Here is a 56,827-nt window from a genome sequence, read left to right on the forward strand (position 1 = left end):
CCGATTTAGAGCGGACGGTCAATTTGTTAAATGAACGCCTTGTTGGCACGCCGTTGTCTTCATTGCAACGGAAGTTGAATACAGAACTTGCCCAACTCTTCAAAGCGCATATTAATAACTACGAACATATTCTCCGTATGCTTCAGCAGTCAATGGTTCCCGCTTCAGGAGAGAAACTATTCTTTTCAGGGAAAACCAATTTAATGGAACAGCCTGAATTTCAAGATGTTGAGAAAATGAGGCTTCTCTATAAAGCACTTGAAGAGGAAAATTTATTGCAAAAATGGCTGCGCGCGCAACAAACAGACGGGCTTCATGTTTCGATTGGCCAAGAAAACGAACTGGAAGCGTTCGAGTCTTGCAGTGTCATTACAGCGTCTTATGCCATTGACGGCCGACATGTCGGGACGCTAGGCGTGATTGGCCCGACAAGAATGGAATATAAGCGGATGATTAAAGTGGTTGACTCCTTGTCGAAAGATCTGACAAAACGGTTAACCGGTTTTGAACGTTAGTAATTCGTATACGCAGCAGTCATCTGCTGCTATACATAGAAGGCGTGGGCAAATGAGTAAAGCCCGCAAGCTATAGACGATGAGTTTACAGGAGGTGAACAAACGTGGCAGAAGAGAAGAACGAGGAACTGCAAACAGAACAAACAAAAGTAGAAGACGGCCACGGCGATTCCGCTGAGCAAGAAGAGACTGAAATCAATTGCGGAACTGAAGTTGAAGAACAAGAAGAGCCAGAGGTTCACCCTCTTGAAATAGAGCTAAATGAATTAAAAGACCGTCTCGCTCGCGTTCGTGCTGATTATGAAAATTTTCGCCGTCGCACAAAAGAGGAGAAAGAGGCGCAAGCAAAATACCGCGCCCAAGGCTTTATTGAAAAATTGCTCCCTGCACTTGATAACTTCGAACGCGCTTTGTTGGTCGAACCTAAACATGAAGAAGCAAAGCAATTGCTCCAAGGAATGGAAATGGTATACCGCCAAGTAGAAGAAGCATTAAAACAAGAAGGGGTAGAACCGATTCCTACAGAAGGTGAGTTGTTCGACCCACATCTCCACCAAGCGGTGATGCAAGTGTCAGAGGAAGGCTATGAGCCGAACCAAATTGTGGAGGAACTGCAAAAAGGGTACAAACTAAAAGATCGAGTGATTCGTCACTCAATGGTGAAAGTAAATCAATAGGACTTGGAGGAACGACGCATGAGTAAAATTATTGGTATTGACTTAGGGACAACAAACTCTTGTGTGGCCGTAATGGAGGGCGGCGAAGCCACGGTTATCCCAAACCCAGAAGGCAACCGGACAACGCCTTCTGTAGTCGCTTTTAAAGACGGAGAGCGTCTCGTTGGGGAAGTGGCAAAGCGCCAAGCGATCACTAACCCAAATACGGTCATTTCCATTAAACGCCATATGGGTACTGATTACAAAGTAGACATTGAAGGGAAAAGTTACTCCCCTCAAGAAATGTCAGCGATTATTTTGCAAAAGTTAAAAGCCGATGCAGAAGCATATCTTGGCGAGAAAGTCACCAAAGCGGTCATTACCGTTCCAGCTTATTTCAATGACTCTCAACGCCAAGCGACAAAAGACGCAGGCAAAATTGCTGGTCTTGAAGTGGACCGTATCGTCAATGAGCCGACAGCTGCTGCTCTTGCATATGGCCTTGAAAAAGAAGACGACCAAACAATCTTGGTTTATGACCTTGGCGGTGGTACATTCGACGTTTCCATCCTTGAGCTAGGCGATGGCTTCTTCGAAGTAAAAGCCACTTCAGGCGACAATAAACTAGGCGGCGATGATTTTGATGAAGTGATCATGAATCATCTTGTAGCAGAGTTTAAAAAAGAAAATGGCATCGACTTGTCGCAAGATAAAATGGCGATGCAACGTCTGAAAGATGCTGCAGAGAAAGCGAAAAAAGACTTATCTGGCGTTACGCAAACGCAAATTTCGCTGCCATTTATTACTGCCGATGCAACAGGTCCTAAGCACCTAGAGTTAACATTGACTCGTGCGAAATTCGATGAGTTGTCTGCTGACCTCGTAGAACGGACGCTTGGCCCAACACGCCGTGCTCTCTCCGATGCTGGTCTATCCGCATCGGACATCGACAAAGTCGTCCTTGTTGGTGGATCGACTCGTATTCCAGCTGTACAAGAGGCGATTAAAAAACTAACGGGGAAAGACCCTCATAAAGGCGTCAACCCTGACGAAGTAGTAGCGCTTGGGGCTGCGGTGCAAGCAGGTGTCTTGACTGGTGATGTAAAAGACGTTGTGCTTCTTGACGTAACACCATTGTCCCTTGGAATTGAGACGATGGGCGGCGTATTCACAAAACTAATCGAACGCAACACGACGATTCCTACGTCAAAATCGCAAGTGTTTTCAACAGCTGCTGACAATCAGCCTTCCGTTGATATTCACGTACTTCAAGGGGAACGGGAAATGGCTGCCGACAACAAAACACTTGGCCGTTTCCAATTAACAGACATCCCGCCAGCGCCACGGGGAGTGCCACAAATTGAAGTGACATTTGATATTGACGCTAACGGCATTGTCAATGTTAAGGCGAAAGATCTTGGCACTAACAAAGAACAATCGATTACAATTACGTCTTCTTCAGGCCTATCAGAAGAAGAAATTGAAAAAATGGTGCACGAAGCCGAAGCGAACGCTGAAGCGGACAAAAAGCGGCGCGAACAAGTAGAACTGCGTAACGAAGCAGACCAGCTTGTCTTTTCAACTGAAAAAACGCTTAAAGATTTAGGCGACAATGTTGATCAATCTGAAAAAGACAAAGCAGAAGCAGCGAAAGACAAGTTGAAAAAAGCACTTGAAGCAGACAACACAGACGACATTAAAGCTGCCAAGGACGAACTTCAGGAAATCGTCACCGCTTTGACGACAAAATTGTATGAGCAAGCAGCGCAAGCGGCACAAGCTCAACAAGACAGCGGCAATGAAAGTGCAGACAAGCAAGACGACAACGTTGTTGACGCAGACTACGAAGAAGTAAACGACGACGACAAAAAATAAGCTTGCTTAATGGAAGAAAGTCAAAGTCAGTAGTGGCTTTGGCTTTTTTCTCTGAAAAAAGCGGCGGTTTTCGACAAAGTCGATAACCGCCCTCAGACTGATAGAAAACGCTTGTCAGACGAGAAGTGCAGGCGAGGGAAGATGCGAATAGAACGGGGGTTCATGAGCATATGACCGAGACAAACGACGACGTATGCGAGCGTTTGTCTACAGGCTGAGCTTTTTTCTCTGGAAAAAGCGTTGAGATTGCAACCGCGCTTTATATGGTGGTATGATGAACGTTATGTGAGAAAACGTGAAGCGATAGACAGCTTCAGTCGGGAGGGAAACTGCACGTGAGCAAACGAGATTACTATGAAGTGCTTGGCGTAGACCGGAATGCTTCAGTAGAAGAAGTAAAAAAAGCTTATCGAAAACTAGCGCGAAAATATCACCCTGATGTCAATAAGGAAGAGGACGCTGAGGCGAAATTTAAGGAAGTAAAAGAAGCCTATGATACATTGAGCGATCCCCAAAAGAAAGCCCGTTATGACCAGTTTGGCCATGCTGATCCAAACCAAGGGTTTGGAGGAGCCGGCGCAAGTGGCGATTTTGGTGGTTTTAGCGACATTTTTGATATGTTTTTTGGCGGCGGAGGTGGGCGCCGCAATCCAAATGCACCGCGCCAAGGGGATGACCTTCAATATACGATGACATTGGAGTTTAAAGAAGCGGTATTTGGCAAGGAAACCGAAATTGAAATTCCGCGTGAAGAAACATGCGGTACGTGCCATGGATCAGGGGCCAAACCAGGTACAAAGCCAGATACTTGTTCCCATTGTGGTGGGTCAGGTCAACTGAATGTTGAACAAAACACGCCATTTGGCCGTGTTGTTAATCGCCGTGTTTGTAACTATTGTGAAGGAACTGGGAAAATCATTAAGCAAAAATGTTCTACATGCAGCGGCAATGGCAAAGTGCGGAAACGCAAAAAAATCAATATCAAAGTGCCAGCAGGGATTGATAATGGGCAACAACTTCGCGTAGCTGGACAAGGTGAAGCTGGTGCAAACGGGGGCCCTCCAGGCGACCTTTACGTTGTCTTCCAAGTGAAGCCACATGAATTTTTTGAACGTGATGGAGAAGACATTTATTGTGAAGTACCGCTCACATTTCCGCAAGTTGCCTTAGGTGATGAAATTGAAGTGCCAACTCTGACTGGGAAAGTTAAATTAAAAATTCCAGCAGGCACGCAAACAGGCACTAGTTTCCGCCTGAGAGGAAAAGGAGTGCCGAATGTCCATGGGCGCGGCCAAGGCGATCAGCATGTGCAAGTCCGTGTCGTAACGCCGAAAAATTTAACTGAAAATGAAAAAGAATTGATGCGTGAATTTGCCGGTATGAGCGGCGGAAGGCCAGAGGAGCAAAATGACGGATTTTTTGACAAACTGCGCCGTGCGTTCAAAGGCGATTGAGATCAAGCGAGGTGGCCGAACAAATGAAGTGGGCTGAATTTCGCGTCCATACGACGCAGGAAGCGGTGGAGCCTGTATCAAATATTCTCCATGAATTAGGTGCCGCAGGCGTAGCGATTGAGGATCCCCAGGACCTTGTGACAGAGTGGAGTGTAAAGTATGGGGAAGTGTATGAGCTCTCCCCTGAGGATTACCCAGATGAAGGTGTGATGGTTAAAGCCTATTTTCCAATGGGCGCCACTTTTAAGGAAACGATTGCTGAAGTAAGAAGGCGCGTCCATAATCTCGTTTCCTTTCAAATTGACATTGGCCACGGGACAATGGATTATACAGAAGTAAAAGAAGAAGACTGGGCAACGGCATGGAAGAGCTTTTACCACCCCGTTCAAGTAACGGAGCAAGTCACCATTGTGCCGACATGGGAAAAGTATAGCGCCCGTCCAGGGGAAATCGTTATCGAATTAGATCCAGGGATGGCGTTTGGCACTGGAACACATCCAACAACGATTCTGTCGCTTCAAGCACTTGAGCATGCGGTCAAGCAAGGGGATGCGGTCATCGATGTTGGCACCGGTTCAGGTATACTTGCGATTGCTGCATGGAAATTCGGCGCCGAGGCAATTACAGCGTTGGACTTGGATGAGGTAGCTGTGAATAGCGCAAAGGCGAATGTGGCCCTAAACGGCGCTAGTGACTTTGTCGATGTGCAGCAAGGCAATCTTCTAGACGGTGTCGCTAGCGAGAGTGCCGATGTGCTCGTTAGCAACATTCTAGCAGAAGTCATTTTGCAGTTTACGACAGATGCTTACCGTATTGTCAAACGAGGCGGTCTCTTTTTAACTTCAGGAATCATTTCTAGCAAAAGAGAAGCTGTCGAAGGGGCGTTAAAGGCAGTAGGTTTTGCGATTCAGGAAGTGAACGAATTGGACGACTGGGTAGCAATTGTTGCGCAAAAACCCAGCCAAGCGTAGGCAGGTGCAAAGGCATGCAGCGTTATTTTATTAAAAATGAACAGTTGACAAATGAAGTTGTCGAAATAACTGGAGACGACGCCGCCCACATTACAAAAGTGATGCGAATGCAAGCAGGCGATGAAGTCATTTGCGTCAATGAAGACGGCAAAGCCGTGCTTGTTCAGCTTTCGCAATTCGATCCATCTAGCGTCAAAGGCACCGTTCTCAACGAGTTGGATGACGAGACAGAATTGCCGATCCGGGTGACGGTCGCGCAAGGCCTGCCAAAAGGCGATAAGCTTGAAACCATCGTCCAAAAAGGAACAGAACTCGGCGCGTACTCATTCGCGCCTTTTTCTGCGAGTCGATCTATAGTAAAATGGGATGATAAGAAGGGTGCCAAGAAAACGGAGCGTTTGCAAAAGATTGCTAAGGAAGCCGCAGAACAAGCACATCGCCTTTATGTGCCAACAGTGGCCAAGCCTGTACCCCTAAAAGCGGTTGCTGGTGCCCTTACTCATTACGATGTCTGCATTGTTTGTGATGAAGAAGAAGCGAAGCAAGGTGAAAAGGCAAACTTAAAGCGCGCCTTTGCTATGCTCAAACCAGGCATGTCCCTTTTGGTCATTGTCGGACCTGAAGGCGGGCTGACTCGTGAGGAAGTGGCGCTTTTGTCGGCGAAGGGCGCGGTCTCTTGCAGTATAGGCCCTCGCATTGTCCGTACCGAAACGGCTGCTATGTACGTGTTAGCTGCTCTTTCGTACCAATTTGAATTATGAGGTGAATCCAGTTGTCAACTGTTGCGTTTCATACATTAGGCTGTAAAGTAAACCATTACGAGACGGAAGCGATTTGGCAGCTGTTTAAACAAGAAGGCTATGAAAAAGTCGAGTTTGAACAGACTGCAGACGTCTATGTCATTAATACATGTACGGTCACCAATACAGGTGACAAAAAAAGCAGGCAAGTCATTCGCCGCGCGATTCGCAAAAACCCAGACGCTGTTATTTGCGTAACTGGCTGTTATGCGCAAACGTCCCCTGCGGAAGTGATGGCCATTCCTGGGGTCGATATTGTTGTCGGTACGCAAGACCGCTCGAAAATGCTTGGTTACATCGACCAATATAAAAAAGAGCGGCAGCCAATCAACGCTGTCGGCAATATTATGAAATCAAGGGTATATGAAGAATTGGATGTGCCTTCATTTACGGATCGGACACGGGCGTCCTTAAAAATTCAAGAAGGCTGCAACAATTTCTGCACATTTTGCATCATTCCTTGGGCGCGCGGGTTGATGCGTTCCCGAGATCCACAAGAAGTCGTGCGCCAAGCCCAGCAACTTGTTCATGCTGGCTACAAAGAAATCGTGTTGACTGGCATTCATACTGGCGGCTACGGCGAGGATTTGAAGGATTACAGCCTTGCCCGTCTGTTAGAGGATTTGGAAAAGGTAGAGGGGCTGAAACGGCTTCGTATTTCTTCGATTGAGGCGAGCCAATTAACCGACGAGGTCATTGCGGTGATCGGCAAATCAAGCAAAGTGGTCCGCCATATGCACATCCCTCTCCAATCTGGATCGGATACGGTGCTGAAACGGATGCGCCGGAAATATACGATGGCCGCTTATGAAGAACGGATCGAAAAGTTAAAACAAGCCCTTCCGAGGCTCGCGATTACGTCCGATGTCATTGTTGGTTTTCCTGGCGAAACAGAGGAAGAGTTCCAAGAAACATTTGACTTTATCGCCAAACATAAGTTCAGTGAATTGCATGTATTCCCTTATTCGATGCGTACAGGTACGCCAGCTGCCCGGATGACAGACCAAATTGATGAGGCTACAAAAAATGAACGTGTGCACCGCTTAATTGAATTGTCAAACCAATTAGCGAAAGAATATGCCTCAAGTTTTGAGAATGAAGTGCTTGAAGTTATACCAGAAGAGCGAGATAAAGACAACCCTGAAAGCGGCTTGTTTGTCGGCTATACAGATAACTATTTAAAAGTGAAACTAGAGGCTGATGAAACAATGATTGGAAAATTGGTGCGCGTAAAAATCAAAGAGGCGGGCTATCCATATAACCGTGGCGAATTTGTCCGCGTTTTAGAAAATTACAAGCAAATTGTGTAAAAACCGCATTCCCGGAAAGTTCCGGGATGCGTTTTTTTTATAGAGGGTGATAATTTATTCCGAATATCTTTCCCTACCGCCGCGTTTTATACTAAAAGCAAAGGGAGGGGAAGGGATGACACAAAAAGCAAGAGACACGTTTGGACCGAATGCAAATGCCTATGTAACAAGCAAGAACCATGCGAAAGGAGAAGATTTAGAACTGTTAAAGGCGCTTATTAGCAACAGCGAAGCGAAGACGGCGCTTGATATCGCGACTGGGGCAGGGCATGCTGCTAAAACGATTGCCCCTTATGTGCAGAACGTCATAGCTGTCGATGTGACGCCAGAAATGCTAGCTGTCGCTAAAAATGTAGCAGCGACGAATCACATAACCAATATTGAATTTGTCGAAGCTACTGCTGAAAAGCTACCATTTTCCGCTTTTTCGTTTGATCTAGCCGTTTGCCGCATTGCCGCCCACCATTTTGACGAAGTGCCTTCTTTTTTAAGGGAAGCTTACAGAGTTCTCAAACAAGGAGGGCAGCTCTATTTGCTCGATAATGTTGCTTTTGAGGAAGACGCCCTTGACCGCTTTTATAATCAGCTTGAAACATACCGTGATCCGAGCCATGTCCGCGCTTATAAAAAATCAGAATGGTTAAAAATGGCGGAAGAAGCTGGGTTCTCTGTCAAACAGCTGCACACGTTTTGCAAACGATTTGATTTTCATGACTGGACAACAAGGGTGCAGTTGAACGAAGCAAAAACACGCGATTTAGGAAAGTGGATGTTAGCAGCAGGAGAAAGGGAGAAACTAGCATATGCGATCAAAGAAGTGGATGGAGAGGTCTCTACATTTTGTGGGCAATCGATCTTGCTAGAGCTTGTAAAAAACTAGAAAGCAGCCTGGCCCAAGGAGGGTTCCTTGCGCCAGGCTCGCGTATGCCCTTATGGCCGATGGGCACTAAGCCACTGTCGCCCTTCAACAAAACGGGCAGTCAACATCGAACAGACGGTGTTACCGCATGAGTTGAGCAGTGTAGCTGGGGCGTCAATAATCGTTGAAATGACAGCAATTAACGGCAGTGCTTCTGGTGGGAAGCCAAAAATGCTAAGAATAAGCATTTCGCCAACAAGGCCGCCGCCAGGAATGGCTCCCATCACTGCGCCAACTAAAAAAGCGACTGCCAAGATGCTTAAAACCGCGGTAGGGCTTGCCATTTCTTTACCAAAAAGCGTAAAGAGAAAGACGATCTTTAAAACGCCGCCAATCACAGATCCGTCTTTATGGGTATTAGCCCCTAGGGGGATCACCGTTTCAGCAATGTCCTTTGGAACGCCCATCCGTTTTGCTGCCTGCAAATTAACGGGAATGCTCGCTGCGCTTGAACACGTGGCCAGCGCAGTTGTTGATGGTGCGACCGCATGTTTCCAAAACGTCTTGATGCCAAGCTTGCCGCTGGCAACGTATGCATATAAAGTAAAAAAACCAAAAAAATAAACCACTGTAATGCCGATATACAGGAGGAGCACGCGTAAATATCCTCCAAGAAGTTGGCTTCCAAGTTCACCAATAATAGCGGCGAAATAACAACCTAAACCAATCGGGGCGTAATACATAATATATGAAATAATTTTCATCATGACCGCCTGACCTGAACGTAAAAATTGGGCGAACGGCTTGCCTTGTTCACCAACGGCAGTAGTGGCCAAACCAACAAAAACAGATAGAACAATCAGTTGTAGCATGTTGCTTCGGGAAAAAAGATCGGCGAAGTCTGGGACGGTAACGGTTTGGACAAGCTCTTCAAGCAAATTGAATTCTTCATTAGGCTCTTCGGGCGTATAGGAAGAGAGCTCTTGTTGCAGCGAAGCCGTTTCAGTCTCTGATAAAGGCGGGACAAGCGAAGACCCAAAAAGTGCCAAAACGCCGGCAATTGCCGCTGTCACAAAAAAGACTGCAAACATGGTGCCCATTATTTTTCCTAGGCGCTTCATCCCATTCATCGTTGCAATTGCTGAGGAAATGCTGAAAAACACAAGTGGTACGATCATCATAAACATAAAGTTAAGGAATAGATCGCCAAATGGGCGCACGATGGTCGCATCTTCCCCAAAATAAACGCCGCATGCCCCTCCTATAGCAACGGCTCCTAGTAAAATCAGTGAAAAGCGGTACTGCTGTAAAAATTGTCTCATCGTCATTTCTCCTTACCAATGTACATTGCTGCTCTCTTATCATACATAGGAAAAGGCAAAACGACAATCGCTAATTGCTCGTCTAGTTGGCTGTTCGTTTTGGCTTTTTTTCATGGTATGATAGCATAGGCACGAACAAATAAGGAAAGGATGGGTTCAATGGCAACCGATATTGCAAGGTTGATTGACCATACACTGCTTAAGGCAGATGCGACAAAGAAAGAAATTCTCCAATTATGCAAAGAAGCACAAACATACCAATTTGCCTCAGTCTGCATTAACCCATATTGGGTAAAGCTCGCCGCTGAACAATTGAAAGAGGACAAACATGTTGCAGTTTGTACAGTAATTGGCTTTCCTCTTGGCCAATCAACGCCTGAAACGAAAGCGTTTGAAACAAAAAATGCGATTGACAATGGCGCCACTGAAGTTGATATGGTTATCAATGTTGCTGCTCTAAAAGATAAACAAGACCAAATGGTGTTAAATGATATTCGAGCGGTTGTCGATGCTGCAAAAGACAAAGCACTGACAAAAGTCATTCTCGAAACATGCCTGTTGACGAACGAGGAAAAAGAGCGTGCATGTGCACTTGCTGTTCAAGCAGGAGCTGATTATGTCAAAACGTCAACAGGCTTCTCATCGGGAGGAGCAACGGTGGAAGATATTGCGTTAATGCGCCGAGTCGTCGGAGCTGATGTCGGTGTCAAAGCTTCAGGCGGTATTCGTGATTTAGCAGGTGTGAATGCGATGGTAGAAGCAGGCGCCACTCGTATTGGCGCAAGTGCAGGGGTAGCAATCGTAACAGGTGCAACAGGAGACAGCGACTACTAAGACACAAAGGCGATCACCACTCAGGCGGAGAGATACTCCGCCTTTGTTGTGTCTCTTTATGAAAACAGGTCGCTTATAAACGCTTTTTCTGTATCTGTTAATTGAATCTCAGTCGCCTTTTTGTTAGCTATCCATTGTTCAGCACGCTTTGCTCCAGGGATGACAACATCAATTTCTGGACGCGTCAAATACCAAGCCAACACAATATGGGCAATGTCAGCGCCATGGTTGTCAGCGATAGGCTGCAACTTATTGACCTTGTCGATGTTTTCCTTAAACGTTTCCCCTTGGAAATGCTTTTGTGAATTGCGCAAATCGCCGCTAGGGAAAGTGGTTTCTTTGTCATATTTACCGGCAAGCAAGCCTGAGACGAGTGGAAAGTAAGGGACGAATGAAATTTGGTGTTCTGTGATGTACGGAAAAATCGTCTCTTCTGCCTCTCGGTTCAGTAAATTGTATTCGCCTTGGTAAACGTCAACATCCCCGTTTTTATTAGCCTCTTTTAATTGTTCCAAGCTAAAGTTCGACACGCCTATTGCTCGAATTTTTCCTGCCTTTTTCAATTCAGCCAATGCTTGGACGGCCTCGTCTTTTGGCGTTGACTCGTCAGGGAAATGAATATAAAACAAATCAATGTAATCCGTTTGCAGTCGTTTTAACGCATCATCGACTGCTTTTGTTAAATAGGACGGAGAATTATCAAATACATAATCGTTGCCTTGTTTTTTATGGGCGGCTTTGGTAGCAACAATCACATCGCTTCGCTTAAACTCCTGCAGAACTTCGCCAATTAATTCTTCTGAGCGCCCTTCACCATAAATAAATGCGGTATCAAGAAAATTGCCGCCATGTTGAATGCTTTGGCGCACCAAGTCTTTACCAGCGTTTTCATCTAAGTTCGGGTAAAGGTTGTGCCCGCCAACAGCATTGGTGCCAAGACCAATGGGATATACACGTAGCCCTGATTTTCCGAGAATCGACGGTTTCATTCAATCTCCTCCTTAAAAATGGTTTCTTGGTGCTATTTCCCTTATAATAGCCACTAAAAACCAGGACATGCAAGGAAGTGGTCATCCTTTCGCCACTCGTTCGACAAACTGGGCAAATTTAGCGGTGAAAGGGAGGACAAGGAGTGAGCAAGCAATATTGTACAACGTACTTGCATGAGCCAGCTGGACGCTTGCTGTTTTTGCAAGTAGAGAGGAAACATCGGCCAAATAAGGGATCAAAGGATAAAACAAAACGGCTCCAAATAAGTTGAGCCAAATATGGGCATGGGCTACAAGCCTAGCCGTGTGCCCTGCGCCGATGCTTGCAATGTATGCGGTTAAGCAAGTGCCAATATTGGCGCCGAGCATAATGGCGATCCCAGAGTCCATTGAAAGTCCTTGATCTTGGATAAAGCCCATTGCCATACCGATCGTAGCTGTGCTGGACTGAATGATGGTTGTCACAATGGCACCGACTCCGATGCCTGTTAAGTGGCTGTCATTTGTCCATTGAAAAAAGTGATGAGTGACAGGGAAGGAGGCGAGTGGGTCTGCCAATGATTCAAGCCCTGTCATCGCTAGAAAAATGCAACCAATTCCAAATGAAACACATCCTGCTGTGTAGGAGGCCGCACTTTTGAACATAAGCAAAATGAGCCCGAATAGCAGCAGCGGTACTGCCAGGTCGGATAGTTGGAAGGCAACCAGTTCCAATGTAAAGCAAGAACCGATATTTGTCCCTAATATGACACCGATCGTTTGCTTGAATGAAATGACTCCAGCGGCAACAAGTCCAACTAAAAGCACCATCACAACAGAACTTGACTGGAAAAGCGCTGTAATGAGTGTACCTGCAATCAGCCCTTTCCAAGCGGAATCAGTCGCCTTCAACAAAAGCGTTTGGACTTTTTCAACCCCTATCTGTAATAAACCGGCCCGCAAGATGAACATGCCAAACAGAAAAAGCGTAATAAATACAGCCATGACTGTAAACAGTTCTTTTCCCATGCAACCACCTCGTCCTTACACTATATGGACAAGTGAAGAGAACATGACAGCAACTTTTGGTAGTGTAGGCGGAAGCGGAAGTTTTCGGATTGCAGTTGACTTGAAAAGAAACACTGTATTATAATGTTAAGCAGACGTGCTTTATGCGCGTGTTGAGTTTGGTTGTTTTCGGAGGGAGGGAAATAAAATGGCAGAAACTCGTGTTCGCAAAAACGAATCGATTGATGCTGCACTTCGTCGCTTTAAGAGATCACTCTCTAAAGAAGGAACGTTAGCTGAGGTAAGAAAACGCAAGCACTTTGAAAAGCCGAGTGTAAAACGTAAAAAGAAATCTGAAGCGGCTCGTAAACGCAAGTTCTAATTTTTGAGAGGGTGGTTTCCCTTGGATCTTCTTGAGAGGTTAAACCTAGATATGAAGACTGCGATGAAGAATAGAGATAAAGACAGGCTTTCTGTCATCCGTATGGTGAAGTCCTCATTGCAAAACGAGCAAATTAAGCTTGGGCGCGATTTGACTGAAAGCGAGAGCTTAGCGGTTCTTAGCCGAGAAGTCAAACAGCGTAAAGAATCCCTCCATGAATTTCAACAAGCGAATCGTGAAGATCTAGTAAAAAAGCAGGAAGCGGAGCTATCCGTGCTGAACGAATATATGCCTGCGCAATTGTCAGACGATGAATTAGAAGCAATTGTAAAAGAGACAATTGCACAAACAAATGCTACCTCAAAAGCTGATATGGGAAAAGTAATGGGCGCAATCATGCCAAAAGTAAAAGGCAAAGCCGATGGTGCTCTCGTTAATCGCCTTGTTATCAGGCATTTAACGAATGAAACAAACCAATAAAACCTCTGCTGTTAAGCAGAGGTTTTTTACTATTCGCTAGTGTAACAATAGAATTGTTTGGTTTTCTCATGATGGCGTGATACACTTTTTATGAAGGAACTGAAACCTCTAGGCGAATGGAATCGTACATAAAGTAACACCTGGAAAAGGAGGAGGATAGACGAGTGGGCAAGTGGATGAAATTCGCCCTAGTGTCCTGGCTGCTGGCGTGTGTGCTTTTGCCGTTTCAGGTGCTTGCCAACCAAGCCGATTCGAAGAACGCGTCCATTTATGTGATTCCGATTGAACAAACGGTCGAACGGGGCCTTGAAGCCTTTCTTGAGCGCTCATTTTCAGAGGCTGAGGAAAACGGTGCGGACCATATCATTTTGAATATTAACACCCCAGGAGGCGCTGTGGACGCAGCTGGCCATATCGCTAATATTATCAATAGCACGGATATTCCCGTTACCGCCTTTATCAATAGTGAAGCGATTTCAGCAGGCGCTTATATTGCTTTAAATGCAGATGAAATCATCATGGTACCGAATGGCCAAATTGGGTCCGCTGGTGTGATTGATGGGTCTGGTAATGCAGCAGAAGAGAAAACCCAGTCTCTCTGGATCAGTCGCATGAAGACTGCCGCTAGTGAACATGGCCCTGAAGGCGGCCGGAATCCTGATTATGCAGAGGCGATGGCAAATGCTGAATTTGATGTAGAAGGGTTCCCTTCCGGTTATCTCACGCTAAATGCCAAACAGGCGTATGAAGTCGGCTATGCCGAAGCCATTAAGGATGATTTAGCAGGTGTGCTTGACTATTTAGGCTATGATAAAGAGGAAGTCCATGTGACGGAAGCGGATGTGAGCATTGCTGAACAGATTGCTCGGTTTGTGACGAATCCAATTGTCATTCCAATCTTGCTTTCGATTGGCAGTTTAGGCTTAATTATGGAACTGTACTCGCCAGGGTTTGGCGTCCCAGGTATTATGGGGATAAGCGCATTGCTACTATTCTTTTTTGGCCACATGGTTGCCGGTTTTGCTGGCTGGGAGTCCCTCATCTTAGTCGTTGTTGGGGGAGTGCTTCTCGGTATTGAATTTATAGCACCTGGGTTCGGCATATTTGGCCTTCTAGGAATTGGTTTAATCGTCGGCGGATTCTTTATGGCCTCTTTTTCGACGACGGTGATGGTTTTTTCGGTCGGTATTGCCTTGTTTGTGTCTATTGTGGCGGCTATTGTGTTGTTCGTGTTCTTTGGTGACAAAGGACCGTGGAAAAGGCTTGTCTTATCCACCCAGCCGACAGTAGAAGAAGGGTATCTCTCTGTAGAAACGGACCCGTCACTTGTCGGAATGGAAGGCAAAGCGCTTAGTGTCCTTCGACCAGCTGGTATTGCCCTGATAGGAGACGAGCGGCTTGACGTCGTTTCTGAAGGGGGCTATATTGAGAAAGGCAGTTCGCTCAAAGTGATTCATGTATCCGGTGCCCGTGTCGTTGTGCGGAAAGTAGATCCGGTACAGACATTAAAGAAGGAGGAGACAGACTAGATGATGAACGATTCAACGATTTTCGTTTTGATTGCCATTGCACTTGCAATTATTTTAATTGCAATATTGTTTACGTTTGTGCCAGTCGCACTATGGATATCTGCGATTGCGGCCGGTGTGAAAATCGGTATTTTTGAACTTGTAGGGATGAGGCTCCGTCGGGTAGTGCCAGCGCGTGTCGTCAACCCGCTCATTAAAGCAGTAAAAGCGGGCCTTGACTTGGATACATCCCGATTGGAAGGGCATTATTTGGCAGGGGGGAACGTCGACCGTGTCGTTAATGCCTTGATTGCTGCGCAGCGCGCCAACATTGACTTAAGTTTTGAACGGGCAGCAGCAATTGACCTTGCTGGACGTGACGTCCTGGAAGCAGTGCAAATGAGTGTTAACCCGAAAGTCATTGAAACGCCGTTTATTGCTGGTGTAGCAATGGATGGAATTGAAGTAAAAGCGAAAGCGCGAATCACCGTTCGTGCCAACATTGACCGCTTGGTTGGTGGTGCCGGGGAGGACACGGTCATTGCCCGTGTCGGCGAAGGCATTGTTTCGACAATTGGTTCACAAGACGATCATAAAAAAGTGCTTGAAAACCCAGACATGATTTCTCAGACAGTACTTTCAAAAGGGCTTGATTCAGGGACTGCCTTTGAAATCTTATCGATTGATATTGCTGATATCGACATCGGCAAAAACATCGGTGCAGAATTGCAAACCGACCAAGCGCAAGCGGACAAAAGTATCGCTCAGGCGAAGGCGGAAGAGCGTCGCGCAATGGCTGTAGCGAAAGAGCAAGAAATGAAGGCGCGCGTCGAAGAAATGCGCGCGAAAGTTGTGGAAGCAGAGGCAGAAGTGCCTATGGCTCTTTCTGAAGCGCTTCGCCAAGGCCATATGGGCGTAATGGACTATATGAATTACCAGAATGTAATGGCTGATACGGATATGAGAGATTCGATCAGCAAAGCATCTGGAACGAAAGACGAACAGCATTCGAAAAATGACCCTCGCAACCGCAACGACAAATAAGCAGGAGGGGATTGAATGTCCGGTTTATTTGATTTTCTGTTTGCCAATCCGTTCCTTGTGATTTTGCTTGTTGGTGGATTGATTAGCTTTTTCTCGCGAATGGGTCAGGCCGCTCAACAACAAAACAATAGAGACGAAGAACCAGAACAGCCTCATGTTGAAGAACAACAGCCGCGGCAACGGCCGCAACGAGGACCGGTACAAACGCAGCCTCGCGTCGATCATAGACAGCCGAAGCAGCAGGAGATACGCTGGGAAGACTATTTTCCGCAAGAATCCGTTCCACCTGCTCAACCAGACATTCAGCCTGCAAGCGTTGAAGCAAGTGAGAGCGCACTGGAGAAAACGGAAAAACTTCAGGAGCGTAGGCGCCAACTGCAAGAACGTGTCGACAGGTTTAGAGAGGCTGAACAGGATTTAGTTTCTAGAAAAAGGGACCAGGCGAATGCCGGCGATTCCCTTGATTTAAACCTGTCTCAGCTTTCTGGAAAAGAAGCGATGAAAGCAGTTGTTTTGGCAGAAATTCTAGGCCCGCCTAAAGGAAGAAAATTGATGAAATACCCTCGTAGACAGTATTAACAAAAATGCATCTCTGCTTGATTTTGTCGACTTTGTCGACAATACTACCGCAGCCCCCTACAGGGCTGCGGTTTTTTGTGCTAATTCCCTTCATTGGTTCATAGACTCGTTAGGAGAGGGGGCATGCCAAATGAAAAAGATGACGAGCCGAATGAAAAACTGGATTGCCCATCACATGCAGCTTCCTGCTGATGTCCTCATGGATTTGCCGCGAATCACAATGATCGGCCAGCTGCATATTTACATTGAAAACCATCAAGGTGTGCTCCGTTTTTCTAGCCAGGAGCTTCGCCTTCTTTTAAAGCACGGTCAGTTGCTAATAAAAGGAGACGGGTTTGTATTAAAAACAATTTTGCCTGAGGAGTTATTGTTGGAAGGGCGGATTGACGAAGTACTGTTCATTGATGACAAAAAGAACCATTAAGAAAGGAGCCAGACGGAGATGAGAAATGATTTCCTTAAATCATTTATTGGGTCTGTTACGGTTGAAGTGGCTGGCCAATATCCAGAAAGGCTACTGAATGCATGCCTGAAAAATGACGTCCATGTCTGGAATGTCCGACGTGCAGGCAATGACAAAATTCAGTTTGATGTAGCGTTGAACGATATTGCAAAAATCCGTGTTCTCTTTCGGCATTCTGGATGTAAGACAACGTTTAGAAAACGATTTGGCTTGCCTTTCTTTATGAAAAAAGTAAAAATCCGCGCCGGGTTTGCCATTGGTATGGTGGCCTTTTTCATGCTCATGCTGTTTTCGTCGAGCATGGTATGGGGGATTCATATTAAAGGAGCGTCCCCTCACGTCGAACAAGAGCTACGTGAAGTGATCGACGAAATGGGCATTAGGCGAGGCGCTTTTCAGTTTAAATTGCCGCAACCTGATGAAGTGCAGCGCATTGTAACGGAACACATCGATGAGGCAACATGGATTGGTGTGCGCAAAAAAGGGACGACCTTTGAATTTGAGGTAGTCGAGCAAGTGCGCCAAGAAGCCCCTGAGTTGCTGAGTCCCCGTCATCTTGTTGCCGCAAAAAAAGCGGTCATCCATAAAATATTTGTAGAAGACGGCAAAGCGGTGAAAAAAACCAATGATTTTGTTGAAGAAGGGGAATTGCTTGTATCTGGATTTATTGGCGCTGAAGGAAAAGAACAGACTGTTGCTGCAAAAGCATCGGTGATCGGTGAAATATGGTATACTTCTTCTGTAACTGTTCCGCTCGAAAACACATTTGCTTCCTTGACAGGCGAACAACAAAGTAAACGTGTGCTTGTGTTAGGTGACATAGAGCTTCCTTTTTGGAATATAAAAGAACCGGATTATGAGACGTATGAGGCGTTTGAACGGGAGACGGAGTGGTCTTTGTTTGGCTATCGTTTGCCGATTCAGTTCCGCACGATTGAACAGCGCGAAACCTTAGAATTTACTCGCACGTATACAAAAGAGGAAGCTATTGCAGTCGCAAAAGAGGAAGCGCGGCGGGAGTTAAGGGAGAAAATTCCAGAAGATGCGGAAGTAATGGCTGAACATGTTTTGCAAGAAGCGGTCGAAAATGATAAAGTTTCTTTAAAGATTCATTACCAAGTTCTAGAAGAAATTGCACGTGAAAAACCAATTATCCAAGGAGACTGAGGCGATTGTCTGAAACATCTTTAATCCAGCTAGGCGCAAAAGACGCTCGTATTACGCAAGCGCTATATGGGCCAAATGACCAGCATTTGAAACGATTGGAGGAAGAGTTGTCGATCCAACTCGTAACAAGAGGCGAAGCGATATTAGCGATTGGTGAAGCAAGTGAGATCGAGCGTGCCGCCAATGTCCTTCAAGCGCTTGAACAAGTGGTGGAACGGCAACAGCAAATAAGTGAGCGTGATGTCTTGTACGCCGTACAGCTAGAAGCGGCTGGCAAGCTGGAGGAACTTAATGATTTATACGACGAAAATATTGCAACGACTGTAAAGGGGAAAAATATCCGCGCGAAATCACTTGGCCAAAGACACTACGTATCGACGATTAAAAAACACGATATGGTTTTTGGTGTCGGCCCGGCAGGGACTGGCAAAACCTATTTAGCTGTTGTCATGGCTGTTGCTGCCTTAAAAGAGGGCCATGTGCAACGAATTGTTTTGACTAGGCCTGCTGTTGAAGCCGGAGAAAGCCTCGGTTTCTTGCCAGGAGATTTGAAAGAAAAAGTGGACCCTTACTTACGCCCCATTTATGATGCGCTCCATGAAGTTTTAGGTGTGGAGCATACAGCAAGATTAATGGAAAGAGGGACGATCGAGGTCGCGCCACTTGCCTATATGCGAGGGCGAACGCTTGATGATGCATTCGTGATTTTGGACGAGGCCCAAAACACAACCGAAGAGCAAATAAAAATGTTTGTTACTCGGTTAGGTTTTGGTTCGAAAATGGTTATTAACGGGGACTTGACACAAGTGGACTTGCCAAAAGGCAAACGGTCTGGCTTACAAGCGGCGTTAGCAAAGCTGAAAACCGTGAAAGGCATCGGTTTCGTTTATTTGCAAGCAAGCGATGTAGTCAGGCATTTGCTTGTCCAACGAATCCTCGAGGCATACGAACGTACAGAAAACGAGCAGTGACCAAAACGTTTTTGGGTAGAAAGCGAGGTGACCAGCTATGGCTGCAGACAAACGTAAAGCGCCTTCCACTCGTGCATGGTGGCGAAAAATTAAACACCAACCCTATATTCGTGTAACCATTCTCGTGATACTAGGCGTTCTGATTTATGTATCGATGTTAGACAATGTCATACCTGAGCGGCTAAACGTGAATTTGTCCGAACCGGCGGAGCAGGACATTCGTGCACCTATGACGGTAGTAGACCAAGCGGCAACGGAGCAGCGAAGGACGGAAGCGATCGCCAGCATTGATTCCCAAATGAAGCACAACACAAAATACGAGGAAGACAGAGTTCAGCAAGTCAATGACATCTTTAGCGTGATTGGAAGTGTGAGGGAAGACTCAGCCGAGCTGGAAGGGGATGAGGAGGACAGCGATGACCAAGACTTGTCTCTTGATGAACAAGTTGAACGTGTGCGCGCCGATTTCTCTGATACGACAAATGCTGATTTGCAAGATGAAACCATCGTCGCCTTGCTTGATGCTACAGATGCTCAATTCCAATTAGCCCTTGACACTTCGGTAAATACAGTTCATGAAACGATGAGCCAACAAATTCGGGTTGGCGATTTGCAGGAGGTAAAACAAGACGCACGAGAACAAATTGAAAGCATTTCGACGCTTGTTTCCGATGTGCGCCATGCTGTCGCTGAAATTGTTGACATGGCGATTGTTTTTAATGTTACGTATGATGCAGAAGCAACACAACGGTTAAGGCAGGAAACGTCTGAAGCGATCGAGCCCGTTTTAATTCGCGAAGGTGAGCTGATTGTAAAACAAGGCGACATCGTTAATCACCAAGTTTACGAACAGCTTCGCCTTGTTGGCTTGCTTGATGATTCATTGATTATTTATCCATACATAGGGCTCGCCCTATTTGTTTGCATTCTGATCGCGGTTTTAGCCTATTTTTTAAACGATTCGCAAACGACCGTTGCCACTGACAATTCCCATTTGCTCATGTATGCGATCGTCTTTACCGTGATTGTGGCATTAATGAAAACATCGAGTTACTTAGAAAGCCTATTGATGATAAACGGATTTGGGTTTGTTGTCCCAGCTGCGGCAGGAGCAATGCTTCTGACATTACTGTTGCAGCCAAAAATCGCGATTGTTTCCAGCTTTTTGTTTGCGATTATTGGCAGCGTTTATTATAATCACGATTCTACGAGCACATTTTCATTTACGTATGGCTTTTATATATTTATAAGCTGTTTAACGGCTACTTACTTTTTAAATAGCACGAACAAAGCTACACGGATTTTGCGGGCCGGTTTGTTTGTTGCTTGCGCGAATATTATCACGGTACTTGCGCTATTATTAATGAAAAGCATCCATTTAAATGTAATGGAGATTGGCTTGCATTTTTCAGCAGCATTTTTGTCGGCATTTGTAGCAGCAGTGCTGACGATTGGGCTTTTGCCATTTATTGAAACAGCGTTCGGGATTTTATCAGTCACAAGGCTAATTGAACTCTCGAACCCGAACCACCCGCTCTTGCGGAAGATCTTGACCGAAGCTCCTGGGACATACCACCATAGTGTGGTTGTCGGCAATTTGGCTGAAGCAGCTTGCGAGGTGCTAGGAGAAAATGGGCTTTTGGCCCGTGTTGGCGCCTATTACCATGATCTAGGGAAAACGCGGAGACCTCATTTCTTTATTGAAAACCAACTTAAAGGCGAAAATCCACATGATAAAATTTCGCCCCAACTCAGCAAGACTATTATCATTTCCCATCCCTACGATGGGGCAGAATTGCTTAGGCAACATAAGATGCCTAAGGAGATTATTGATATAGCCGAACAGCACCATGGCACAAGTTTGCTAAAGTTTTTTTACCACAAAGCAAATGAAGATGCGGAAAAACCTTTGCCAGAATCACAATTTCGCTATCCTGGGCCGAAACCGCAAACGAAAGTGACGTCAATCATTTCAATTGCGGACAGTGTAGAAGCGGCTGTTCGTTCTATGCAAAAGCCGACCCCTGATAAAATTGAAAACCTGGTTGACAAAATTATTAAAGATAAGCTGGAGGATGGGCAGTTCGACGAGTCTGATCTGACGCTGGCCGAATTAAACGCCATTAAAGTTTCCTTATGTGAAACGTTAAATGGCACATTCCATCAACGAATCGAGTACCCAGAAGAAAAGCCTAAAGGAGAAAAACCATGATTGATGTGGAATTAAATGATGAAGGGCAGCTTCTTTTAAGCGAGCAATTGCAACTAGTTAAGGACGTCCTAAACCACGCTGCGAAAGAAGTGAGCCTGTCGCAGCCTAGTGAGGTGTCAGTAACATTTACTACGGAAGAGGAAATTCACGAGTTAAACCGCGAACATCGAGGGATTGACCGCCCGACGGATGTACTGTCGTTTGCCCTAAATGATGAAACAGGCGAGTTCGATCCCACCTTTCATAAGGATCTTGGCTTACCTAATTTGTTAGGAGACATCATCATTTCAGTCCCCCATGTTGAGAGGCAGGCTGCTGACTATGGCCATTCGTTTGAACGGGAACTTGCTTTTCTTGTTGTCCATGGCTTTCTTCATTTGCTTGGCTACGACCATATGAACGAGGAAGAGGAAAAGCAAATGTTCACTAAACAAGAGGAGATTTTACAATCCTATGGGCTTGGGAGATCGGAATCATAAAGGAATTCGCCGCTTTTTGCATTCGTTCCGTTACGCAAGCGCAGGGCTCTTTGATGTCATTAAGCATGAGCAAAACATGCGTATTCACTTAATTAGTGGGACGGTTGTACTGATTGCTGCTTGGGCGTTGTCTGTTTCCATTGAGCGGTGGCTCGTGCTTTTGCTTGTTGTCGGTGGTGTATTGTCACTAGAAGTGATGAATACGGCAATTGAACGTACCGTCGACTTAGTGACGGAAGAATACCGCCCTTTAGCAAAACGTGCAAAAGACATTGCTGCCGCTAGTGTGTTTGTGTTCTGTATCTTTGCTGCGGTAATAGGAGTGATTATCTTTTTTCCGTACTTGTTCGAATTATTCCAGTAAGAAGGAGTCGGTGCTAAAATGGATGCCGAAACATTAATGCAACAAGCGATCGCAGCAAGGAAGGACGCCTACGTCCCTTATTCATCATTTGCTGTAGGAGCGGCATTGCTCCTTGAAGACGGTTCAGTTGTCTTAGGGGGAAATATTGAAAATGCTGCGTATAGCCTAGCGAATTGCGCTGAGCGGACTGCTCTATTTAAAGCATATCGAGCGGGGCAGAAGCCATTTAAAGCAATGGCAGTCGCAGCAGACACACCAGGCCCTGTTTCGCCATGCGGTGCATGCAGGCAAGTGCTGGCTGAATTGTGTCCGCCAAAAATGCCTGTTTATTTATGTAACTTAAAAGGAAATGTTAAACAAACAACAGTGGAAGAATTGCTGCCTGGATTTTTTAAAGCGGAGGATTTGTATGAAGCAAAAAACAACAACATTTAAATCGGGGTTTGTGTCCATTATTGGCAGGCCAAATGTTGGAAAGTCGACCCTTTTAAACCGGGTAATCGGCCAGAAAATTGCCATTATGTCAGACAAGCCACAAACAACACGAAATAAAGTACAAGGCGTGTTAACGCGAGATGACGCGCAAATTGTGTTTATGGACACGCCTGGCATTCACAAACCGAAACATCGGCTAGGCGACTTTATGATGAAAGTCGCAAAAAATACGCTCCGCGAAGTGGATTTAATTTTATACGTTGTGGAAGCTGACGCAAAATTTGGCCCTGGTGAACAATATATTATAGAACGCCTTCATGAAACGAAAACGCCAGTGTTTTTATTGATTAACAAAATTGATAAAGTTTCTCCAGAAGAGTTGCTCAAAGTCATTGATTTGTACAAGAACCGTTATCCGTTTACGGAAATAATCCCGATTTCCGCATTGGAAGGGAATAATGTGCCAACGCTTGTCGAACAAATTGTTGAGCACATGGAAGAAGGACCGCAATATTATCCAGCAGACCAAGTGACAGACCACCCAGAACGATTTATTATTGCCGAGCTTATTCGTGAGAAAGTTCTTCATTTGACGAAGGAAGAAATTCCACACTCTGTCGCTGTAGTCATTGAGCAAATCAAAAAGCGTGACAATGGCAAAGTTTATGTTGGCGCCACCGTTATCGTCGAGCGTTCGTCGCAAAAAGGCATTATCATTGGCAAACATGGTGCCATGCTAAAAGAAGTCGGTCAGCTTGCCCGAGGCGATATTGAAGCGCTGCTTGGATCTAGTGTCTATTTGGAACTGTGGGTGAAGGTTCAAAAAGACTGGCGTAACCGTCCGTCTCAACTAAGGGATTATGGTTTTAATGAAAATGAATATTAACTGGAAAAACAATGGGTTCAAACTGGGCGTTTGACCATTGTTTTTTTTTGTCGCCTGATTTATGATTAAAAAAACAATCTGATAAAATTAACCAAATCAAAAAAGTCAAGCGCAGGCAATTAACAATATTTCCATCGAATGGGCGATGCGGATAAGGGAATGATACAACCGAAGACTTAAGGAGAGGGAGGCGTTTAACATGCTTGTTCTAACATGGAAAGTGTTTTCGCAAACGGGCAACGTTGAAACATACCTGCTTCATAAAGAGTTGGAGCGGGACATGGAAGTGCAAGAGGAAACGGCTTATGAACCAGATGATTTATCGGATTCAACCTTATCTTAAATCCTGTTGCTTGCTGTAAGGATGGACAATGTTAAAAAAACAAGAGGCAATTGTGCTAAAATCAATTGATTATGGCGAAACGAATAAAGTCGTGACTCTTTTTACAAAAGAAGACGGCAAACTTGCTGTTTTGGCGAAGGGGGCGAAAAAGCCTAACAGTCGCTTTGCTGCTATAACACAGCCGTTTGTTTATGGAAGTTATTTATATTTTCAAGGAAACGGTCTTCCCTCTTTAAGTCAAGGGGAGGCCGTCGATTCGTTTAAAGAACTGCAATTTGATATCATTAAATCGGCCTATGCGGCTTATATAACTGAACTTGTCGACAAACTGACGGAAGAGCGCAAACCGACGTTCTTTTTATTTGATTGGCTTCTGCTAGCGTTGCGGCAAATCAACGCCGGTCAAGATGCGGAAATGATTGCGCGAATCATGGATATGAAAATGCTTCCACTAGCTGGGGCTAAACCTGAGCTTGATTGCTGTGCCTCTTGCCGCTCGGAGACCCGTGATCCTGTTGCTTTTTCAGTTGCTTATGCTGGATTTTTGTGCAGGAATTGTCTTCATAAAGACGAGCGCGCTTTTCCGATTACTCTATCATTTGCCAGGTTATTCCGAGTCCTTTATTACGTCGATTTGACGAAAGTGGGCACCATTTCTGTGAAAGCTGAAACGAAGCGGCGATTGGAATTGATCATCCGCACCTACTATGATGAGTACGTGGGGGTACAGCTAAAAGCGCGCCGCTTTATTAGCCAATTAGATAAAATTGGCGACTTAAGCAGTGACGTTGACAAGTAGTGGGAGCAAGCGTATAATGTGGATACGATTATAGGTGCAGTGACGGAAAAAAACAGCATTTGCCAACTGGTTTGTAGCGACTTTGGGAGGGTGGAAGCCAAAGAACCAGAAAATGTTGGAGGCGCTTCCTGAGCACATTCGGAAGAAAGAGATTAGACGCTTAAAAGGTTGAAGTCGCTCTGGCTGACAAAAATGCAGTTTGAGGCACTTATAAGCGTTTAATAAGTAGGGTGGAACCGCGGGTGAACCTCGTCCCTACGCCAATAGGCGTAGGGGCGCTTTTTTGTCTTCTGCGCTTGAAAAAGGAGGAAGTTGATCAATGAATGTACAAACAATGATTTTAACGCTCCAATCATTCTGGGCGAAACAAAATTGCATTATTTTAAACGCGTATGATACGGAAAAAGGGGCAGGCACGATGAGCCCTCATACGTTGTTGCGCACGATCGGCCCAGAACCTTGGAATGTAGCGTATGTGGAGCCATCCCGTCGTCCTGCTGATGGGCGTTATGGTGAAAACCCGAACCGGCTTTACCAACACCACCAGTTTCAAGTGATTATGAAGCCGTCACCGTTGAACATTCAAGAATTATATTTGGATAGTCTTCGTGCATTAGGCATCGATCCTTTAAAACACGACATTCGGTTTGTAGAAGACAACTGGGAAAACCCAACGCTTGGGTGTGCGGGCCTCGGCTGGGAAGTATGGCTAGATGGGATGGAAATTACTCAATTTACGTATTTCCAGCAAGTAGGCGGCATGGAGGCAACTCCCGTTTCTGCAGAAATTACTTATGGATTGGAACGATTGGCAACCTATATACAAGATAAAGAAAATGTATTTGAATTGGAGTGGGTCGAAGGGTTTACCTATGGAGACATCTTTTTACAGCCAGAGTATGAACATTCTACGTATACATTTGAAGTTTCTGATATAGACATGTTGTTTGATTTATTTTCTACTTATGAAAAAGAAGCAGAAAGAGCATTAGCGCGCGATCTGGTTTTTCCTGCATATGACTATATTTTAAAATGTTCCCATAGCTTTAACTTGCTTGATGCCCGGGGGGCCATTTCCGTAACAGAACGAACCGGCTACATTGCCCGCGTTCGTACACTGGCTCGAAAAGCGGCGCGCAAGTACTATGAAGAGAGAGAAAAGCTTGGCTTTCCTATGCTTAAAAAGGAGGACGCCCACGATGAATAAGCCATTTTTACTTGAACTAGGATTGGAGGAGCTGCCGGCTCGTTTTGTTACGCCTTCCATTACGCAGCTCGCTGAAAAAGTGCAAGCATGGCTTGATGACAAAGGCCTTTCCTATGGAGAAATCCACTCTTACGCCACGCCAAGAAGGCTGGCCGTGCTCGTTGAAAATTTGGCGGATCGGCAGCCTGATATAAATGATGAAACAAGAGGGCCTGCCTTAAAAATTGCCAAAGACGAAAGCGGCGCTTGGACAAAAGCGGCGCTTGGATTTGCGAAAGGACAAGGGGTAGAAACGAGCCAGTTGGAAATAAAAACAGTAAACGGCACTGATTATGTGTTTGCAAAAACACATAAAAAGGGTGAAAAAACAAGCGTGCTGTTGCCGGAACTTAAAGAACTAATTACAGGCTTAACATTCCCAAAAAGCATGCGCTGGAACACCTATTCCCTTCGCTATGCTCGGCCGGTCCAGTGGCTTGTCGCTCTCTATGGCGAGGACGTCATTCCTTTCTCAATTTGCGGTATTGAAACAGGTCGAAATACGACTGGACACCGTTTTTTAGGGACTGACTTTACATTAGAAAACCCATTGCAGTATGCCGACGCCCTGAAACGTCAATATGTCATTGCCGATGCTGAAGAGCGAAAAGCAGCGATTGTAAGTCAGTTAAAGCAAATGGAGGAAGAGCATAACTGGATTGTGCCAATAGATGAAGCCCTTCTTGAAGAAGTGACACAATTAGTCGAATACCCAACTGCGTTATCAGGCTCATTTGACGATTCGTTTTTAGCTTTGCCGAAAGAAGTATTGATTACAACGATGCGTGAACATCAGCGTTATTTTCCGGTGGAAGCGAAGGATGGCCGTTTGCTTCCTTACTTTATTACAGTGCGAAACGGAAATGAAGAATATATTGAAAATGTCGCCAAGGGCAATGAAAAAGTGTTGCGTGCTCGTTTGGCTGATGCTGCCTTTTTTTATCATGAAGATCAAAAGATTTCGCTTCAGGCAGCAAACGCCAAACTAGAGAACATCGTTTTTCATGAAGCGATTGGTACAATGGGCGAAAAGGTGGCCCGCATCGGCGAATTGTCCAAATGGCTTGCAGGTGAGGCGAACTTGAGTGTTCAAGCAAGGCAAACAGTGGAGCGTGCTGCCGCTATTGCCAAGTTTGACCTTGTGACTTACATGGTTGGCGAGTTTCCAGAGCTACAAGGAAGAATGGGGCAGGAATATGCGGAAAAAGCTGGCGAGACCCCCCAAGTAGCGAAAGCTATTTATGAACAGTACTTGCCTCGCTTTGCAGGTGATAAAGTGCCTGAAACTGAAGCGGGTGCAGTGTTGGCGCTTGCCGATAAACTCGATACGGTCGTCTCTTGTTTTTCCATTGGCTTAATCCCCACTGGTTCACAAGATCCGTATGCTTTGCGCCGCCAAGCGACCGGGATCATCCACATTCTCCTCCATACTAAAATGCCTTTGACACTTGAAAACATGGCCTTGCATGCCCTTGATTCCACTGCAAAAAAAGGGTTTATGACAGAAAAAGTCGAAACGACAAAGCAGGAATTACTCAGCTTTTTTGCGAATCGCTTGAAGCATGTCATGCTAGAAGCTGGCTTTCGCTATGATATTGTCGATGCGGTGCTTGCTGCTCCCCTTGTCGATGTTTATACGATGTTCGCCAAAGCAAGGCTGTTAACTGAGCGTGCAGAAGAACAGGAGTTTAAAGAAGTGACCGAAAGCTTGAGTCGGGTGACAAATTTGGCTAAAAAAGCACCAAAAGGTGGTCTCGTTTCCAAGGATCTGTTTGATAATGAAACGGAGTCACGTTTGCTTGCTGCTACACTAGAGGTCGAGTTCGGCTTGGCCGAGGCTTGGAAGAGCAAGGACGCGTTTGCTGCCTACCAAGTGTTGGCTCAGTGTCGTGACACGATCAATACGTTCTTTGACCATACGATGGTGATGGCTGACAATGAAGCAATTCGCAATAATCGCCTTGCGCTGCTTGACCGATTGGCGAAATCAATCCAGTCCTATGCTGATTTTCAAAAGATCGTCTTCTCGGCCTAAGATTATTGGCACTGGCTTAAAAAAGAGGTGAGTCCAATCGAATTATCAACTAGGCAACAGCAAATCGTCGATATTGTAAAAGAGAATGGCCCAATTACCGGCGAACATATTGCAGAACGTCTATCCTTAACGAGGGCGACTCTACGTCCAGACTTGGCTATTTTAACAATGGCTGGGTTCCTGGACGCCCGGCCTCGGGTAGGCTACTTTTATACGGGGAAAAATGAAAGCCCTGTTCTTGCCGATAAACTCCAGGAAATCAAAGTCCACCATTATCAATCTAGGCCCGTTTTAATTGAGCAATCAGCGTCTGTATACGAAGCGATTTGCACGATGTTCTTAGAAGATGTAGGCACACTTTTTATTGTAGATAGTAACGCAACTTTGGTTGGAGTTGCTTCTCGAAAAGACTTGCTGCGGGCAAGCATGGGTGGACAGTCAATTGAGTCTATTCCTGTGAGTGTCATCATGACACGAATGCCAAACATTACGATGTGTGAAAAGGATGATTCGGTAATTGAAGTCGCACAAAAGCTCATCTCCCGGCAAATTGACGGATTGCCAATTGTAAAAAAAGTAGATACTGGATCAGGTTTCGAAGTGGTGGGTCGTATTACTAAAACCAATATTACGCAGCTACTTGTAGACCTAGCCAGCAAAGACGGAATGTAACTTCAAAAGAAAAGGGGCGCGCTTATGACAAACGACACAGAACGCCTAGTTGTTTACATTGTTTCCGATTCCGTAGGGGAAACGGCAGAGCTCGTTGTAAAAGCTGCTGTCAGCCAATTTAGTGGTTCCAATGTGGAGCTTAGGAGGATTCCCTATGTAGAGGACAAAGGGACGATCCAAGAAGTGGTGCAAATTGCACGTAAAGCCAAGGCACTTATTGCTTTTACGCTTGTCGTGCCAGAGATAAGGGATTTTTTGTTGGAAAGCGCAAAGGCGGCGAATGTAGAAACGGTGGACATCATAGGACCAGTCCTTTCAAAAATTACCGACTTAACCAATGCAAAGCCGCGCTATGAACCTGGACTGATCTATCGGTTGGACGAAGATTATTTCCGCAAAGTTGAAGCAATTGAATTTGCGGTCAAATACGATGACGGCCGGGACCCCCGAGGTATTATTCTTGCCGACATTGTGTTGATCGGTGTTTCGCGGACTTCGAAAACGCCGCTCTCTCAATACTTAGCCCATAAACGGCTAAAAGTGGCGAATGTCCCTCTTGTCCCTGAAGTCGAGCCGCCGGAAGAATTGTTCAAAATCTCTTCCAAAAAATGCATTGGCCTAAAAATCAGCCCCGAGAAACTGAATAGCATTCGCACTGAGCGATTAAAAGCGCTAGGCCTAAAATCGGAAGCCAACTATGCAAACATCGACCGTATTAAAGAAGAACTCGATTATGCGAAAAAGGTAATGGATCGGGTCAATTGTCCTGTCATCGATGTTTCAAATAAAGCAGTTGAAGAAACAGCCAATTTAATTTCAAGCATGTTTCAACGAAATTAAGTATAGAGTTGATCGTTCTTACTGTTCAAATGATCCCCAATCAAGTATAATTGAACATTGGGGATTTTATCATTGAGATTCTTGTTTTTATGTATAAAACCCTAAGAGAACAAATAAATTTAAAAAGTCAAGACTTATTCTTATTTTTTTGGCAATGATAGAACTGAAGGAAGGAATAGCTGTAGCGCTTTTTTCGACACATTTTTATTTTTTTCGTCAAGGAAGAAGGAGATCTGTTGAAAATGTTGAATGATAGTGTATGGTGATTCCATCTAACACGACCGTCTACGTTGATGCGGATTCTTGCCCAGTAAAAGAAGAAGTCATTTCGCTCGCGCGGACATTCGGCAAAAAAATGGTCTTTGTTTATTCTTATGCGCATACCATGAGTTTGCCAAAGGATGTAGAAACGGCTATTGTCGATACCAGTAAAGAAGCAGCGGATCTCTATTTGCTGCAATCTGTCAACCGTGGAGATGTCTGCGTGACACAAGATCATGCGTTAGCGTCGCTCCTTCTTGTAAGAGGTGTGATCGTGTTGTCGCCGCGGGGGCATGTGTATAAAGAGGAGGAAATGCCAGCCATGCTTGCATGGAGGCATACTTCCCAAAAAGCCCGGAGAGCTGGGAAAAAGACGCGCGGCCCGAAAAAAATTTACAGCATCTGACCGCGCCGCGTTCTATCATGCTCTATATGCCGTACTTGAAAAGATAGCAAAGGAATAGAATTGTGGTGATTGCCTAGTGGCTGTGAAAATACCCGATGAAAAACTTACAGAGATCAGGGAAGCAAGTGATATTGTTGAAGTCATCGGCGAATATGTACAGCTAAAAAAGCAAGGGCGTCAGTACGGAGGTCTTTGCCCGTTCCATGACGAGAAAACGCCGTCTTTTTCTGTCTCGGAAGACAAACAAGTGTACCATTGTTTTGGCTGCGGAGCCGGCGGGAATGTGTTTACTTTTTTGCAGGAGTTAAAGGGCTGGTCTTTTTCTGAAACCGTCTCTCACCTCGCAGAACGTGCAAAAATAGCTTTGCCGCAAATGCAAAGAACAGAGACGGACAAACCTGAAGATGCGCGCATCCGGCAAATGAAAAAAGGCCACGAGCTCGCTGCCTCTACTTACCATAGCATTTTGACGCTAACAGAAGAAGGGGCCCCAGGGCGTGTTTATGCACAAGAGAGGCTTTTCACGCAAGAACAGATTGAACATTTCCGAATCGGCTATGCCCTTAATGATTGGGAAACGCTCGCTGTGATCTTTGAAACAAATGGCCTTGACTTAGCTGTAATGGCAGAATCAGGCCTTTTGGCGAAACGCAAACAAGGAAAGGGCTATTACGACTTGTTTCGTGAACGGCTCATGTTTCCGATTACGGATAGTCAAGGAAGCGTAGTGGCATTTGGTGGTAGGGCCATTGGCGAAGGCCAACCGAAGTACTTAAACAGCCCGGAAACGCCGATTTTCCACAAAGCAAAAACGTTATTCCATATGCATGAAGCTCGTCCGAGCATACGTAAACAAAACAAAGCCCTGTTAGTAGAAGGGGCATTTGACGTAATGGCTGCTTGGAAAGCTGGAGTGACAAATGTGGTTGCTACGTTAGGCACTGCTTTAAGCAGCGATCATGCAAAACTTCTTCGCCGCAATGCAGAAGAAGTCATTTTATGTTATGATGGCGACCGTGCCGGGAGAGAAGCGATTCGCAAAGCGATTCCTGTGTTGGAGGAAGCTGGCTGCAAAGTGTCGATTTGCCTACTTCCCGAAGGACTCGACCCAGATGATTATGTGAAGCAACATGGCGAAGAGGCGTTTGTGCGCATACTCGACAACGAATGCTTATCCGTAATGGCGTTTCGAATGTTGGATTTAAAACAAGGCAAGAATATGCAAAATGAAGGAGATCGGATCCAATACATCGAAGAAATCGTACAGATGTTGGCAAAACTCGAGCATTCTGTCGAACAAGAATACTATTTGCAGCAACTTGCAGAAAGTTTTACATTGCCGATGGATGTGTTGCGTCAAGAGTTAAGCCGGGCCGAACGCCTACTCAAACAAACAAAAGAGACACCCAAAGCGCTGCCGCGAGCGGAAAAGCCAGCTTCCAGCGCAAAGCAAGGAAGCCCACGGCCTGTACCAGCTCATATAAAAGCCGAACGGATCTTGCTAGCTTATATGCTCCAAGACACGGAAATGGTGTGGCGCGTCTCAGAAAAGCTAGGAACTGGCTTTAACCTCGAAGAACACCAAGCACTTTATGCGTATTTGCTTTCATTTGTAACTAGAGAGCCTGATGCGAGCATGAGACGTTTTGTAGAAAGCCTTGAAGACCGGAGGCTGGCAAAGCTGGCGGCATATTTGCTCATGCAACCATTAAAGAATGAGTGTTCAGACGAGGAGCTTACTGATTATATAAAGCGGATTGAGCAATACCCAAAATGGGTAAAACTGAAAGAACAGCAGCAGGCTGCGCGGTTTGAACAAGACCCTATCCGGGCGGCAAAACTGCAAATGGAGTTGATTCGCTTAAAAAAAGAGCTCCAAAGCCAGTAATGTATGGTTTAATTTTGGAAGGAGGGGATCGAATGGCTGACAAACCGTTGCGTCCTGTAACAGAAGGTGACCTTACCATCGATCAAGTAAAAGAACAACTGGTGGAAACTGGGAAAAAGCGTGGTACATTGACGTATGCCGAAATTACAGAGAAAATGGCTGCGTTTGAACAAGATTCAGACCAAATGGATGAATTTTACGAGTATCTTGGCGAACAAGGCGTGGAACTTTTGAACGAAAGCGAAGACGACGTACCATCGCTTGCACAAGTAGCAAAAGACGAAGAAGAGTTTGATTTAAATGATTTAAGTGTCCCCCCAGGGATTAAAATAAATGACCCAGTCCGCATGTATTTGAAAGAAATTGGCCGTGTTCCATTGCTTTCAGCTGAAGAAGAAATCGATTTGGCTAAACGAATTGAACAAGGCGACGAAGAGGCAAAGAAACGGTTAGCGGAAGCGAATTTGCGCCTCGTTGTTTCAATTGCAAAACGTTATGTTGGCCGCGGCATGCTATTCCTTGATTTAATTCAGGAAGGCAATATGGGCTTAATTAAAGCTGTTGAAAAGTTCGACTATGACAAAGGCTTTAAATTTAGCACATATGCAACTTGGTGGATTCGCCAAGCGATCACACGAGCGATTGCAGACCAAGCCCGTACGATCCGTATTCCTGTGCATATGGTCGAAACAATTAATAAGCTGATCCGTGTACAACGCCAACTTTTACAAGACTATGGGCGCGAGCCAACTCCAGAAGAAGTCGGCAAAGAGATGGATTTAAGCCCTGACAAAGTAAGAGAGATTTTAAAAATTGCCCAAGAGCCTGTATCGCTAGAGACGCCAATTGGCGAAGAGGATGATTCCCATCTAGGCGACTTTATCGAAGACCAAGAAGCTCTAGCGCCATCGGATGCGGCCGCGTACGAGCTGTTGAAAGAACAACTCGAAGATGTACTCGATACGCTAACCGATCGTGAGGAGAACGTATTGCGCTTGCGTTTCGGGCTTGATGACGGCCGGACAAGAACGCTTGAAGAAGTAGGCAAAGTGTTTGGCGTTACGAGAGAGCGAATTCGCCAAATTGAAGCAAAAGCGCTCCGCAAATTGCGCCATCCAAGCCGCAGCAAGCGTTTAAAAGACTTTCTTGATTGATCAATGATATCGCTGATCGTTTGGCTTGCCCCTTTGCAAGCCAAACGATTCATTTTGCTTACTTCCTATTTTACTGGGTATGAAAGGGAAATGCAAATCGCCATTTGAAATTTTCTTAATAGTATCATCTGGCAAATTGTTGGTTTTTCAATTAAAATAGGGACGAGCCCTTTTCAGAAGTGCCCATATACAGTAAACTAAAGAAGATTCGTGCTTTTTTACATAAGAAAAAGACCTCTAACTTAGAAAGGAGAGCACTTTTAATGAAAGGACGCCCATTAATCCCTTTTGCCATTATTGCATTGCTTGGTGTCGTTTTAATGGTTGCGCTTTCAGGCGTTGGCAACCATTTGCGCAACATTGCTGAGGAAGGCGGGGAAGGGACACAAGAGGAAGTCGTTATAGATGATCCAATCGAATACGGCGAAACAGTTGTCTCACAATCGTGCATTTCCTGCCATGCTAATGATTTGTCAGGCACCGGAAATGCTCCGGCTATCAATAATGTAGAGGGACGTTTGTCTCACGAAGAAATTGTTGAAATTGTCACCAATGGGCTTGACGGCGGCATGCCGGCCTTTGGAGGCCAATTGCAAGAGAATGAAATTGAAGCCGTAGCAGATTATTTGCTTGACGCTTCACAATAAGAGCAGGGGAAACCTTGCTCTTTTTCCATTTCGCTTTAGCGTTCTTAGGAACGGTTAGAGGTTTATCGTAATCCGTATATATTGGGGGTTCCAAGATGAATGACAGACAGCTATCCTTACGCCTTGAGCGGGTAGCCTCCTACCTATCCCATTTTAAGCGAATTGCAGACATCGGTTCAGATCATGCGTACCTCCCTTGCTATCTGGCATTGCGGTGCCCTGGTCTGTTTGCGATTGCTGGCGAGCTGAATGAAGGGCCTTATCAATCCGCTTGTGCGCAAGTGAGGCGCTCAGGTCTTTCTGATGCGGTAGAAGTCCGTAAAGGAAATGGCTTAGAAGTGCTTAATAGCGATGATGACGTTGAAGCCATTGCTATTGCAGGAATGGGCGGGCCGTTAATTGCTTCGATTTTAGAAGATGGCAAAACAAAGTTGCGAGGTGTTCAAACCCTTGTGCTTCAGCCCAATATTGCAGCCCATGCAGTACGAGAGTGGCTTTCAGATCATGAATTTTCGATTTCGGCCGAGGAAATCATAGAGGAAGACGGCAAAATATATGAAATCATTGTGGCAGTGCCAGAAAAAGATCCATCGCATCTTACAGAAGCAGACTTGCTGTTTGGCCCGATTTTGCGACATGAGCAAGCGCCGGCTTTTCAAAAAAAGTGGCGTCGTGAACAACATAGCTGGCTTCAAGTATTAGAGGAGCTTAAGAAAGGGAAACAGACAAAAGAAATGGGCGAAAAACAAAGAAAGCTTGAAAGAAAGCTGCAGCTTGTGAAGGAGGCATTGGAAGAATGAAAAACACCATTGTAGCAAATACGCTTATCCAATACTTTGAGTCGTTTGCCCCAAAGTCATATGCGCTTGAAGGCGATAAAAACGGTTTAATGGTTGGGTCACTGAAAAAAAAGGTCAAAAAAGCAATGGTCGCCCTTGATGTACTGGAAAAAACGATCGATGAAGCGATTGAAAAGAACGTTGACTTTATCCTAGCCCACCACCCGTTATTGTTCCATCCTCTTAAGCAAATCGATGTGGACACGCCGATGGGGAGAATGATAAAAAAAGCAATTGAACATGAGATCACCATTTATGCTGCCCATACCAATCTTGATGTTGCTGAAGGGGGCGTTAATGATTTGCTTGCAGAGCGTCTTCAATTCAAAGATAGCAACGTGCTGGCGCCGACCTATACAGAAACATTACAAAAGCTCGTAGCTTTTGTTCCTTCTTCCCATGCCAAACAAATCCGTGAGGCACTTGGCGCTGCTGGTGCTGGTCACATCGGCAACTATAGTCATTGTTCCTTTTCGGCGGAGGGAATGGGGCGTTTTCGACCACAAGAAGGTGCCAACCCTTATATTGGCACGGCAGGGAAAGAAGAAGAAGTGAGCGAAGTTCGCATTGAAACCATTGTGCCTGCCCATTTGAGCGGCAAAGTCATTGCTGCTTTGGTTAAGGCGCATCCATATGAGGAACCTGCCTACGACTTGTATCCACTTGACCAACCACAAGGGCAACGGGGGCTCGGTCGTATCGGAAAAGTGGAGGGCGACCATACGCTAGCCTCTTATGTTGAATTTGTTAAACAGGCGCTAGGCGTAAAAACCGTTCGTGTTGTCGGTGAGTTGGATACGAAAATTAGAAAAGCGGCTGTGCTCGGAGGCGATGGCAATAAGTATGTGATGCAAGCCAAACGAGCGGGAGCAGACGTGCTCATTACTGGAGATTTGTATTACCATGTTGCTCAAGACGCGTTAATGGCGGGCATGTGTGTCATTGATGCTGGCCATCATATCGAGGCAATTATGAAAGAAGGTGTTGCTGAAAAAGTAGCAGCATTATTGAGCGCAAACGGCTACCAAATTGACATATTCGCTTCTGCCCAAAGTACAGAGCCATTTCAATTTTTATAAGAACGTAAAAAAACAAGCAAGCCACGCTAAAGCGCGGCTTGCTTGTTGGCGTTATTTTTTTACACGCACTTTTGGAAGGATTTTTTCGATCGGCACTTTTTTCGTTGTGTCCCATGTAGATTCATCATTTGGGTCATAGTTTTCAATAAAGGTAATCACTTCTTTTGTAATCGGCGTCGGTGTTGAAGCGCCTGACGTCACACCGACTTTTTTGGCGTCTTTGATCCACTCTAGCTTCAGTTCAGACAAATCGCCAATGCGGTAAGCGGGTGTGCCGGCAATTTGCTCGGAAACTTGCGCCAACCGGTTGGAATTGTTGCTTTTAGGATCGCCGACGACAATCACAATGTCGCATTGAGAAGCTTGTTCAGCGACCGCTTCTTGGCGGACTTGCGTAGCCAAACAAATTTCATTGTGTACTTCTGCATTTGGATAGAGCTCCATTGCACGCTTCATAATATCGGCTACATCCCATTGACTCATTGTCGTTTGGTTGGTAATAATAATGTCGCGGTCATCCAATGTGAGCTGCTCAAGATCTTCCATTGTCTCAACAAGATGCACGGAGTCAGGAGCGACGCCCATTGCCCCCTCTGGCTCAGGATGGCCTTGTTTGCCGATGTATATAAACTGATAGCCTTCTTCGGCTTTTTCCCGTATTAAATCATGTGTTCGGGTTACGTCGGGGCATGTCGCGTCAATACAAGTCAGTCCTTTTTCTTTAGCGAGGCGACGAACTTCGGGCGATACACCGTGCGCTGTGAAAATGACCGTTCCATGAGTGACGTTTTTCAAAATTTCAAGACGGTTTGGCCCATCTAGTGAAATGATGCCATCTTCCTCAAACGCGTCCGTCACATGTTGGTTATGGACAATTTGCCCCAGTATATATAAAGGTCTTGGTAAGTCCAAGTTTTGCGCTGCTTGTCTCGCCATCACCATTGCATCCACTACGCCGTAACAATACCCTCTTGGCGAAATTTTTAAAACGTCCATTAATTTAGTGGCCTCCTAAAAAAACGGGGCTACTTACTTTCTGAAAAAAGTGAGAGCCCTGTTTTGATGATTTCTCTTCTATTGTAATGGAGATCAAGGAGCCTGACAATCAGGAAGCCTTATGAATTCGTAGAACAATGACGGCTTAATTGGCTGTATCGAGCAAATTGTTGTCAATAAATTCATACGCTTGTTCTTCCGAAAAATCTTGGACTACCACAAGTTCGCTTGCTAACACTTGCCGTGCTTTTTGCAAATGGTGGCGATCCTGAATGTGGAGTCCGTTTGACCGTTCTGCCTGTTTCTTCGAGAGTGACGACACTAAATGAGCAGCGTCGATAATGCTGCCTGTCTTTAGTAAATTTTCCGTATCTCGAGAAAATTGACTTGTTGAAGGTGGCGTATCAGGACCGTTTTGCAATGCTTTTGCGACCTTTTCAAGATCAGAGGAGGGAATGACCTTTCGGAGCCCTGATTGCTCAATTCGAGATTCAGGAAGCATAAGCGTTATATCTACCAATGGGAAATGAAGGATGAAATACAAATGCGTCTCACCCAATACATTTTTCTCCTCCACATCTTGGATCGTCCCTGCACCATGGTAGGGGTAAACAACTTTGTCGCCAACTTTAAACATGGACATTCCTCCAATCAAGTGATAGAAGTCAGTATACCACATTTAAAGATAAATTTCAAATTATACTACTGTGGGCAGAAACTTGTCAATAACCAACACGAAATTTTTACACATAAAGTTTAGGCTTTGGGAGTTCATCTCCAGCAGACTTCTTTCTTTTTCTGACAATAACTGCTGTGTCTGAAGGTTTGGCTTGCGTTTCCTCGACAACTTGTCGTTCGGTTTCCTCACTAGCAGCGGAAGCGGTTTTTTGTTCTGTTGTTTCCTCACTGCCAGTCGAATCGGTTTCCGGCTCTATTGTTTCTTCCGTCCCTGCTGTATCGTCGTCTGCCGGCTGAGGAGAAGAACGCAAAATCCGCCAAAGCGTCGGCGCATTTTTAATCAGCGGTCCATACTGTTGGATCATGGGCGCCACTTGTTGGGTGATGCCTAGAACGCGTTGCGTATGATTCAAGATCGTCGTTAAGTTCATACCACTACCGAACAACCTACTGCCACCTGTAATGCTACCTGTGCTAACACGAGAGGCGGCGCCGCCAAATAAGCGCGATAATAAACCGCCGCCGACTCTCTGCGTAGCAAAAGAAGGAGCTACCTGCCCTGGAATTGTCGCTAGAGGTTGTGCCGCAGACTGGACGAATCTTGGCGCCATGCCTGGTCCCATCATTGGGCTACGCCCTAAAAAGGGGCTTGTTGTTGGTGGCGGGAACGGTTGCATCGGAAGGGGACTTGCAGGAGGGCCTAAAAAAGAGTGCATGTCAATTTTCCCCCATCTTTATATAGTCTCTTACCTGCAACCTATGCAGCGGTCGTACGAATCGTGTCTTTAAATGCAAATGGACGAAATACATGCCAGTATGGTAAAATGAAGTATTGCAATCGAACGGAAAGTAGGAGTTAAAAATGAATGCTGAACATTTTAGCCGTTTAGGCTTAAACGAGCGACTGCTCAAAGGATTGAGCGCTATTGGCGTCAATCGGCCAACTGAGATCCAGGAACGATTGATTCCAGCAATTTTAAATCGAAAAGATGTCATTGGCCAGTCGCAAACAGGGACAGGAAAAACATTTGCGTTTTTGTTGCCGATCATCGAACAGCTCGATGTCGACCGAAACGAGGTACAGGCAGTGATCACTGCCCCTACACGAGAGCTTTGTGCCCAATTATTTGATGAGTTAAAAAAGCTGATTGTCTATTATGACGGGCAAGTAGATGCGCAGCTTTTCGTTGGCGGGACGGACAGAAAACGGCAAGCACAGCGGTTGTCCACTAAGCAACCGCACATTGTCATCGGCACGCCAGGGCGGATTGCTGACCTTGTCAATACGTCTTCCTTGCTTGTATACACGGCAAAGACGCTTGTCGTTGACGAAGCGGATCAGATGCTCGACATGGGCTTTCTAGAAGACGTTGACAAGGTTGCCGGAAGATTAGCCGAGGACTTGCAAATGCTTGTCTTTTCGGCAACTGTTCCTGAAAAGCTACAGCCATTTTTGAAAAAATATATGAATAACCCACGGCATGTCCATGTTCAACCAGAAAAGCTGGCGGCAGAGCGTGTTGCCCACCAGCTTGTTCCAATGCGCCACCGGGACAAGTTGACCGTGTTGAAAGAGACCATTCGCGGGTTAAACCCGTATTTGGCGATCATCTTTACCAATACAAAAGAGCAAGCCGACGAAGTGACAGCAGCTTTAGCTACTGAGAATATACTCGTTGATTGCCTCCATGGCGGTCTACCCCCGCGGGAACGCAAAAAAGTAATGAAACGAGTTGAGGATTTATCAATCCAGTATTTGGTTGCAACCGATTTGGCCGCGCGTGGCATTGACATTAAAGGCGTGACACACATCATCAATTACGAGTTTCCGCAAGACTTGGATTTTTATGTCCATCGTGTTGGGCGGACAGCACGGGCTGGCGCAGACGGCATTGCCTTGTCGTTGTATGAGCAAAGTGATGAAGCCGCGTGTGCGAAGCTTGCTAGTCGGGGGATTGTTTTTTCATTTGTGGAATTCAAACATGGTGAATGGACAGAGCTGGTTAAGCCTCCTGTTGGAGCGGGCCGGGTCAATCGAAGGCCACCGACAGACAAAGGAAAAGGCGCTGCTGAAAAGCAAACAGGTAATCGGCCAATTCGGACTGGCGGCAAGGCAAAAGCTAGGCCTAAAAAAGTAAAGCCTGGCTATAAACAAAAAGCGAGAGCCGCCATTGCCAAACAGAAAAAACGGGAGAGACGCTTAAACGCGCGTAAAGAGAAATAGTACGGAGGGAGATTTTATGTCATTGTTAATTGGTTCCCATGTGTCGATGAGCGGAAAGAAGATGCTGCTGCAATCGAGTGAGGAAGCAGCATCTTACGGTGCCACGACATTCATGATTTATACAGGGGCGCCCCAGAATACACGGCGCAAAGCGATTGAGGATTTGAACATTGAAGCGGGGAAAGCCCATATGGCGGAGCATGGCCTATCAAACATTATCGTCCATGCTCCATATATCATCAATATTGGAAATACGCAAAAGCCAGAAACTTTTCGCCTCGGCGTTGATTTTTTGCGATCTGAAATTGAACGCACTGAAGCGATAGGTGCAAAACAAATTGTTCTTCATCCAGGTGCTCATGTAGGTGCAGGGGCAGAGGAAGGCATTAAAAAGATCATTGAAGGCTTAAACGAAGTTCTTACTGAAAAGCGCGATGTGCAAATCGCCCTTGAGACGATGGCTGGAAAAGGTTCTGAATGCGGCTGTACGTTTGATGAACTTGCTAAAATCATAGATGGCGTCACACACAATGAACGTTTATCTGTTTGTTTCGATACATGCCATACACACGATGCAGGCTATGATATTGTCAATGATTTTGACGGCGTGCTCGATGAATTTGACCGGATCGTTGGAGCAGAGCGGATTAAAGTCGTCCATGTCAATGATTCTAAAAATGAACGCAGTTCTCGGAAAGACCGCCATGAAAACATTGGCCATGGCCATATCGGCCTTAAAGCGCTCGACTATATTGTCCATCATGACCAATTTAAAGACATTCCTAAAATTCTCGAAACGCCTTTCATAGGCAATGACAAGAAAGATAAAAGGCCTCCATACAAACATGAAATTGCGTTGTTGCGCAGGGAATTGCTTGACCCTATTGAAAAATAAAGTTCCCAACAAAGATTTTTATAGGCTGTGTCGCCAAAATTTTATCAAGCTCACGCCCTCAATAGAGGACGTGAGCTTTTGGTGTTAATCCAAATAATGCTGAAATTGCTCAAACAATTCGTCGACAACGGCGGCAATATACGGGTCTGTTTCCGTTCGCAGCCTCTCTAAAATTTGGTCGACTTGTGTTCTATTCCCGATGTCGATTCGTTGTGCCTTTATAATTTTGAAAATTGCTTTTGTTTGTGCTGGTGTTACTTGGTAGCCATGTTTGTGGGCTAATTGAATAAACTCTGGTTCAGTAATCGAATTGATTTTTTGGTTAATGAGCTGCTGCATGATGATATTCACTGTGCAAAACCGCCCCCTTTAAAAGAAAGTCTTGTTACTATATGATCGGGAATTTTAATTAGAACAAAAACAGGAAAAAACGCCATTATCACGAATAAGAATAGTGTAGCGGGGAATGTTTACGGCCAAGGTTGTTAGATAAGGATCACTACTGAAGAAGGAGGGGCAAGGATGTGCAAGCTTTCCCAAAATCAAAAAGCAGCCCCTATAGGGAGTAGCCAAGTGCGGCAAATGGCGAAAAGCGTAGATGTACATGATGACCATTTACTTTACATAAAAGAACCGCCTGATGTCGCCCATTCAATGTTTTCCATTATTCAAGCGATGGATATTCCTTACTTAAAGGTAGACGAGTGCTTTCGACAGCTCCACTGGAGCGAATCCTTTGTTCATCTCACCGATTTGGCAGAAAAAGACCTTGAAGAACAAACACTGGCAGAGTTAGGCGTTTCTGATCATTTGCTGCAATTTATCAATGAACAATTAAGCATCTCAGTGGGGCAAGGCAACCAGGTCATTAAAAACTGTTATGAAGATGACAATGCAACGATCAAAGTGACTGTAGTCCCTGAAAGAGGGACGTTTGCCTTTGTGTACTATGTGCTTTTAGAAGACTTGACGGTAAAACGGAAATTCGAGGAACTCGTCACATTTCAGCATCAAATGCAGGCAGTATCACATATTGCTGCCAGTGTCGCCCATGAGCTCAGGAATCCTTTGTCTGTCATAAAGGGGTTTTTGCAGTTATCCCATTTGACGAGTGATTTTCAGAAGTATTACAATACGATTATTTCAGAGCTAAACCGTATGAATGTCATTATTGAAGATTTTCTATCGGTTTCACGCAAAAAGAACGACCGCAAGTGGCAATCGCCAGCACAGTTGCTTCAATCACTTGCTGAACTGATGCGGGCGGAATGCTCTTTGCACAGTGTTGAATTTCAACTTGACATTGAAGAAACGTTTGCGATTTGCCACGTAAATGAATCGATGTTTAAGCAGGTTATGCTTAATTTGTTGCGCAATTCGATTGAAGCATATGAAGAGCAGTCAACTGGACGGCGTTTGGAAATAAGAAGCAGGGAAGTTGGCGAGCAAGTAGTTATCGAGCTGATCGATAATGGCAAAGGCATGCCTGATACTGTTTTAAGCCAACTTGGAAAACCATTTTTTACGACAAAAGAAAAAGGAACGGGCGTCGGTATCCCGTTATGCAAAAAGATCATTGAAGACCATGGTGGCACATTTGATATTCAGAGTGAAGCCAATGTTGGAACGCGAATTGAGATGATATTGCCATTATTAGTGTGAAATGGATAATTATTGGTTTTGTTCCAGTCATTTTTTGAGCTGAATGAGCCTTTTATTGGCGCGGCTCAAGCGAAATAGGGGAGCAATTCGCCCTTTGAGAGAGTATTCTGGAGGAAATGCAAGGTTTTTAATTGATTTTTCGGCATTTGCTGCTTCTAGCCTTTGTTTGTCTCCTTGTTCCTGACGACGCAATCGCTTATGCTTTCAGCGTTCAAAGGACAAAGGAGTGAACAGTGTGAAGCGAATAATGAAAGTGCTGTTGGCAGCGGCTTTAGCGGCTTTAGTTGGTGGCGCCTTTTTACTTATACATGATTACCGTGAAACAAACAAGGAGCTGGCCAAGGAAAATGAGGAAATGAGGCAGCTTTTTGGCTCGATGGAAGAGGAACTGCAAGAAACAGGTGCTGTTGCCGAAGAATTGTCATTTGAAGACAATCATCAAGTCTGGTCAGAAGCAATGAAGCTTGCGGATGAATTATATGAAGACAGCGATGGCCATTTTAAAAAAGAGTGGGGGATGTATTTAGCCCATTTAGCAGAACAAAAGCAAATGAATCCCTACCTTGTGTATGAATTGCTCAAAGTTGAGAGCGGAGAGCAGTTTGATACAAATGCAGTCGGTCCAGAAACAAAATATGGTCATGCTTATGGAATGGCGCAGTTTATGACAAACACGGCTCCATGGATTGCTGAGATGGCTGGCGTTGAATATCGCCAAGAACTACTTTTTGATCCATTCTACGCGATTCAGCTATCCGTTGAATATTTGGATTTTCTATATGGCCAATATGGCGATTGGGATAAAGCATTGACTGCCTATAACCGTGGCATGGGTGGTTTAGAATTGTACATTAATGAAAACGGCGATGCAAAAAGCGCTTACGCGGTAAAGATCCAAACAGCAGCAAAGCAACATGGAGTACCTGCCGTCGTTTACGCAGATAATGAGTAACAAGTCAGATTGCCGAAGAATGCTTGGCAGACGAGAATGAAGTCGAGAATAGAACTTTGTGTTCATTGAGCACACGAGCGAGGCAAACGACGACGTATCGAGCGTTTGTCGACAGTCTTAGAGCGCTTAAGCGCTCTTTTTTTATGGCCCAACAGATTGCTTTTTATCTCTAGACATTTAAAAAATAATCGTTATAATAGGAGAAGGATTAAATCGGAACCATTCTTAATAGTAGGACGGTGAAAACATGGACCGCTATGCTCCGCTGGCAGAATTACAAAACGTCTCATTTCATTACGGGAAGCGTCCCGTTTTAAGCAATATTTCGTTAACAATTGAAAAAGGCGCATTCTTAGGGATTGTCGGTCCCAATGGGTCAGGGAAATCAACGCTAGTAAAACTGCTTCTTGGGCTTCTCCGCCCAGACGAAGGCAGCATTTCTTTATTTAATCAGCCACAAGACAAGTTTAAACAATGGGATAAAATTGGCTACGTTTCCCAAAAAGCAAATAGCTTTTCTAGCGGTTTCCCGGCGACTGTTTTTGAAGTGGTGTCAATGGGATTGTACGCCAAAGTTGGGTTGTTCCGCTTTTTGCGCAAACAGGATAAAGACAAAATTAATGAGGCCATTCGTCAAGTAGGCATGTCAGAGTATATGCATGAAAACATCGGTGAATTATCAGGCGGCCAACAACAGCGCGTTTTTATTGCGAGAGCCTTGGTGAGCGACCCAGAACTTCTTATTTTAGATGAGCCGACAGTTGGGGTCGATGCCAAAAGTGTTGGCGAATTTTATGGGCTGTTAAGAAAGTTGCATAAAGAAGAGGGGAAAACATTGCTGTTGATTTCCCATGATATTGGAGCGATGACGCAATACGTAAATGAAGTTGCCTGCTTAAATAAAACGATCCATTTTCATGGGACTTCAGATGAGTTTGTCGCTAAAACGGATAAACTTGAATTTTATGGGCATGACGTTCAACTGCTAACCCATAACCACGAAGGAGTTGCCCATGTTTAGCGCGTTCTTGACTTATGATTTTTTACGATACGCTTTTTTTACAGGGATGCTCATCGGTGTATTAGCCCCACTACTAGGAGTATTTCTAGTGGTCAGGCGCATGTCGCTAATCGCTGATGCCCTATCACATATTACCCTTTCAGGGATTGCATTTAGCTTATTGCTTGGCAGTTACTTTCCGTTTATGAGCGGGGCGAACCCCCTTTACTTAGGAATGGCATTTTCTGTAGGGGGGTCCCTTTTTATTGAGAAACTTCGCCAAGTGTACGCCCATTACAAAGAAATCGCGATTCCGATTATTATGTCTGCTGGGATTGGTCTTGGGGTTATTTTTATTTCATTGGCCAATGGATTTAACAATGACTTGCTAAATTATTTGTTTGGTTCAGTCATTGCTGTCAATCGCAGTGACTTTGTGACGATCGCAATCATAACGGTTGTCGTCTTTGTCGTACTGGTCTTTTTTTACAAAGAATTATTCTTTTTGTCGTTTGATGAGGAGCAAGCGATCGTTTCAGGCATTAACCGGCGCCTGGTCCATCTCGTGTTTATGGTGATGGTTGCACTTGTGATTGCAGCTTCTATGCGGGTTGTAGGGATTTTGCTTGTTTCCTCTCTGATGACGCTCCCTGTTGCAAGCGCCATGCGTTTTGCTAAAGGGTTTAAACAATTGTTTGTGTTTGCTGTTGCCTTTGGTGAAATTGCCGTGATTGGCGGTTTAATTGCCGCCTACCAATTGCAAATAGCACCAGGCGGGGCGATTGTCATGATTGCTGTCATCATTTTGCTTTTGTCACTAGCATTTGGGCGAAATCGCAAAAAAGGCTTATTTTTATTCGGCAGGGGAAACACACCTAGTCAAGCATAAAAAAATCCGTTACACTAAAAGAAAGTCTAAAAAGAGGGTCGATTGCATGGATGTATCAACTGCACTTAATCGTCTAAAAGAAGAGGGGTATAAGTATACGGGCAAGCGGGAAGAGATGCTAAAGCTGTTTGCAGCTAACTCCCGTTATTTAAGTGCACGAGGGGTGCTGGAAGCAATGCAAGACCGCTATCCAGGGCTAAGTTTCGATACCATTTATCGGAACCTCTCCCTTTTTGCTGAGATTGGATTGCTGGAAACGACAGAGCTGGACGGGGAAAAGCGTTTTCGATTCAGGTGCGGAACGTCAAGCCATCACCACCACCTTATCTGCTTAGAGTGTGGGAAAACAGAGCATTTTCACAATTGCCCAATGGACGAGTCACTTGCAAAACGATTTCCCCATTTCCATGTTACTGGACATAAATTTGAAATATACGGCATGTGCGAACAATGCCAGCAGTAAAAGCTTAAGGGCTCTTCCCTTAAGCTTTTTTTGCGTTATGGGGAAGGGAACATTTCACTTTGTGGGTAACGTTAGTGGTTCAGGGAATAGGCAAGCGTTGCCATGTATTCCGGCTGGCTTTAGCGAAAAAACTAAAGGCAGGAGGGGATATCAATGAGTCCAATTGTCCATTGCCGAGTATCTAACTGCACGTTTTGGGCAGAGGGAAACAAATGTGGCGCTGAAGAGATTCTTGTAGAAACCGATCCTTACGCAGCGGACTATGAAATCGAGGCAAGTAGTGAATGGCATGCCGATGCAAAAGAGGACGTACACGAGCATGCCGAACAAAGCGCGGAGACGTGTTGCCAAACGTTCAAACCGAAAAAAGAACACTGAGGGCTCGCTAACAAAGTCGATAACCCTCATTCAGACTGATCTGGGGGCTTGCTTGGCAAGCCCTTTTATATAGGAGACGCCTCCCCGCTTTTTAGCCAGCGTGCCATCCAATGATATGCTTCTTGCCAGTTTCGCACGCGTACGACAGATTTGGGGGTTGGCATTTGGTTGTAAGGCGTATCGAACAAGAGGACAGGGATCGCAAATTCTTCGGATATCATGACGGCATTATCATGTTTGTCTTCAAGAAAAACGTCAAGCTTTTGTGCTTTAACAGCCTCGAGTTTATCATGCTTGCCGACAAGTTCAATATGGTGATAAGGCACTTGGCGATTCGCGAACCAAGAGGTAGTAACGTCTGTTAAGTGCTTACGCCTGGCTGTGATGTAAATGAGCTCATGTTCTTTACTCCAATTTAGAAGGGCCTGTTTGGCGCCATAAGCGAGCTCTGCTTCAGCATAGATCGTAGGTTCATTTACTTCCATCCAATCCCAGAATTCTTTGTCTGAAATGCGGAGAATTTTAGTCAAATCGTATTCAGACAAATCAGCTAGTGTGAATTGCTTGTTAAAATCTTTATTTAAATAAGGGACAAACGTAGCCGGGTCTGTAATTGTGCCGTCAATATCGAGTCCAATCCGTTTTTTCATTACACTTACACCTCTTTTAGTAATACTTGGTAGCATGTATCGCTTCCTTTTACGGCAAACTAACGACAATCTTCATAAGAAAGCAGGGGAAGCACTTTGGCAGAAAACAAACAGAAAGAAACGGTTAAACTAGTCGATGAAAATGATCCATCGCTAACCTTTTTAAATACCCATGTTGATGGCCATGATGGCGAAGAAGGCTCTGACTACTTGCTGGATAATCAGGATGAAAACCGTTTTAACGAGGAAACGGCAAGCGAATTTTCGGCAGACGAAAGGTTGCGAGAACAAGATCCAGAAGAAGAGGCAGACCAAACAGATGCTGGGAAAGGGATAGGTACATTGGCACTCGTCCTCTCCATTACTTCCTTGTTTCTTGTCCCATTATTGTTAGGCACAGCCGGTATTATTTGCGGCGCTGTTGCAATTTCAAGAGGGGCAAGAGGGTTAGGCATTTGGGCCACCGCAATAGGCATTGTTTCTGTTCTCTCAACGCTTATCTTTTCTCCCTATTTTTAAACGAAAAAGCCGGCTCGGACCCGAGTCGGCTTTTAAATGGTTTAATTTGGCTGAGCTTCGCGTTGTTTTGCATAATGTTCTTCTGCAAGTTTATCGATTTCTTTTTTTAGCTCTTCCACCATTGTTTCTTCTGGGACTTTACGGACAATCTCGCCTTTCATAAACAAAAGCCCTTCGCCCCGTGCTCCGGCAATGCCGATATCTGCTTCTCGAGCTTCGCCTGGGCCATTTACGGCGCAACCGAGAACAGCGACTTTTATCGGTGCTTTAATTTTTGCAATGTAGTCTTCCACTTCGTTGGCGATGCTAATCAAATCAATCTCAATCCGGCCGCATGTCGGACAGGAGATCAGTGTCGCTGCATTAGCGGCAAGGCCAAACGATTTCAACAGTTCTCGCGCCACTTTTACTTCTTCAACTGGATCAGCAGACAGCGATATTCGCAATGTGTTGCCAATCCCCATATGCAGAAGAGCGCCAATTCCTGCTGCGCTTTTCACTGTCCCGGCAAAAAGCGTACCTGATTCAGTAATGCCAAGATGGAGCGGATAGTCGAATGCTCTGCTCGCTTTGTCATAAGCTTCGATCGCTAAACGCACATCCGAGGCTTTCATGGAAACGATAATATCGTGAAAATCTAGTTCTTCTAAAATACGGATATGGTGCAATGCACTTTCGACCATCGCGTCAGCAGTCGGATAGCCGTATTTTTCAAGCAAATGGCGTTCCAAAGAGCCGGCGTTGACGCCAATCCGGATAGGAATGCCTTTTTCTTTTGCTGCCTTTACCACTGCTTCTACATTTTCGCGCTTACCGATATTGCCAGGATTGATACGGATTTTGTCAGCGCCGCCCTCAATCGCTTTAAGCGCAAACTTATAGTTAAAATGAATATCAACGACAAGGGGGATATTGATGCGTTTTTTTATTTCAGAGATTGCTTCTGCAGCTCGCATATCTGGACAAGCTACACGCACAATCTGACAGCCAGCTTCTTCTAATCGATTAATTTCCGCAACAGTCGCTTCGACGTCATGCGTTTTTGTTGTCGTCATGCTTTGAATAATAATTTCATCATTTCCCCCTATTGTCAGGTTTCCTACCTTAACAGGGCGCGTATTTTTGCGGTGAACTCTCTCGGCCATAGACCTAATCGCTCCTTTGAGGGGCTTTTGTGCCCATCTTTTGTCTCCTATGGAGTCTGTTCTATTCTATCAATGAATAACTGGGGCTGGCAAGGATATTCACTCAGCTTCACCATTATACAAAGGAAACCGGTAACGCTCGCCGACTTGAAGCGCGTTTGGCTCCATTTGTTCATTTAATTCGCGAAAGTCTGCGATGATTGATTCAATTGGACGATCGACTTGGTGGCCATGCAAATGTTCGACGACAGAGAGAACAGTTTGCCCTGGTTCAATGATCACTTCCTGATATGGTAGTGACGGCTCATTCTCTCCTTGATTCTCTTCAACCTGAACGGTTAAAGGGGTAGGAGGCGTACGGCTCTCTTTTTCTTCGGCAAACGTGCCGCCCGTTAAATCATGATGTATGCCAAGAATAACAATAATCAAGACGATCCCAAACAAGATCCGCTTCACTGCTCAGCCTCCTTTTGCATGAATCGATTCAATATGGTACAACCTATAGAATAGACGTTTGCTTAAAATCTATTCATTCGCGAGGATTCTAATGAAAAAGAATGATTATCCAGGGCTGTTTTTACTTCCGACACTGATCGTCTTAGGGAATTCCATGTATGTGCCGCTTTTGCCTGTTATTGAACAAGCATATGCATTCACACAAACGGAAAGCACTTGGTTTTTAAGCATGTTTACGCTAGCGGGAGTGGTCGCTATTCCATTTGCCCAACAATTGGCTAGGCGTACGAATATTCGCAAGGCAATGATCATCAGCTGTTTATTAGTAATGGTGGGGTCGCTTGTCAGTGTGTGGGCCCAATTGAATGGGGCTGCCATGCTTTTATTTGCTGGTCGGGTTGTAACCGGAATGGGAGCAGGCGGCGCAACTTCTCTTGCTTACACGTATGCCGGTGCTTTTGCAAAAGGAAACGAAAAGTTGGTTCTCTTTGGGCGGCTTGAATTAAGCAATGGCGTCGCAAAAATAAGCAGTCCACTAATAGGGAGCTTGCTATTGTATTTGTCTTGGACATTAAGCCCATATTTGTTTTTCTTATTGGCTGTTTGCAGTACCTTTTTTGTCTGGCGAAATATTGCGCCCCTAAAATGGGGAACCTCGAAAGTGGGACAAGTCTCTTTTCGGGGCCATGTTTTCGTTGCCGTCTCTGAGTATACGCTAAGCCTCGTGCATTTGTTTATATTGTACGGTTTATTTTTTTACGCTTCTTATTTATTCTCGCTTTTCGGTTTTTCTCCTGCTGTTCAGGGGTTACTGCTAGCACTTCCGTTTTTGGCGATGGTGCTGTGCTCAGCGAATATTCGCTTTGTTGCCAACGTTGGTCAAACAGCCATACGCGGCGTGCTACTTAGTTTGCTGCTATGTTGTACACTTTTGCTCCTATTTTTTAGTGAGCAGGTTATTGTACTTTGTGTCGTTCTTTCGATTTGTGGTGGATGTACAGGGGTCGCCTTGCCCCTTGCAAGCAATGCCTTAGGGGAGAGGACAGCAGGAGCTGTCCGCGAACGTTTAATTGCATGTCTGTCTATGGCAAGGTTTCTAAGCATTGCGGCAGCGCCTCTTTTTTATCAAATGTGGATAGGCAATGGCATGGTTGCGCTTGGCAGCATACTTGCCGTTTTGACGGCTTCCTTTATAATAGGAATATGCCGCTATAGAGAAAAAAAACAACATATCACACAAATTTAAGCAGCGAACCAGGACTTTAGGCCCTTCTCGGATGAGCGAAAAAGAGGTTACCTATTTGAGAGGGCTGTTGCCTCACGAACAGGAGTGATCAGTTTGATGAGAACAAAATTAAAAAAAATAAGCATGGTTTTGACTGCGCTTTTGCTTGTTTTTTCGTTTATGCCAAAACTAGCATTTGCAGACGCTGTCCCTGGCGATGTAATTGTCACGCTTGGACAAAACTTATCTGAGGAGCAGAAACGGGATATTTTAAAACGGATGGAACTGCCTAGTGAGTATGAAACCATTTATGTAACCAATGAAGAAGAGCACTTATACTTAGGGCAATATATAAGCGCTAGCCAAATCGGCAATAAAGCCTTGTCTTCATCGAAAATTACAATTGCCCCTGCTGGCACCGGTATACAAGTAACTTCTGATCGGATTAGTTGGGTTTCTAATGAAATGTATGCCAATGCTTTAGTGACAGCTGGTGTTCAAGACGCCGAAGTATATGTCACAGCTCCGTTTGAAGTTTCAGGTACTGCCGCCCTCACTGGGCTGATTAAAGCATATGAGACAGCTGCTGACTTGGATATTCCAGAGGAACAGAAGACCGTTGCTAATGAAGAAATGATCCGAACTGCAGAGCTAGCTGAATCGATTGGCAGCGAGGAGGCAAATGAGTTAATTACCCGAGTGAAAGAGGAAATTGCTAGCACCAACATTGAAACAGAAGAGGAAATGCGGACCATTATTATTAAGCTAGCCGATGAAATTAATGTGACCCTGTCGGATCAGGAGACGAATGAACTTACTGCGTTATTTATGAAAATGAAAGATCTAGATATTGATTGGGATCACTTAAAGGATCAACTGTCCAAAGTAAGGGAGAACTTTGGCAATTTTGTCGAAAGCGAGGAGGCGAAATCATTCCTCGACAGTTTTATTGATGCAATGAAACGCTTTTTTGATTCCATTGCTGACCTATTTCGTTCATAATAAGAGAGGGGTGCTCCTCTCTTTTTGTTATGCATGAAACTTTTTGAAGAGTAGCACGTAGAAAAGGTACAAGTGATGATAGGGAGGTCGATTTTATGATTGATTGGCTCGATTCAGCTTCGATTGGATTTATCGTAGTTGCTTTTGGGACATTATTTTTAATCGGCGAATTGCTGGTTAGGGCAAGGGGTCTATTTGGCCTTCTCGGCATTGGATTAATATGCATGTATTTTATTTACCATTTAAACGGAGACGTTGGCACTTGGGTGATCGTTTTTTATTTAATTGGCCTTGGACTCATTATATTTGACGGCAACGTGACATCCGATGGCACAATTGCTGCAATTGGGGTTATACTAATGATCATAGGCCTAGCGATCCCTGCCCCGGATTTGATTTATGGCGTGCTTGTTTCATTTGCAACCGTGATCGGCGCCTTTGCGTCTCTTTTGTTCTTAAGAGTCTTTCCCCACCGGAATATGTGGACGAAAATGACATTAAAAGACCAACTTTCTTCTGAAAAAGGTTATAACTCAATGAACGAAAGCTACAAAGAGCTTGTTGGAAAAAAAGGGGTAGCTTTAACTGATTTCCGTCCTACTGGGACGATTGACATTGAGGGGAATCCATATAGTGCAACAAGCGGGGGCCGTTGGATTAAAGTCGATACAGAGGTGGAAGTTGTCTCTGTCGATGGAACGAGGATTTTGGTGAAAGCCGTCGAAGTGGCAAATGAGGATGAAGAACAGGCAAATCAAAGTGATGATCGCCAGTAAGGCAAAGCTAGTCTCACGGCAGCTAGGGGAAAAGTAAATATGGAGGAAATACCATGGAACTAGGCATTAGTACCTTTGTAGAAACGACTCCAGATACAAAGACGGGGAAAACAATAAGCCACGCACAACGGCTACGGGAAGTCGTTGAGGAGATTGTCCTTGCTGACCAGGTTGGGCTCGATGTATTTGGCGTAGGAGAACATCATCGCCAAGATTATGCCGCTTCTTCCCCTGCAGTCGTATTGGCCGCGGCGGCTCCACAAACGAAACGAATTAGGCTGACAAGTGCGGTGACCGTGCTTTCATCCGCCGACCCCGTCCGCGTCTTCCAAGATTTCGCGACGCTCGACGGGCTGTCAAATGGACGGGCGGAAATTATGGCAGGCCGGGGCTCTTTCATTGAATCGTTTCCGCTATTTGGCTATGACTTAAACGATTATGATGAGCTATTTGAAGAGAAGCTTGATTTGCTCTTGCATCTGCAAAAGTCAGAAAGGGTAACGTGGAGCGGCAAGCATCGCCCGGCTATTCAACATTTAGGCGTGTATCCACGACCTGTACAGAACCCGCTGCCTGTATGGATTGGAAGCGGAGGCAACCAGGAATCTGTCATCCGCGCAGGACTCCTCGGCCTCCCACTTGTCCTAGCAATTATCGGCGGAAATCCTCTTCACTTCGCTCCTCTTGTGGAACTTTATCATAAAGCGGCTGAGCACGGGGGGCATGATCCATTAAAACTTCAAGTCGCTTCTCATTCACATGGTTTTATAGCCGAGGATGTGGAAACTGCTGCAGAAACATTTTTCCCTTCGACCCAGCAGGCGATGAATATGCTTGCTCGGGAGCGGGGCTGGGGAGTGTACACTCGCTCAAGCTTTGATGCTGCTCGAAGCTTTGAGGGAGCCCTTTATGTCGGAGATCCTGAGAAAGTGGCAGAAAAAATTGTTCACCTGCGAAAATATGTAGGGGTCACAAGATTTATGCTCCATGTGTCAGTCGGTTCGATGCCCCATGAAGAGGTCATGAAGGCGATTGAGCTTTTCGGAAAAGAAACGGCGCCCCTTGTGAGGGAGAAAGTCTTCCGCTGGGAGACGTCGCAATAAAAGCAACCTATCCAAAAAACGGTTGTGGTAAACTGAAGGTGCCAGTTTACAATTTTATCAATGTAATCACAAACTGTAGTTTCTAAAGTCAATAAATGAAACGTCAGCGCTGACCATGTGGTCAAGCACCGATTCATTTATTGGCTGTCTTTTTTTGTATAAGTCTAGACAGATCACATATTATAACGACAAGTTAGGCGCCTGCAGCCACTCATTTTTTTTGTTTTGTAAAGAAAACATTAAGAAACGGAAAAGAGCATTTACAAACACTCAATAATTGTTTAATAATAGACACGGACCATGATGTTGAGGTTTGTCGAAAAGACGCCCAAAAATGAGTTGGATGAAGGGATGAGATGCGTGGGAGAGTTTCAAACGTTGCTGTTTACGTTTCTTGGAGGAATAGGGATCTTTCTATTTTCCGTCAAATATATGGGAGACGGCCTCCAAAAGACAGCAGGGGACCGATTACGGGATTTGCTAGACAGATACACAACGAATCCTTTTATGGGTCTTATTTCCGGGATTGTCGTAACGGTTTTGCTACAAAGTAGCACGGCGACAACAGTGTTGACGATCGGTCTTGTTAATGCAGGCTTTATGAGGCTAAGACAGGCGATTGCTGTCATAATGGGAGCAAATATTGGGACGACAACAACGGCATTTATTATTGGACTTAATTTGAAAGAATACAGCTTGCCAATTATGGCAGTAGGAGCATTTTTAATTTTCTTTTTTAAAAAGAAAAAAGTCAACCATATTGGCCAAGTCGTGTTTGGGTTTGGTGGGCTCTTTTATGGTCTTAACCTAATGGGAAGTAGCTTGCGGCCACTCAGCAATTGGGAGCCATTTGTTGATTTTACTGTCAGAATGGGAGAAAACCCGTTTTTAGGAATCGTTGTGGGCATTATTTTGGCTGTTGCTTTGCAGAGTTCTTCAGCGGCGATTGGGTTGGTCCAGCAACTGTATGAGCAAGGAGCAATGGAATTGCAAGCGGCGCTCCCAGTATTAATTGGCGATAACATCGGTACCACTCTTACGGCTGTTTTAGTCGCGATTGGCGCCACAGTGGGGGCACGGAGAGCAGCGCTTACCCACGTCGTATTTAATACTATTGGCGCGGTGCTAGTGATGATCTCATTTCCTATCTTTGTAAATTTTGTTGCTTTTTTAGGCGAACATTTTAATTTAGGCCCTTCCATGCAAGTTGCTGCTGCTCATGGTGTCTATAACGCTGCTAATGTGATCATTCAATTTCCGTTTATCGCTGTGCTAGCCTATATTGTCACAAAGCTCGTACCTGGAGACGAACTGGCTTTAGATTATAAACCGAAACACTTAGACCCGATCTTTATCGGAAACTCGCCAGCGATTGCTTTAGGACAAGCCAAACAAGAAATTATCCATATGGCCGATTACTCAAAAAAGGGGTTAGAGCAAGCGATTCGCTATATGGAAACAGGCGAAAAGAAGGACGCAGAGTTGGCCCTTCAATATGAACAAGCGATTAACAATTTAGACCGGGAGATCACCGACTATTTGATCAAAGTGTCGGCACGTTCCTTGTCACCGGCTGATTCGAATCTCCATTCAACGCTCCTAAATGTCGTTAGGGATATCGAACGGATTGGCGATCATATGGAAAACATTGTTGAGCTGAAAGATTATCAAAAAGCGAATAAAGTTAAAATGAGCGATATTGCCTTAAATGACTTAAACGAAATGTTCAATTTAACGTATTCCACATTAGAAGAAGCAATGGATTCCCTTGAACGGGATGACCTTGATAAAGCACATGATGTTTTAAAACATGAAGATTTAATTGATAATATGGAAAGAAAACTAAGAAAACAACACATTAAACGGATAAATGAGGGCAAATGTTCTGGTTCGGCGGGAATTATTTTTGTCGACATTATCAGCAATCTAGAACGAATTGGCGACCATTCGGTCAACATTGCCCAATCGGTAATTGGCGATTAGCCTATTGAACGGCCGGAAGTAAAAGCCGGCCGTTTTTTCTTAAATAATCGTTGCGTTAAAGAGAAAAACGTGGTAATATAATTTTTGTCCGAATGAAGAATGTTGAGGACGATCCACAGTAGCTCAGTGGTAGAGCTATCGGCTGTTAACCGATCGGTCGCAGGTTCGAATCCTGCCTGTGGAGCCATTGGCGGTGTAGCTCAGCTGGCTAGAGCGTACGGTTCATACCCGTGAGGTCGGGGGTTCGATCCCCTCCGCCGCTACCATATCTATACATAATGAATCAAGCTTTTATGGCGGTTGTGGCGAAGTGGTTAACGCACCGGATTGTGGTTCCGGCATTCGTGGGTTCGATTCCCATCAGCCGCCCCATATTAAAACATACTTGCGGACCCTTAGCTCAGTTGGTTAGAGCAGTCGGCTCATAACCGATTGGTCGTAGGTTCGAGTCCTACAGGGTCCACTTTGGAGGAATACCCAAGTCTGGCTGAAGGGATCGGTCTTGAAAACCGACAGGCGGGTCACACCGCGCGGGGGTTCGAATCCCTCTTCCTCCGTTAAAAAAAACGCCTAAATAAAAAGGCGTTTTTTTTATGTTTAATAACAAGGGAAAAGGGAATAAAAAATAAATGAGAAAGCGCGAGCATTTTCTTTGCGGCGCGCTGTCTTTAATGGTAATCTAATTGAGAATCGAAGACTATTGAAACTAAGGAGGAATTAAACATGGCTTACAAACTACCAGAATTGCCTTATGCGGCAAATGCACTTGAACCGCATATTGATGAGGCGACAATGAACATTCACCACGGAAAACACCACAATACGTATGTAACAAACTTAAATGCTGCATTGGAAGGGCATGCGGAGCTTGCCGAGAAGAGCATTGAAGACTTGGTTGCGAACTTGGATGCGGTTCCAGAAAACATTCGCACAGCTGTCCGCAACAATGGCGGAGGCCATGCAAACCACACATTTTTCTGGCAAATTTTAAGTCCAAATGGCGGCGGTGAGCCGACTGGCGCTCTTGCAGAAGACATTAAATCAACTTTCGGCAGCTTTGAAGAATTCAAAAACAAATTTGCAGACGCAGCAAAAGGACGCTTTGGTTCAGGATGGGCTTGGCTAGTTGTTAACAACGGCAATTTAGAAATTACAAGCACGCCTAACCAAGATACGCCATTGTCTGAAGGCAAAACGCCTATCCTTGGACTCGACGTATGGGAACACGCTTACTACTTGAACTATCAAAACCGTCGCCCTGACTACATTGCAGCTTTCTGGAACGTAGTCAATTGGGACGAGGTTAGCAAACGTTACGACGCAGCAAAATAATGACACTCCGACGAGCCGTAAAGCATTTCGCTTTGCGGCTTTTTCGTTGTGCAAAGACTTAAAAAATGTGCATAGCAGGAAATAAAACAGATCACACTACCCACTAAGGTGGTGAGGTCATGCAAAGGAAATTGGCAGATAAAGTGTTCGGCCATGTAGAAGCATCAAAAGATTTGAAATTGCTCCTTGTCATTGGCGGCCTTTATGCACTGAGTGTGGCGCTTTCCAATACATTTGTAAATATATTCTTGTGGAAGCAGTCTGGGAAATTTATGGACCTCGCTTTATACAATTTAATGTCTGTCATGTTGCAGCCACTCGCCTTTATCCTTGCGGGGAAGTTAACGAAGAGAATTGACCGTGTGTTTATTCTGCGTCTTGGCGTTAGCATTATGTCGCTTTTCTACATTACGGTGCTTTTAGCCGGATCACACGCTGCGGATTATTTGCTTTTACTTGGTGCGTTGCTTGGTGCAGGCGCTGGGTGTTATTGGCTTGCTTTTAATGTGCTGACTTTTGAAGTAACAGAGCCGGATACACGCGACTTTTTTAACGGCTTTTTAGGACTGCTAACGTCTTTTGCTGGGATGACAGGCCCACTGCTGGCTGGGTTTATCATTACGAAAATGACTGGTTATCGCGGCTATTTCCTCATTTTTGCTTGTTCACTAACGTTATTTCTTATCGGTGTGGTTTTAACAATGTGGCTTTCCAAACGGCATGCAAAAGGGAAGCTGCAATTAGGGGA

General features: G+C 45.1%; 60 protein-coding genes and 5 tRNA genes (2 of these 65 only partly in view). 55 read left to right on the plus strand and 10 right to left on the minus strand.

From position 1 onward, the window contains the following. The 8 genes from hrcA to N6H06_RS08040 all read left to right on the plus strand — a co-directional run. A protein-coding gene (hrcA, locus tag N6H06_RS08005) for a heat-inducible transcriptional repressor HrcA (RefSeq protein ID WP_062747348.1) crosses the window boundary here: on the plus strand, positions 1-515 show its 3' portion. The gene continues 514 nt to the left of window position 1, outside the view; only the last 515 of its 1,029 coding nucleotides appear in the window; its start codon lies off the left edge, out of view; its stop codon occupies positions 513-515. A 104-nt stretch (positions 516-619) separates the two neighbouring features. Continuing rightward, entirely contained in the window at positions 620-1,192 is a 573-nt protein-coding gene (gene grpE, locus N6H06_RS08010) for a nucleotide exchange factor GrpE (RefSeq protein ID WP_263706015.1), read from the plus strand. 18 nt (positions 1,193-1,210) lie between these two features. Continuing rightward, a complete protein-coding gene (gene dnaK / locus N6H06_RS08015; RefSeq protein WP_263706016.1) occupies positions 1,211-3,046 on the plus strand; it encodes a molecular chaperone DnaK in 1,836 nt (611 codons plus the stop codon). Between the two features lie 335 nt (positions 3,047-3,381). Next, entirely contained in the window at positions 3,382-4,500 is a 1,119-nt protein-coding gene (dnaJ, locus tag N6H06_RS08020) for a molecular chaperone DnaJ (RefSeq protein ID WP_062747343.1), read from the plus strand. Positions 4,501-4,523: 23 nt separating this feature from the next. Beyond that, on the plus strand, positions 4,524-5,471 hold the full coding sequence (gene prmA, locus N6H06_RS08025) for a 50S ribosomal protein L11 methyltransferase (protein ID WP_263706017.1): 948 nt from the start codon (positions 4,524-4,526) through the stop codon (positions 5,469-5,471). A gap of 14 nt (positions 5,472-5,485) precedes the next feature. After that, positions 5,486-6,232, plus strand: a complete 747-nt coding sequence (locus N6H06_RS08030; RefSeq protein WP_263706018.1) for a 16S rRNA (uracil(1498)-N(3))-methyltransferase — start codon at positions 5,486-5,488, stop codon at positions 6,230-6,232. Between the two features lie 11 nt (positions 6,233-6,243). Then, a complete protein-coding gene (mtaB, locus tag N6H06_RS08035; protein ID WP_263706019.1) occupies positions 6,244-7,581 on the plus strand; it encodes a tRNA (N(6)-L-threonylcarbamoyladenosine(37)-C(2))-methylthiotransferase MtaB in 1,338 nt (445 codons plus the stop codon). A gap of 115 nt (positions 7,582-7,696) precedes the next feature. Beyond that, positions 7,697-8,461 carry a class I SAM-dependent methyltransferase gene (locus N6H06_RS08040; RefSeq protein WP_263706020.1) on the plus strand — a complete coding sequence of 255 codons (765 nt, stop codon included), beginning with the start codon at positions 7,697-7,699 and terminating at the stop codon, positions 8,459-8,461. Positions 8,462-8,511: 50 nt separating this feature from the next. On the opposite strand, the gene N6H06_RS08045 is transcribed toward N6H06_RS08040, so the two are convergent. Then, the gene (locus N6H06_RS08045; RefSeq protein WP_212953346.1) at positions 8,512-9,762 is read right to left on the minus strand and encodes a dicarboxylate/amino acid:cation symporter; all 1,251 of its coding nucleotides are present in this window, start codon (positions 9,760-9,762) and stop codon (positions 8,512-8,514) included. A 159-nt stretch (positions 9,763-9,921) separates the two neighbouring features. Here N6H06_RS08045 and deoC point away from each other — a divergent pair, with 159 nt between their 5' ends. Next, entirely contained in the window at positions 9,922-10,596 is a 675-nt protein-coding gene (deoC, locus tag N6H06_RS08050) for a deoxyribose-phosphate aldolase (RefSeq protein ID WP_062747332.1), read from the plus strand. Positions 10,597-10,652: 56 nt separating this feature from the next. Here the strand turns inward: deoC and N6H06_RS08055 are convergent, their stop codons facing one another. Further along, a complete protein-coding gene (locus tag N6H06_RS08055) occupies positions 10,653-11,585 on the minus strand; it encodes an aldo/keto reductase (RefSeq protein WP_263706021.1) in 933 nt (310 codons plus the stop codon). Positions 11,586-11,666: 81 nt separating this feature from the next. Next, on the minus strand, positions 11,667-12,593 hold the full coding sequence (locus tag N6H06_RS08060; RefSeq protein WP_212953357.1) for a Na/Pi symporter: 927 nt from the start codon (positions 12,591-12,593) through the stop codon (positions 11,667-11,669). Positions 12,594-12,780: 187 nt separating this feature from the next. On the opposite strand from N6H06_RS08060, the gene rpsU reads away from it, so the two are divergent. The 25 genes from rpsU (at position 12,781) to N6H06_RS08185 (ending at position 35,751) form a co-directional block, all read left to right on the plus strand. Beyond that, positions 12,781-12,954 carry a 30S ribosomal protein S21 gene (gene rpsU, locus N6H06_RS08065; RefSeq protein ID WP_011246513.1) on the plus strand — a complete coding sequence of 58 codons (174 nt, stop codon included), beginning with the start codon at positions 12,781-12,783 and terminating at the stop codon, positions 12,952-12,954. Between the two features lie 21 nt (positions 12,955-12,975). Beyond that, complete coding sequence (locus tag N6H06_RS08070; protein ID WP_263706022.1) at positions 12,976-13,434, plus strand: GatB/YqeY domain-containing protein; 459 nt, start codon at positions 12,976-12,978, stop codon at positions 13,432-13,434. Between the two features lie 164 nt (positions 13,435-13,598). Further along, the gene (locus N6H06_RS08075; protein WP_082808282.1) at positions 13,599-14,963 is read left to right on the plus strand and encodes an NfeD family protein; all 1,365 of its coding nucleotides are present in this window, start codon (positions 13,599-13,601) and stop codon (positions 14,961-14,963) included. Between the two features lie 3 nt (positions 14,964-14,966). After that, complete coding sequence (floA, locus tag N6H06_RS08080; RefSeq protein WP_062747922.1) at positions 14,967-15,986, plus strand: flotillin-like protein FloA; 1,020 nt, start codon at positions 14,967-14,969, stop codon at positions 15,984-15,986. A gap of 15 nt (positions 15,987-16,001) precedes the next feature. Next, complete coding sequence (locus tag N6H06_RS08085) at positions 16,002-16,565, plus strand: hypothetical protein (RefSeq protein WP_062747324.1); 564 nt, start codon at positions 16,002-16,004, stop codon at positions 16,563-16,565. 130 nt (positions 16,566-16,695) lie between these two features. After that, entirely contained in the window at positions 16,696-16,989 is a 294-nt protein-coding gene (gene yqfC / locus N6H06_RS08090; protein WP_062747322.1) for a sporulation protein YqfC, read from the plus strand. 18 nt (positions 16,990-17,007) lie between these two features. Further along, positions 17,008-18,195, plus strand: a complete 1,188-nt coding sequence (yqfD, locus tag N6H06_RS08095) for a sporulation protein YqfD (RefSeq protein ID WP_062747320.1) — start codon at positions 17,008-17,010, stop codon at positions 18,193-18,195. A gap of 5 nt (positions 18,196-18,200) precedes the next feature. Then, positions 18,201-19,166 (plus strand): PhoH family protein, encoded by a 966-nt coding sequence (locus N6H06_RS08100; protein WP_062747319.1) that lies wholly within the window; start codon positions 18,201-18,203, stop codon positions 19,164-19,166. Between the two features lie 37 nt (positions 19,167-19,203). Next, entirely contained in the window at positions 19,204-21,378 is a 2,175-nt protein-coding gene (locus N6H06_RS08105) for an HD family phosphohydrolase (protein ID WP_062747317.1), read from the plus strand. Next, positions 21,375-21,857 carry an rRNA maturation RNase YbeY gene (ybeY, locus tag N6H06_RS08110; protein ID WP_263706023.1) on the plus strand — a complete coding sequence of 161 codons (483 nt, stop codon included), beginning with the start codon at positions 21,375-21,377 and terminating at the stop codon, positions 21,855-21,857. Before N6H06_RS08105 ends, ybeY begins: the two co-directional genes overlap by 4 nt. After that, positions 21,832-22,221: a diacylglycerol kinase family protein gene (locus N6H06_RS08115; RefSeq protein ID WP_263706024.1), complete on the plus strand. Its 390-nt coding sequence runs from the start codon at positions 21,832-21,834 to the stop codon at positions 22,219-22,221. Before ybeY ends, N6H06_RS08115 begins: the two co-directional genes overlap by 26 nt. Positions 22,222-22,239: 18 nt before the next feature. After that, positions 22,240-22,656: a cytidine deaminase gene (cdd, locus tag N6H06_RS08120; protein ID WP_062747312.1), complete on the plus strand. Its 417-nt coding sequence runs from the start codon at positions 22,240-22,242 to the stop codon at positions 22,654-22,656. After that, complete coding sequence (era, locus tag N6H06_RS08125; RefSeq protein WP_062747311.1) at positions 22,631-23,542, plus strand: GTPase Era; 912 nt, start codon at positions 22,631-22,633, stop codon at positions 23,540-23,542. Before cdd ends, era begins: the two co-directional genes overlap by 26 nt. Positions 23,543-23,741: 199 nt before the next feature. After that, positions 23,742-23,885 (plus strand): YqzL family protein, encoded by a 144-nt coding sequence (locus tag N6H06_RS08130; RefSeq protein ID WP_011246526.1) that lies wholly within the window; start codon positions 23,742-23,744, stop codon positions 23,883-23,885. 28 nt (positions 23,886-23,913) lie between these two features. Then, complete coding sequence (gene recO, locus N6H06_RS08135) at positions 23,914-24,684, plus strand: DNA repair protein RecO (RefSeq protein WP_263706025.1); 771 nt, start codon at positions 23,914-23,916, stop codon at positions 24,682-24,684. A 319-nt stretch (positions 24,685-25,003) separates the two neighbouring features. Continuing rightward, complete coding sequence (gene glyQ, locus N6H06_RS08140) at positions 25,004-25,891, plus strand: glycine--tRNA ligase subunit alpha (protein WP_062747307.1); 888 nt, start codon at positions 25,004-25,006, stop codon at positions 25,889-25,891. Then, positions 25,884-27,965, plus strand: a complete 2,082-nt coding sequence (gene glyS / locus N6H06_RS08145; RefSeq protein WP_263706026.1) for a glycine--tRNA ligase subunit beta — start codon at positions 25,884-25,886, stop codon at positions 27,963-27,965. The genes glyQ and glyS overlap by 8 nt, the downstream gene beginning before the upstream one ends. Positions 27,966-27,992: 27 nt before the next feature. After that, the gene (locus N6H06_RS08150; RefSeq protein WP_062747303.1) at positions 27,993-28,637 is read left to right on the plus strand and encodes a helix-turn-helix transcriptional regulator; all 645 of its coding nucleotides are present in this window, start codon (positions 27,993-27,995) and stop codon (positions 28,635-28,637) included. Between the two features lie 24 nt (positions 28,638-28,661). Further along, positions 28,662-29,477 carry a pyruvate, water dikinase regulatory protein gene (locus N6H06_RS08155; protein ID WP_062747302.1) on the plus strand — a complete coding sequence of 272 codons (816 nt, stop codon included), beginning with the start codon at positions 28,662-28,664 and terminating at the stop codon, positions 29,475-29,477. Between the two features lie 259 nt (positions 29,478-29,736). After that, positions 29,737-30,144 carry a DUF188 domain-containing protein gene (locus N6H06_RS08160; protein ID WP_263706027.1) on the plus strand — a complete coding sequence of 136 codons (408 nt, stop codon included), beginning with the start codon at positions 29,737-29,739 and terminating at the stop codon, positions 30,142-30,144. Between the two features lie 76 nt (positions 30,145-30,220). Beyond that, positions 30,221-32,032 carry a DNA primase gene (dnaG, locus tag N6H06_RS08165; protein WP_263706028.1) on the plus strand — a complete coding sequence of 604 codons (1,812 nt, stop codon included), beginning with the start codon at positions 30,221-30,223 and terminating at the stop codon, positions 32,030-32,032. Between the two features lie 32 nt (positions 32,033-32,064). Next, on the plus strand, positions 32,065-33,186 hold the full coding sequence (gene rpoD, locus N6H06_RS08170; RefSeq protein ID WP_011246534.1) for an RNA polymerase sigma factor RpoD: 1,122 nt from the start codon (positions 32,065-32,067) through the stop codon (positions 33,184-33,186). Between the two features lie 263 nt (positions 33,187-33,449). Continuing rightward, positions 33,450-33,833: a c-type cytochrome gene (locus tag N6H06_RS08175; RefSeq protein ID WP_062747296.1), complete on the plus strand. Its 384-nt coding sequence runs from the start codon at positions 33,450-33,452 to the stop codon at positions 33,831-33,833. Between the two features lie 95 nt (positions 33,834-33,928). Then, positions 33,929-34,633, plus strand: a complete 705-nt coding sequence (locus tag N6H06_RS08180) for a tRNA (adenine(22)-N(1))-methyltransferase (RefSeq protein WP_263706029.1) — start codon at positions 33,929-33,931, stop codon at positions 34,631-34,633. Beyond that, positions 34,630-35,751, plus strand: coding sequence for a Nif3-like dinuclear metal center hexameric protein (locus tag N6H06_RS08185; RefSeq protein ID WP_062747292.1), 1,122 nt, complete (start codon positions 34,630-34,632; stop codon positions 35,749-35,751). The genes N6H06_RS08180 and N6H06_RS08185 overlap by 4 nt, the downstream gene beginning before the upstream one ends. Positions 35,752-35,802: 51 nt before the next feature. On the opposite strand, the gene N6H06_RS08190 is transcribed toward N6H06_RS08185, so the two are convergent. The 3 genes from N6H06_RS08190 to N6H06_RS08200 form a co-directional block, all read right to left on the minus strand. Then, entirely contained in the window at positions 35,803-36,747 is a 945-nt protein-coding gene (locus N6H06_RS08190; protein ID WP_062747290.1) for a 4-hydroxy-3-methylbut-2-enyl diphosphate reductase, read from the minus strand. A gap of 145 nt (positions 36,748-36,892) precedes the next feature. Then, positions 36,893-37,384 carry a CarD family transcriptional regulator gene (locus tag N6H06_RS08195; protein WP_062747288.1) on the minus strand — a complete coding sequence of 164 codons (492 nt, stop codon included), beginning with the start codon at positions 37,382-37,384 and terminating at the stop codon, positions 36,893-36,895. Positions 37,385-37,490: 106 nt separating this feature from the next. Then, on the minus strand, positions 37,491-38,141 hold the full coding sequence (locus N6H06_RS08200) for a YqfQ family protein (protein WP_263706030.1): 651 nt from the start codon (positions 38,139-38,141) through the stop codon (positions 37,491-37,493). A gap of 146 nt (positions 38,142-38,287) precedes the next feature. On the opposite strand from N6H06_RS08200, the gene N6H06_RS08205 reads away from it, so the two are divergent. Next, a complete protein-coding gene (locus N6H06_RS08205) occupies positions 38,288-39,649 on the plus strand; it encodes a DEAD/DEAH box helicase (protein ID WP_263706031.1) in 1,362 nt (453 codons plus the stop codon). Positions 39,650-39,665: 16 nt separating this feature from the next. After that, on the plus strand, positions 39,666-40,544 hold the full coding sequence (locus N6H06_RS08210; RefSeq protein WP_062747281.1) for a deoxyribonuclease IV: 879 nt from the start codon (positions 39,666-39,668) through the stop codon (positions 40,542-40,544). Positions 40,545-40,628: 84 nt separating this feature from the next. On the opposite strand, the gene N6H06_RS08215 is transcribed toward N6H06_RS08210, so the two are convergent. Continuing rightward, the gene (locus N6H06_RS08215; RefSeq protein WP_062747279.1) at positions 40,629-40,895 is read right to left on the minus strand and encodes a DUF2624 domain-containing protein; all 267 of its coding nucleotides are present in this window, start codon (positions 40,893-40,895) and stop codon (positions 40,629-40,631) included. A gap of 171 nt (positions 40,896-41,066) precedes the next feature. Between N6H06_RS08215 and N6H06_RS08220 the strand changes: the two genes are divergently transcribed. From N6H06_RS08220 to N6H06_RS08245, 6 genes are all read left to right on the plus strand, one after another. Beyond that, positions 41,067-42,206: a sensor histidine kinase gene (locus N6H06_RS08220; RefSeq protein ID WP_062747278.1), complete on the plus strand. Its 1,140-nt coding sequence runs from the start codon at positions 41,067-41,069 to the stop codon at positions 42,204-42,206. Between the two features lie 235 nt (positions 42,207-42,441). Further along, positions 42,442-43,158 carry a lytic transglycosylase domain-containing protein gene (locus tag N6H06_RS08225; protein WP_212953380.1) on the plus strand — a complete coding sequence of 239 codons (717 nt, stop codon included), beginning with the start codon at positions 42,442-42,444 and terminating at the stop codon, positions 43,156-43,158. 247 nt (positions 43,159-43,405) lie between these two features. Continuing rightward, positions 43,406-44,179 (plus strand): metal ABC transporter ATP-binding protein, encoded by a 774-nt coding sequence (locus N6H06_RS08230; protein ID WP_212953382.1) that lies wholly within the window; start codon positions 43,406-43,408, stop codon positions 44,177-44,179. Next, positions 44,172-45,047, plus strand: coding sequence for a metal ABC transporter permease (locus N6H06_RS08235; RefSeq protein ID WP_062747272.1), 876 nt, complete (start codon positions 44,172-44,174; stop codon positions 45,045-45,047). Before N6H06_RS08230 ends, N6H06_RS08235 begins: the two co-directional genes overlap by 8 nt. Positions 45,048-45,093: 46 nt before the next feature. Next, on the plus strand, positions 45,094-45,510 hold the full coding sequence (locus tag N6H06_RS08240) for a Fur family transcriptional regulator (RefSeq protein ID WP_062747270.1): 417 nt from the start codon (positions 45,094-45,096) through the stop codon (positions 45,508-45,510). A 153-nt stretch (positions 45,511-45,663) separates the two neighbouring features. Next, positions 45,664-45,888, plus strand: a complete 225-nt coding sequence (locus N6H06_RS08245; RefSeq protein ID WP_062747269.1) for a DUF1540 domain-containing protein — start codon at positions 45,664-45,666, stop codon at positions 45,886-45,888. A 65-nt stretch (positions 45,889-45,953) separates the two neighbouring features. Here N6H06_RS08245 and N6H06_RS08250 read toward each other — a convergent pair whose 3' ends face one another. Beyond that, positions 45,954-46,538 carry a 5' nucleotidase, NT5C type gene (locus tag N6H06_RS08250; protein WP_062747267.1) on the minus strand — a complete coding sequence of 195 codons (585 nt, stop codon included), beginning with the start codon at positions 46,536-46,538 and terminating at the stop codon, positions 45,954-45,956. 96 nt (positions 46,539-46,634) lie between these two features. On the opposite strand from N6H06_RS08250, the gene N6H06_RS08255 reads away from it, so the two are divergent. After that, a complete protein-coding gene (locus N6H06_RS08255) occupies positions 46,635-47,057 on the plus strand; it encodes a CD225/dispanin family protein (RefSeq protein WP_062747266.1) in 423 nt (140 codons plus the stop codon). Positions 47,058-47,098: 41 nt separating this feature from the next. On the opposite strand, the gene ispG is transcribed toward N6H06_RS08255, so the two are convergent. Further along, complete coding sequence (ispG, locus tag N6H06_RS08260) at positions 47,099-48,202, minus strand: flavodoxin-dependent (E)-4-hydroxy-3-methylbut-2-enyl-diphosphate synthase (RefSeq protein WP_062747265.1); 1,104 nt, start codon at positions 48,200-48,202, stop codon at positions 47,099-47,101. Between the two features lie 99 nt (positions 48,203-48,301). After that, positions 48,302-48,658: a hypothetical protein gene (locus N6H06_RS08265; RefSeq protein WP_263706032.1), complete on the minus strand. Its 357-nt coding sequence runs from the start codon at positions 48,656-48,658 to the stop codon at positions 48,302-48,304. 91 nt (positions 48,659-48,749) lie between these two features. Here N6H06_RS08265 and N6H06_RS08270 point away from each other — a divergent pair, with 91 nt between their 5' ends. From N6H06_RS08270 to N6H06_RS08325, 12 genes are all read left to right on the plus strand, one after another. Continuing rightward, a complete protein-coding gene (locus tag N6H06_RS08270; RefSeq protein WP_263706033.1) occupies positions 48,750-49,904 on the plus strand; it encodes an MFS transporter in 1,155 nt (384 codons plus the stop codon). A 96-nt stretch (positions 49,905-50,000) separates the two neighbouring features. Further along, a complete protein-coding gene (locus tag N6H06_RS08275) occupies positions 50,001-50,885 on the plus strand; it encodes a DUF1002 domain-containing protein (RefSeq protein ID WP_062747259.1) in 885 nt (294 codons plus the stop codon). A gap of 95 nt (positions 50,886-50,980) precedes the next feature. Then, positions 50,981-51,661 (plus strand): NfeD family protein, encoded by a 681-nt coding sequence (locus N6H06_RS08280; protein ID WP_263706034.1) that lies wholly within the window; start codon positions 50,981-50,983, stop codon positions 51,659-51,661. A gap of 53 nt (positions 51,662-51,714) precedes the next feature. After that, positions 51,715-52,764 carry an LLM class flavin-dependent oxidoreductase gene (locus N6H06_RS08285; protein ID WP_263706035.1) on the plus strand — a complete coding sequence of 350 codons (1,050 nt, stop codon included), beginning with the start codon at positions 51,715-51,717 and terminating at the stop codon, positions 52,762-52,764. 351 nt (positions 52,765-53,115) lie between these two features. Next, positions 53,116-54,747: a Na/Pi cotransporter family protein gene (locus tag N6H06_RS08290; protein WP_062747918.1), complete on the plus strand. Its 1,632-nt coding sequence runs from the start codon at positions 53,116-53,118 to the stop codon at positions 54,745-54,747. Between the two features lie 112 nt (positions 54,748-54,859). Beyond that, positions 54,860-54,934: transfer RNA gene (locus N6H06_RS08295), tRNA-Asn, on the plus strand. A 2-nt stretch (positions 54,935-54,936) separates the two neighbouring features. Beyond that, positions 54,937-55,013 (plus strand) — tRNA-Met (locus tag N6H06_RS08300). Positions 55,014-55,043: 30 nt separating this feature from the next. Then, positions 55,044-55,119, plus strand: a tRNA-His gene (locus N6H06_RS08305). 17 nt (positions 55,120-55,136) lie between these two features. Next, positions 55,137-55,210, plus strand: a tRNA-Ile gene (locus N6H06_RS08310). A 4-nt stretch (positions 55,211-55,214) separates the two neighbouring features. Next, positions 55,215-55,304: transfer RNA gene (locus N6H06_RS08315), tRNA-Ser, on the plus strand. A 166-nt stretch (positions 55,305-55,470) separates the two neighbouring features. Next, positions 55,471-56,079, plus strand: a complete 609-nt coding sequence (gene sodA, locus N6H06_RS08320; protein WP_062747256.1) for a superoxide dismutase SodA — start codon at positions 55,471-55,473, stop codon at positions 56,077-56,079. A gap of 119 nt (positions 56,080-56,198) precedes the next feature. Then, positions 56,199-56,827: the 5' portion of an MFS transporter gene (locus N6H06_RS08325; protein WP_062747254.1), read on the plus strand. The gene runs 664 nt beyond the window's last position; only the first 629 of its 1,293 coding nucleotides appear in the window; it begins with the start codon at positions 56,199-56,201; its stop codon lies beyond the right edge, outside the window.

Origin of the sequence: Shouchella tritolerans, from assembly GCF_025770735.1 — a bacterium.
In the GTDB taxonomy this organism is placed as follows: domain Bacteria; phylum Bacillota; class Bacilli; order Bacillales; family Bacillaceae_D; genus Shouchella; species Shouchella tritolerans.

What these genes read in the sequence shown, in the direction of transcription:
- dnaK (WP_263706016.1), top strand. Translation starts at nt 1,211, where the DNA reads ATGAGTAAAATTATTGGTATTGACTTAGGGACAACAAACTCTTGTGTG.
- prmA (WP_263706017.1), top strand. Translation starts at nt 4,524, where the DNA reads ATGAAGTGGGCTGAATTTCGCGTCCATACGACGCAGGAAGCGGTGGAG.
- N6H06_RS08030 (WP_263706018.1), top strand. Translation starts at nt 5,486, where the DNA reads ATGCAGCGTTATTTTATTAAAAATGAACAGTTGACAAATGAAGTTGTC.
- N6H06_RS08040 (WP_263706020.1), top strand. Translation starts at nt 7,697, where the DNA reads ATGACACAAAAAGCAAGAGACACGTTTGGACCGAATGCAAATGCCTAT.
- N6H06_RS08045 (WP_212953346.1), bottom strand. Translation starts at nt 9,762, where the DNA reads ATGAGACAATTTTTACAGCAGTACCGCTTTTCACTGATTTTACTAGGA.
- deoC (WP_062747332.1), top strand. Translation starts at nt 9,922, where the DNA reads ATGGCAACCGATATTGCAAGGTTGATTGACCATACACTGCTTAAGGCA.
- N6H06_RS08055 (WP_263706021.1), bottom strand. Translation starts at nt 11,585, where the DNA reads ATGAAACCGTCGATTCTCGGAAAATCAGGGCTACGTGTATATCCCATT.
- N6H06_RS08060 (WP_212953357.1), bottom strand. Translation starts at nt 12,593, where the DNA reads ATGGGAAAAGAACTGTTTACAGTCATGGCTGTATTTATTACGCTTTTT.
- rpsU (WP_011246513.1), top strand. Translation starts at nt 12,781, where the DNA reads ATGGCAGAAACTCGTGTTCGCAAAAACGAATCGATTGATGCTGCACTT.
- floA (WP_062747922.1), top strand. Translation starts at nt 14,967, where the DNA reads ATGAACGATTCAACGATTTTCGTTTTGATTGCCATTGCACTTGCAATT.
- N6H06_RS08085 (WP_062747324.1), top strand. Translation starts at nt 16,002, where the DNA reads ATGTCCGGTTTATTTGATTTTCTGTTTGCCAATCCGTTCCTTGTGATT.
- yqfC (WP_062747322.1), top strand. Translation starts at nt 16,696, where the DNA reads ATGAAAAAGATGACGAGCCGAATGAAAAACTGGATTGCCCATCACATG.
- yqfD (WP_062747320.1), top strand. Translation starts at nt 17,008, where the DNA reads ATGAGAAATGATTTCCTTAAATCATTTATTGGGTCTGTTACGGTTGAA.
- N6H06_RS08105 (WP_062747317.1), top strand. Translation starts at nt 19,204, where the DNA reads ATGGCTGCAGACAAACGTAAAGCGCCTTCCACTCGTGCATGGTGGCGA.
- ybeY (WP_263706023.1), top strand. Translation starts at nt 21,375, where the DNA reads ATGATTGATGTGGAATTAAATGATGAAGGGCAGCTTCTTTTAAGCGAG.
- N6H06_RS08115 (WP_263706024.1), top strand. Translation starts at nt 21,832, where the DNA reads ATGGGCTTGGGAGATCGGAATCATAAAGGAATTCGCCGCTTTTTGCAT.
- cdd (WP_062747312.1), top strand. Translation starts at nt 22,240, where the DNA reads ATGGATGCCGAAACATTAATGCAACAAGCGATCGCAGCAAGGAAGGAC.
- era (WP_062747311.1), top strand. Translation starts at nt 22,631, where the DNA reads ATGAAGCAAAAAACAACAACATTTAAATCGGGGTTTGTGTCCATTATT.
- N6H06_RS08130 (WP_011246526.1), top strand. Translation starts at nt 23,742, where the DNA reads ATGCTTGTTCTAACATGGAAAGTGTTTTCGCAAACGGGCAACGTTGAA.
- recO (WP_263706025.1), top strand. Translation starts at nt 23,914, where the DNA reads ATGTTAAAAAAACAAGAGGCAATTGTGCTAAAATCAATTGATTATGGC.
- glyQ (WP_062747307.1), top strand. Translation starts at nt 25,004, where the DNA reads ATGAATGTACAAACAATGATTTTAACGCTCCAATCATTCTGGGCGAAA.
- glyS (WP_263706026.1), top strand. Translation starts at nt 25,884, where the DNA reads ATGAATAAGCCATTTTTACTTGAACTAGGATTGGAGGAGCTGCCGGCT.
- N6H06_RS08155 (WP_062747302.1), top strand. Translation starts at nt 28,662, where the DNA reads ATGACAAACGACACAGAACGCCTAGTTGTTTACATTGTTTCCGATTCC.
- N6H06_RS08160 (WP_263706027.1), top strand. Translation starts at nt 29,737, where the DNA reads ATGGTGATTCCATCTAACACGACCGTCTACGTTGATGCGGATTCTTGC.
- rpoD (WP_011246534.1), top strand. Translation starts at nt 32,065, where the DNA reads ATGGCTGACAAACCGTTGCGTCCTGTAACAGAAGGTGACCTTACCATC.
- N6H06_RS08175 (WP_062747296.1), top strand. Translation starts at nt 33,450, where the DNA reads ATGAAAGGACGCCCATTAATCCCTTTTGCCATTATTGCATTGCTTGGT.
- N6H06_RS08180 (WP_263706029.1), top strand. Translation starts at nt 33,929, where the DNA reads ATGAATGACAGACAGCTATCCTTACGCCTTGAGCGGGTAGCCTCCTAC.
- N6H06_RS08185 (WP_062747292.1), top strand. Translation starts at nt 34,630, where the DNA reads ATGAAAAACACCATTGTAGCAAATACGCTTATCCAATACTTTGAGTCG.
- N6H06_RS08190 (WP_062747290.1), bottom strand. Translation starts at nt 36,747, where the DNA reads ATGGACGTTTTAAAAATTTCGCCAAGAGGGTATTGTTACGGCGTAGTG.
- N6H06_RS08195 (WP_062747288.1), bottom strand. Translation starts at nt 37,384, where the DNA reads ATGTTTAAAGTTGGCGACAAAGTTGTTTACCCCTACCATGGTGCAGGG.
- N6H06_RS08200 (WP_263706030.1), bottom strand. Translation starts at nt 38,141, where the DNA reads ATGCACTCTTTTTTAGGCCCTCCTGCAAGTCCCCTTCCGATGCAACCG.
- N6H06_RS08205 (WP_263706031.1), top strand. Translation starts at nt 38,288, where the DNA reads ATGAATGCTGAACATTTTAGCCGTTTAGGCTTAAACGAGCGACTGCTC.
- N6H06_RS08210 (WP_062747281.1), top strand. Translation starts at nt 39,666, where the DNA reads ATGTCATTGTTAATTGGTTCCCATGTGTCGATGAGCGGAAAGAAGATG.
- N6H06_RS08220 (WP_062747278.1), top strand. Translation starts at nt 41,067, where the DNA reads ATGTGCAAGCTTTCCCAAAATCAAAAAGCAGCCCCTATAGGGAGTAGC.
- N6H06_RS08230 (WP_212953382.1), top strand. Translation starts at nt 43,406, where the DNA reads ATGGACCGCTATGCTCCGCTGGCAGAATTACAAAACGTCTCATTTCAT.
- N6H06_RS08235 (WP_062747272.1), top strand. Translation starts at nt 44,172, where the DNA reads ATGTTTAGCGCGTTCTTGACTTATGATTTTTTACGATACGCTTTTTTT.
- N6H06_RS08240 (WP_062747270.1), top strand. Translation starts at nt 45,094, where the DNA reads ATGGATGTATCAACTGCACTTAATCGTCTAAAAGAAGAGGGGTATAAG.
- N6H06_RS08245 (WP_062747269.1), top strand. Translation starts at nt 45,664, where the DNA reads ATGAGTCCAATTGTCCATTGCCGAGTATCTAACTGCACGTTTTGGGCA.
- N6H06_RS08250 (WP_062747267.1), bottom strand. Translation starts at nt 46,538, where the DNA reads ATGAAAAAACGGATTGGACTCGATATTGACGGCACAATTACAGACCCG.
- ispG (WP_062747265.1), bottom strand. Translation starts at nt 48,202, where the DNA reads ATGGCCGAGAGAGTTCACCGCAAAAATACGCGCCCTGTTAAGGTAGGA.
- N6H06_RS08270 (WP_263706033.1), top strand. Translation starts at nt 48,750, where the DNA reads ATGAAAAAGAATGATTATCCAGGGCTGTTTTTACTTCCGACACTGATC.
- N6H06_RS08275 (WP_062747259.1), top strand. Translation starts at nt 50,001, where the DNA reads ATGAGAACAAAATTAAAAAAAATAAGCATGGTTTTGACTGCGCTTTTG.
- N6H06_RS08280 (WP_263706034.1), top strand. Translation starts at nt 50,981, where the DNA reads ATGATTGATTGGCTCGATTCAGCTTCGATTGGATTTATCGTAGTTGCT.
- N6H06_RS08285 (WP_263706035.1), top strand. Translation starts at nt 51,715, where the DNA reads ATGGAACTAGGCATTAGTACCTTTGTAGAAACGACTCCAGATACAAAG.
- N6H06_RS08290 (WP_062747918.1), top strand. Translation starts at nt 53,116, where the DNA reads ATGAGATGCGTGGGAGAGTTTCAAACGTTGCTGTTTACGTTTCTTGGA.
- sodA (WP_062747256.1), top strand. Translation starts at nt 55,471, where the DNA reads ATGGCTTACAAACTACCAGAATTGCCTTATGCGGCAAATGCACTTGAA.